The sequence below is a fragment of the Nocardiopsis alkaliphila YIM 80379 genome, from assembly GCF_000341005.1.
In the GTDB taxonomy this organism is placed as follows: Bacteria; Actinomycetota; Actinomycetes; order Streptosporangiales; family Streptosporangiaceae; genus Nocardiopsis; species Nocardiopsis alkaliphila.
This window is the reverse complement of sequence record NZ_ANBD01000051.1, coordinates 1-47,409: the sequence shown is the minus strand read 5'-3', so window position 1 is coordinate 47,409 and position 47,409 is coordinate 1. Positions and strand designations below refer to the sequence as shown.

Annotated in this window: 38 protein-coding genes, 1 tRNA gene and 2 pseudogenes; 23 read left to right on the top strand and 18 right to left on the bottom strand. The window is 67.1% G+C overall.

Annotated elements, in window-relative coordinates:
• Window positions 1-20: 20 nt before the first annotated feature.
• From D472_RS0108295 to D472_RS0108270, 7 genes and pseudogenes are all read left to right on the top strand, one after another.
• Complete coding sequence (locus D472_RS0108295; RefSeq protein WP_017604022.1) at window positions 21-443, top strand: DUF721 domain-containing protein; 423 nt, start codon at window positions 21-23, stop codon at window positions 441-443.
• Window positions 444-880: 437 nt separating this feature from the next.
• On the top strand, window positions 881-2,818 hold the full coding sequence (gene gyrB / locus D472_RS0108290; RefSeq protein ID WP_083903411.1) for a DNA topoisomerase (ATP-hydrolyzing) subunit B: 1,938 nt from the start codon (window positions 881-883) through the stop codon (window positions 2,816-2,818).
• A gap of 51 nt (window positions 2,819-2,869) precedes the next feature.
• Complete coding sequence (gene gyrA, locus D472_RS0108285; RefSeq protein WP_017604020.1) at window positions 2,870-5,479, top strand: DNA gyrase subunit A; 2,610 nt, start codon at window positions 2,870-2,872, stop codon at window positions 5,477-5,479.
• A gap of 101 nt (window positions 5,480-5,580) precedes the next feature.
• A complete protein-coding gene (locus D472_RS0108280) occupies window positions 5,581-6,159 on the top strand; it encodes a DUF3566 domain-containing protein (RefSeq protein WP_017604019.1) in 579 nt (192 codons plus the stop codon).
• 198 nt (window positions 6,160-6,357) lie between these two features.
• Window positions 6,358-6,431, top strand: a tRNA-Ile gene (locus D472_RS0108275).
• A 354-nt stretch (window positions 6,432-6,785) separates the two neighbouring features.
• Window positions 6,786-6,893, top strand: a pseudogene (gene gvpJ / locus D472_RS29485) (gas vesicle protein GvpJ); the annotation flags it as partial.
• 292 nt (window positions 6,894-7,185) lie between these two features.
• Entirely contained in the window at window positions 7,186-7,977 is a 792-nt protein-coding gene (locus D472_RS0108270) for a GvpL/GvpF family gas vesicle protein (protein WP_017604018.1), read from the top strand.
• 269 nt (window positions 7,978-8,246) lie between these two features.
• On the opposite strand, the gene D472_RS0108265 is transcribed toward D472_RS0108270, so the two are convergent.
• Complete coding sequence (locus D472_RS0108265; protein ID WP_017604017.1) at window positions 8,247-8,849, bottom strand: response regulator transcription factor; 603 nt, start codon at window positions 8,847-8,849, stop codon at window positions 8,247-8,249.
• Between the two features lie 408 nt (window positions 8,850-9,257).
• Here D472_RS0108265 and D472_RS27105 point away from each other — a divergent pair, with 408 nt between their 5' ends.
• Entirely contained in the window at window positions 9,258-10,451 is a 1,194-nt protein-coding gene (locus D472_RS27105) for a sensor histidine kinase (protein WP_017604016.1), read from the top strand.
• A gap of 76 nt (window positions 10,452-10,527) precedes the next feature.
• On the opposite strand, the gene D472_RS0108255 is transcribed toward D472_RS27105, so the two are convergent.
• The 3 genes from D472_RS0108255 to D472_RS0108245 are packed head-to-tail and all read right to left on the bottom strand — an operon-like array spanning window position 10,528 to window position 12,614.
• Window positions 10,528-10,758 carry a hypothetical protein gene (locus D472_RS0108255; RefSeq protein WP_017604015.1) on the bottom strand — a complete coding sequence of 77 codons (231 nt, stop codon included), beginning with the start codon at window positions 10,756-10,758 and terminating at the stop codon, window positions 10,528-10,530.
• 45 nt (window positions 10,759-10,803) lie between these two features.
• On the bottom strand, window positions 10,804-11,616 hold the full coding sequence (locus tag D472_RS0108250; protein WP_083903410.1) for an ABC transporter permease: 813 nt from the start codon (window positions 11,614-11,616) through the stop codon (window positions 10,804-10,806).
• Complete coding sequence (locus D472_RS0108245) at window positions 11,613-12,614, bottom strand: ABC transporter ATP-binding protein (protein WP_017604013.1); 1,002 nt, start codon at window positions 12,612-12,614, stop codon at window positions 11,613-11,615. The genes D472_RS0108250 and D472_RS0108245 overlap by 4 nt, the downstream gene beginning before the upstream one ends.
• 761 nt (window positions 12,615-13,375) lie before the next feature.
• On the opposite strand from D472_RS0108245, the gene D472_RS0108235 reads away from it, so the two are divergent.
• Window positions 13,376-14,734, top strand: a complete 1,359-nt coding sequence (locus tag D472_RS0108235; RefSeq protein ID WP_017604011.1) for an MFS transporter — start codon at window positions 13,376-13,378, stop codon at window positions 14,732-14,734.
• Window positions 14,735-14,864: 130 nt separating this feature from the next.
• Here D472_RS0108235 and D472_RS0108230 read toward each other — a convergent pair whose 3' ends face one another.
• Window positions 14,865-15,533, bottom strand: a complete 669-nt coding sequence (locus tag D472_RS0108230; protein ID WP_017604010.1) for an esterase/lipase family protein — start codon at window positions 15,531-15,533, stop codon at window positions 14,865-14,867.
• 118 nt (window positions 15,534-15,651) lie between these two features.
• Here D472_RS0108230 and D472_RS0108225 point away from each other — a divergent pair, with 118 nt between their 5' ends.
• Complete coding sequence (locus D472_RS0108225) at window positions 15,652-18,141, top strand: helix-turn-helix transcriptional regulator (protein WP_017604009.1); 2,490 nt, start codon at window positions 15,652-15,654, stop codon at window positions 18,139-18,141.
• Window positions 18,142-18,429: 288 nt separating this feature from the next.
• Window positions 18,430-18,888: a DUF4383 domain-containing protein gene (locus tag D472_RS0108220; protein WP_017604008.1), complete on the top strand. Its 459-nt coding sequence runs from the start codon at window positions 18,430-18,432 to the stop codon at window positions 18,886-18,888.
• A 70-nt stretch (window positions 18,889-18,958) separates the two neighbouring features.
• Here the strand turns inward: D472_RS0108220 and D472_RS0108215 are convergent, their stop codons facing one another.
• Both D472_RS0108215 and D472_RS0108210 read right to left on the bottom strand, forming a co-directional pair.
• The gene (locus D472_RS0108215; RefSeq protein WP_017604007.1) at window positions 18,959-20,617 is read right to left on the bottom strand and encodes a catalase; all 1,659 of its coding nucleotides are present in this window, start codon (window positions 20,615-20,617) and stop codon (window positions 18,959-18,961) included.
• A 160-nt stretch (window positions 20,618-20,777) separates the two neighbouring features.
• Window positions 20,778-21,065, bottom strand: a complete 288-nt coding sequence (locus D472_RS0108210; RefSeq protein ID WP_017604006.1) for a phosphoribosyltransferase — start codon at window positions 21,063-21,065, stop codon at window positions 20,778-20,780.
• Between the two features lie 383 nt (window positions 21,066-21,448).
• Between D472_RS0108210 and pdhA the strand changes: the two genes are divergently transcribed.
• The 3 genes from pdhA to D472_RS0108195 are packed head-to-tail and all read left to right on the top strand — an operon-like array spanning window position 21,449 to window position 24,977.
• Window positions 21,449-22,570 carry a pyruvate dehydrogenase (acetyl-transferring) E1 component subunit alpha gene (gene pdhA / locus D472_RS0108205; RefSeq protein ID WP_017604005.1) on the top strand — a complete coding sequence of 374 codons (1,122 nt, stop codon included), beginning with the start codon at window positions 21,449-21,451 and terminating at the stop codon, window positions 22,568-22,570.
• A gap of 2 nt (window positions 22,571-22,572) precedes the next feature.
• On the top strand, window positions 22,573-23,559 hold the full coding sequence (locus D472_RS0108200; protein WP_017604004.1) for an alpha-ketoacid dehydrogenase subunit beta: 987 nt from the start codon (window positions 22,573-22,575) through the stop codon (window positions 23,557-23,559).
• Complete coding sequence (locus D472_RS0108195) at window positions 23,556-24,977, top strand: dihydrolipoamide acetyltransferase family protein (protein ID WP_017604003.1); 1,422 nt, start codon at window positions 23,556-23,558, stop codon at window positions 24,975-24,977. The genes D472_RS0108200 and D472_RS0108195 overlap by 4 nt, the downstream gene beginning before the upstream one ends.
• 52 nt (window positions 24,978-25,029) lie before the next feature.
• Here D472_RS0108195 and D472_RS0108190 read toward each other — a convergent pair whose 3' ends face one another.
• The gene (locus D472_RS0108190) at window positions 25,030-25,506 is read right to left on the bottom strand and encodes an SRPBCC family protein (RefSeq protein ID WP_017604002.1); all 477 of its coding nucleotides are present in this window, start codon (window positions 25,504-25,506) and stop codon (window positions 25,030-25,032) included.
• A gap of 137 nt (window positions 25,507-25,643) precedes the next feature.
• A complete protein-coding gene (gene paaZ, locus D472_RS0108185; RefSeq protein WP_017604001.1) occupies window positions 25,644-27,677 on the bottom strand; it encodes a phenylacetic acid degradation bifunctional protein PaaZ in 2,034 nt (677 codons plus the stop codon).
• 177 nt (window positions 27,678-27,854) lie between these two features.
• Between paaZ and D472_RS26665 the strand changes: the two are divergent.
• A pseudogene (locus D472_RS26665) lies at window positions 27,855-28,438 on the top strand (class I SAM-dependent methyltransferase); the annotation flags it as partial.
• A gap of 208 nt (window positions 28,439-28,646) precedes the next feature.
• Here D472_RS26665 and D472_RS0108175 read toward each other — a convergent pair.
• Window positions 28,647-29,168 (bottom strand): YbaK/EbsC family protein, encoded by a 522-nt coding sequence (locus D472_RS0108175; RefSeq protein WP_017603999.1) that lies wholly within the window; start codon window positions 29,166-29,168, stop codon window positions 28,647-28,649.
• Window positions 29,169-29,245: 77 nt separating this feature from the next.
• Window positions 29,246-29,764: an ADP-ribosylglycohydrolase family protein gene (locus D472_RS27475; protein WP_083903409.1), complete on the bottom strand. Its 519-nt coding sequence runs from the start codon at window positions 29,762-29,764 to the stop codon at window positions 29,246-29,248.
• Between the two features lie 115 nt (window positions 29,765-29,879).
• Here D472_RS27475 and D472_RS0108170 point away from each other — a divergent pair, with 115 nt between their 5' ends.
• The 7 genes from D472_RS0108170 to D472_RS0108140 all read left to right on the top strand — a co-directional run bounded on the left by D472_RS0108170 (window position 29,880) and on the right by D472_RS0108140 (window position 37,508).
• Window positions 29,880-31,691 carry a PASTA domain-containing protein gene (locus D472_RS0108170; protein ID WP_017603998.1) on the top strand — a complete coding sequence of 604 codons (1,812 nt, stop codon included), beginning with the start codon at window positions 29,880-29,882 and terminating at the stop codon, window positions 31,689-31,691.
• Between the two features lie 164 nt (window positions 31,692-31,855).
• Entirely contained in the window at window positions 31,856-33,031 is a 1,176-nt protein-coding gene (locus tag D472_RS0108165) for a substrate-binding domain-containing protein (protein ID WP_017603997.1), read from the top strand.
• A 2-nt stretch (window positions 33,032-33,033) separates the two neighbouring features.
• The gene (locus D472_RS0108160; protein ID WP_051045980.1) at window positions 33,034-33,834 is read left to right on the top strand and encodes an ABC transporter ATP-binding protein; all 801 of its coding nucleotides are present in this window, start codon (window positions 33,034-33,036) and stop codon (window positions 33,832-33,834) included.
• A complete protein-coding gene (locus D472_RS0108155) occupies window positions 33,831-34,580 on the top strand; it encodes an ABC transporter ATP-binding protein (protein ID WP_017603995.1) in 750 nt (249 codons plus the stop codon). Before D472_RS0108160 ends, D472_RS0108155 begins: the two co-directional genes overlap by 4 nt.
• The gene (locus tag D472_RS0108150) at window positions 34,577-35,476 is read left to right on the top strand and encodes a branched-chain amino acid ABC transporter permease (RefSeq protein WP_017603994.1); all 900 of its coding nucleotides are present in this window, start codon (window positions 34,577-34,579) and stop codon (window positions 35,474-35,476) included. Before D472_RS0108155 ends, D472_RS0108150 begins: the two co-directional genes overlap by 4 nt.
• Entirely contained in the window at window positions 35,476-36,609 is a 1,134-nt protein-coding gene (locus D472_RS0108145; RefSeq protein WP_017603993.1) for a branched-chain amino acid ABC transporter permease, read from the top strand. Before D472_RS0108150 ends, D472_RS0108145 begins: the two co-directional genes overlap by 1 nt.
• Entirely contained in the window at window positions 36,606-37,508 is a 903-nt protein-coding gene (locus D472_RS0108140) for an alpha/beta fold hydrolase (protein ID WP_017603992.1), read from the top strand. Before D472_RS0108145 ends, D472_RS0108140 begins: the two co-directional genes overlap by 4 nt.
• On the opposite strand, the gene D472_RS0108135 is transcribed toward D472_RS0108140, so the two are convergent.
• Entirely contained in the window at window positions 37,434-39,431 is a 1,998-nt protein-coding gene (locus tag D472_RS0108135; protein ID WP_017603991.1) for a helix-turn-helix domain-containing protein, read from the bottom strand. The two genes, D472_RS0108140 and D472_RS0108135, sit on opposite strands and share 75 nt — an antisense overlap.
• Window positions 39,416-40,234: an SDR family oxidoreductase gene (locus D472_RS0108130; protein WP_026117500.1), complete on the bottom strand. Its 819-nt coding sequence runs from the start codon at window positions 40,232-40,234 to the stop codon at window positions 39,416-39,418. Before D472_RS0108130 ends, D472_RS0108135 begins: the two co-directional genes overlap by 16 nt.
• A gap of 229 nt (window positions 40,235-40,463) precedes the next feature.
• Here D472_RS0108130 and D472_RS0108125 point away from each other — a divergent pair, with 229 nt between their 5' ends.
• Complete coding sequence (locus tag D472_RS0108125; protein ID WP_051045978.1) at window positions 40,464-41,726, top strand: extracellular catalytic domain type 1 short-chain-length polyhydroxyalkanoate depolymerase; 1,263 nt, start codon at window positions 40,464-40,466, stop codon at window positions 41,724-41,726.
• A gap of 153 nt (window positions 41,727-41,879) precedes the next feature.
• Here D472_RS0108125 and D472_RS0108120 read toward each other — a convergent pair whose 3' ends face one another.
• The 5 genes from D472_RS0108120 to D472_RS0108100 all read right to left on the bottom strand — a co-directional run bounded on the left by D472_RS0108120 (window position 41,880) and on the right by D472_RS0108100 (window position 46,467).
• Window positions 41,880-42,365, bottom strand: a complete 486-nt coding sequence (locus D472_RS0108120) for a MarR family winged helix-turn-helix transcriptional regulator (protein WP_017603988.1) — start codon at window positions 42,363-42,365, stop codon at window positions 41,880-41,882.
• Window positions 42,366-42,524: 159 nt separating this feature from the next.
• Entirely contained in the window at window positions 42,525-44,198 is a 1,674-nt protein-coding gene (locus tag D472_RS0108115) for an AMP-binding protein (protein ID WP_026117499.1), read from the bottom strand.
• A gap of 221 nt (window positions 44,199-44,419) precedes the next feature.
• A complete protein-coding gene (locus D472_RS0108110; RefSeq protein ID WP_017603986.1) occupies window positions 44,420-45,091 on the bottom strand; it encodes a hypothetical protein in 672 nt (223 codons plus the stop codon).
• A gap of 222 nt (window positions 45,092-45,313) precedes the next feature.
• Window positions 45,314-45,817 carry a DUF6114 domain-containing protein gene (locus D472_RS25040; protein ID WP_239642934.1) on the bottom strand — a complete coding sequence of 168 codons (504 nt, stop codon included), beginning with the start codon at window positions 45,815-45,817 and terminating at the stop codon, window positions 45,314-45,316.
• A complete protein-coding gene (locus D472_RS0108100) occupies window positions 45,808-46,467 on the bottom strand; it encodes a DUF6230 family protein (protein WP_017603984.1) in 660 nt (219 codons plus the stop codon). Before D472_RS0108100 ends, D472_RS25040 begins: the two co-directional genes overlap by 10 nt.
• Window positions 46,468-47,409 lie beyond the last annotated feature (942 nt).

Here is a 47,409-nt window from a genome sequence, read left to right as displayed (position 1 = left end):
GGGCCCCCGCCGCTCGGTCGATGTCCGGAGCGGATCTGGCCCGCCAGGCCTTGGCGCGGGCCAAGGCCGAGGCGCGTGAACGAGGGGCGGTGCCCAAGGGTGCGCCTCGGGCGCGCGGGCGTGGCCGGTTTCGGTCACGGAACGAACCCCAACTGTTCGGTGACGCGGTCCGCACGTGGCTGATCGAGCACGGGTGGCAGGAACAGGTGGCGATCGGTGGGGTGTTCGGTCGCTGGGCCGACATCGTGGGTGATTTCAATGCCGCCCACCTCCGTCCGGAAAGTTATTCGGAAGGTGAGCTGGTGGTCGTCGCCGATTCACCGACGATGGCCGCGCACGCACGCGCGATGGTGCGTGATCTGATGCGCCGATTGAACGAAGAGCTGGGCGACGGCACCATCGTCACCATCAAGGTGAAGGGCCCTGGATTCCGCCGCCGCTGACCCTGTGACCATGGGGTTTGGTGTGCCTCGAGTCGAAGGAAGGGGGTTCCTCGACGCGGATGTCCTCACTTCGGCCCCGGTGTCCAGGTCCGGTGAAGGAGGAGGTCGGCGCGTGCAAGGGCACTGAACGGCGCCGGGACTTGCGCGAGGGGTCGCCCGCGTGTAGGGGCTCATGTCCCGCCCTGATCGTTCGTTCTGGTGCGGCACAGCGCCGCCAATGCCACTTTGTCGCACCGCGCGGGGTATCATGGAGCTGGTTCTTCAGACGCCTGTAGCCGGTACCACGCCCCATACGGAGGGTGGGCGGACGGCCCATGCGGCGAACGGTGATCCCCCAGGTGCCGCGGTATGCCGCCCCTTCGATCACCATGCCGTGGGTTGCCCGTCGTCCGCTCGGCCATGGCCGACAGGTGTCCCCAGCAGGAGGGTGTTCCCACTTGGCCTACGACGCAGGATCAATCACGGTTCTCGAGGGGCTTGAGGCAGTACGCAAGCGCCCGGGTATGTACATCGGCTCCACCGGAGAGCGCGGTCTGCATCACCTGGTCTCCGAGGTGGTCGACAACTCGGTCGATGAGGCGTTGGCAGGATACGCCGACGCGATCGAGGTGACCCTGCTCGCCGACGGCGGGATCAGGGTCGCCGACAATGGTCGCGGTATTCCCATCGACCTTCACCCTGTGGAGAAGCGTCCGGCCGTGGAGGTCGTCCTCACCACGCTGCACGCGGGCGGCAAGTTCGACGGCAAGTCCTACGCGGTCTCCGGAGGTCTGCACGGTGTCGGTGTCTCCGTCGTCAACGCGCTGTCCACGGCGCTGGAGGTGGAGATCCGCAAGGACGGACACGTCTGGCGCCAGCGCTACGAGATGACCGCTCCCACCGGTGCCCTCGACAAGGGTGAGGCCACCGACCAGACCGGTACCCAGATCACCTTCTGGGCCGATGGAACCATCTTCGAGACCACCACGTACTCCTTCGAGACGCTCTCCCGACGACTCCAGGAGATGGCCTTCCTCAACAAGGGGCTCGCCATCACCATCCGGGATGAGCGCCCCGAGTACACCGACGACGGCCCGGTGGTGCAGACCTACCACTATGAAGAGGGTCTCGCCGATTTCGTCGGCTACATCAACAGCAAGAAGGAGCCGGCGCACGCGTCGATCGTCTCCTTCGAGGAAGAGGGCGAAGGCATCGCGGTCGAGGTCGCCATGCAATGGAACCAGTCGTACACCTCGTCGGTGCACACCTTCGCCAACACCATCAACACGACGGAGGGCGGCACCCACGAGGAAGGCTTCCGCTCGGCGCTGACCACCCTGGTCAACCGGTACGCCCGTGACCAGAAGCTGCTCCGGGAGAAGGAGGACAACCTCACCGGTGACGACATCCGGGAGGGTCTGACCGCGATCATCTCGGTCAAGCTCGCCGACCCGCAGTTCGAGGGCCAGACCAAGACCAAGCTCGGCAACACCGAAGCCAAGTCCTTCGTACAGAAGGTCACCAACGAGCACCTGCGCGACTGGTTCGAGCGTAACCCCGGCGAGGCCAAGGACATCGTGTCCAAGGCCAGCCAGGCGGCCCGCGCCCGTGTGGCCGCTCGTCAGGCGCGCGACCTCACCCGTCGCAAGACCCTTTTGGAGACCACCTCCCTGCCGGGCAAGTTGTCGGACTGCCAGTCCACCAATCCGGAGGAGTGCGAGCTCTACATCGTCGAGGGTGACTCGGCCGGTGGTTCCGCCAAGGGTGGTCGTAACCCGCACAACCAGGCCATCCTGCCCATTCGAGGCAAGATCCTGAACGTGGAGAAGTCCCGAATCGACCGGATCCTCAAGAACAACGAGGTCCAGGCGATCATCACCGCCCTGGGCACCGGTATCCACGAGGACTTCGACGCGGAGAAGCTCCGCTACCACAAGATCGTCCTCATGGCCGACGCCGACGTCGACGGTCAGCACATTCGCACCCTGCTGCTCACCCTGCTGTTCCGCTTCATGAAACCGTTGGTCGAGGCAGGGAACGTCTACCTGGCCGCACCGCCGCTGTACAAGATCAAGTGGGACCAGAAGGGCAGCGACGCGAGCTACGCCTTCTCCGACGCCGAACGCGACCGCATCATCGAAGAGGGCATCGCCGCCGGCAAGAGGGACCCGCGCCCGCGCGACATGGTGCAGCGCTTCAAGGGTCTGGGTGAGATGAACGCCAACGAGTTGTGGGACACCACGATGGACCCCGACCGACGCGTCCTGCTTCAGGTCGCCCTGGAGGACGCGGCCCAGGCCGACGAGATGTTCAGCGTGCTCATGGGTGAGGACGTCGAGTCCCGGCGCTCCTTCATCCAGCGCAACGCCAAGGACGTCCGTTTCCTGGACATCTAGGTCCTTCGCCGTTCCACTCGCCCAAGCCAGTCTTAGAAGGGATCGACATCCGTGACGGATGCGAACAACCCCGACGCCCCTGAGGGCGGCGACTCCCCGGTGGAGTCCCTGCCGCGTGTGACGGACCGGATCGAGCCCGTCGACATCCAGGTCGAGATGCAGCGTAGCTACCTCGACTACGCGATGTCCGTCATCGTCGGCCGCGCCCTCCCCGACGTCCGGGACGGCCTCAAACCGGTCCACCAGCGCGTTCTCTACGCCATGTACGACGGCGGATACCGTCCCGACCGTGGGTACTTCAAGTGTGCCCGCGTGGTCGGTGACGTGATGGGTAACTACCACCCGCACGGTGACAGCGCCATCTACGACACCCTGGTCCGCCTGGCCCAGTGGTGGTCGATGCGGATGCCGCTGGTCGACCCGAACGGTAACTTCGGCTCACCGGGAAACGACCCGGCCGCCGCCATGCGCTACACCGAGTGCAAGCTCGCACCGTTGGCCATGGAGATGCTCCGGGACATCGACAAGGAGACCGTCGACTTCCGGCCCAACTACGATGGTCGCTCCTCGGAGCCCGTCGTCCTCCCCGCCCGTTTCCCGAACCTGTTGGTCAACGGTTCCTCGGGTATCGCGGTGGGCATGGCGACCAACATCCCGCCGCACAACCTGCGCGAGGTGGCCGAGGGCGTCAACTGGTACCTGGACCATCCCGAGGTCGACGACGAGCGGCTGCTCGACGAGTTGATGGCCCGGATCAAGGGCCCCGACTTCCCGACCCGCGGCCTCATCGTGGGCAAGCGCGGTATCGAGGAGGCGTACCGCACCGGGCGCGGCTCGATCACCATGCGTGCCGTGGTCGAGGTCGAGGAGGACAACCGCGGTCGCCAGATCCTGGTCATCACCGAGTTGCCCTACCAGGTCAACCCGGACAACCTCGCGCTGAAGATCGCCGACCTGGTCAAGGACGGCAAGATCACCGGCATCGCCGACGTGCGTGACGAGAGCAGTGGTCGCACCGGCCAGCGACTGGTCATCGTGCTCAAGCGCGACGCCGTGGCCAAGGTCGTGCTGAACAACCTCTACAAGCACACCCAGTTGCAGGAGACCTTCGGCGCCAACATGCTGGCCCTGGTCGAAGGGGTACCGCGTACCCTGCGCCTGGACCAGATGATCCGACACTGGGTCAAGCACCAGGTCGAGGTCATCGTCCGCCGGACGAAGTACCTCCTGCGCAAGGCCGAGGAACGGGCGCACATCCTGCGCGCGCTGCTTCGGGCGATGGACCGTATCGACGAGGTCATCGACCTCATCCGGGCCAGCGCTTCGGCGGACGAAGCGCGAACCGGCCTGATGGGGCTGCTGGAGATCGACGACATCCAGGCCCGCGCCATCTTGGACATGCAGCTGCGCAAGCTCGCCGCGCTGGAGCGCAACCAGCTCACCGCCGAGTACGACGAGCTCATGGCCCTCATCGCCGACTACAACGACATCCTCGCCTCGGACGCGCGCCAGCGCTCCATCATTCGGGAAGAGCTCGGCGAGATCGTCGAGAAGTACGGTGACGAGCGTCGTACGCACATCGTCCCGTTCGAGGGTGACATGCGCATGGAGGACTTCATCGCCGAGGAGGACGTGGTCGTCACGATCTCCCGCGGTGGTTACGCCAAGCGCACCCGTATCGACAACTACCGGGCGCAAAAGCGTGGCGGTAAGGGTGTGCGCGGCGCCCAGCTCAAGCAGGACGACATCGTCCAGCACTTCTTCGTCACCACCACGCACCACTGGATCCTGTGCTTCACCAACCAGGGTCGGGTGTACCGGACCAAGGCTTACGAGCTGCCTGAGGCGGCCCGTGACGCACGCGGCCAGCACGTGGCGAACCTGTTGCCCTTCCAACCGGGTGAGGAGATCGCGCAGATCATGGCGCTGCGCGACTACGAGGCGGCCCCCTATCTGGTGCTGGCCACCCGTGAGGGTCTGGTCAAGAAGTCGCGTCTGGAGGACTTCGACTCGGCGCGCGCGGCGGGCATCATCGCGATCAACCTGCGCGAGGGCGACGAACTCATCGCCGCCCGGCTGGTCTTTCCAGAGGACGACCTCTTGCTGATCTCCAGCGACGCCCAGGCGATCCGCTTCTCCGCCTCAGACGAATCGCTGCGTCCGATGGGCCGCGCCACCAGTGGTGTGATCGGTATGCGCTTCCTGGAGGGCGACTACCTGCTCTCCATGGACGTGATCCGACCCGGTGACGGTTCGACCGACGTCCTGGTCGCCACCGAGAACGGTTACGCCAAGCGGACGCCCTCGGAGCAGTACCCGACGCAGAACCGTGGTGGCAAGGGTGTGTTGACGGCCAAGGTCGTGGAGGCCCGCGGCAAGCTGGTCGGCGCCTTGATGGTGGACCCGGAGGTCGACGAGATCTTCGCGATCACCTCCGCCGGTGGGGTCATCCGCACCGGTGCCGCCGAGGTCAAGCAGTCGGGCCGTACCACCATGGGTGTCCGGTTGATGAACCTCGACAAGGGCAACAAGATCGTCGCGGTGGCCGCCAACGCCGAAGCCGCCGAGGAAGCCGAGGCCGAAGAGGTCGCCGATGCCGTCGAGGCCCGGGCCGACACGGGTGAGCAGAGGATCGCGGGTGAAGACCAGCCCGAGGTCTAGACTGCGCGTTAAGCGCAGTACGTCCCGTGGGGTTCGTTTCGGCGGCCCCACGGGATCCACGGATCGACCCGTCTCAACGAAAGTCCAGCGGTAACGTCTCTATGTCTGAGAAACAGTCGAACACCAGCAGCAATGATTCCGACGCGGAGGGTGTCGCGGGAGACTCGGCCGTGGAGACGGTGGATCCGTTCACCGCGGACTCCTCCGAGTCGGCGGGCGAACAGGAAACGGGGGGCACCGCCGTGACGAACGAACCCAAGCCCGAACCGGAGGGCCCCACCGCCGTCAAAGCGACCCTGGCCAGTCGCAAGGCGCACCTGACCGTCTCCCGCGTGGAACCGTGGTCGGTCATGAAGTTCAGCTTCGTGATCTCGCTGGTGTGCTTCATCATCCTGTTCGTCGCCGTCGTGGTGATCTACGCGACCCTGTCGATGCTGGGTGTGTTCGACGAACTCACCAACATGCTCAACGCCCTCCTGGAGGGTGACGGCGGGGACGACGAGCTGGGACTGAACCCGGCCGCGTGGTTCTCCCCCGGTCGTGTGCTGGGTTACACGGGTGTGATCGGCGCGCTCAACGTCGTGCTGCTCACCGCCCTGTCCACAGTGGGCGCGATGTTGTACAACCTGGTCGCGGACCTGGTCGGCGGGGTCGACGTCACCCTTTCCGAGGCCGAGTAGGCTTCTCGAAAAGCGTTGGGCCCGGTCCTCTTGGTGGAACCGGGCCCGACGGCCTTCCCGGACCGTTCCGAGCACTGCTTGGAAGCGGCTAAAATGGGAGGTGAGCAGGGGCGCGGTTCATCCGGCCCCCTCTCTCGCGTCGAGCGGGTTCCGGTTCGCCCCGGTCCTCCGGATGCGGTAGAGTTCCTGGCGGAACGAGGGCGTATAGCTCAGTCGGTTAGAGCGCATCCCTGATAAGGATGAGGTCCGTGGTTCAAGTCCACGTACGCCCACCCAGATTGCACGGATCAGAGCCTTGCTTATCCACTCGGAGAGCAGGGCTCTTTCTGTTGTGGACTTCCTCTGACCGTGGGACTCCACGGCATCCCCTGCCCGAGCCCGTGCTCCCCTGGCACTGAGCGGTATCGACAGGACGCCGAGTCGACAACAGATCGAATCGCCACGTCGATTCGACTCCGGTCGAGGTTTCTCCCGGATGAGGACCTCACCGGCGACGAACCTTCCTGAGCCGGTTCTGCCGCCGTGGCGGACCAAGCGCCGCGGGGAGTGTGCGTGACCCGAGGCCACCGCCGTCCCCTCGTATCGGGAAGGTCTATTGCGGATGAGCGAACCCATGCCCTGGCGAGGTGAACCAGACGGATTCGACCCTCCGGAGGGTCGAATCCGCCAACTCCGCCGACGTACTCGAACGTTTTCTGGACAAGGGCCTCGTGATCACGGGCGCCATCAAGGTCGACCTGCCCGACATCGAGCTTTCGACGGTCGAGCCGCGCTTGCGCGTCGCCTCGGTGGACAAGGCCGAGGAGATGGGTATCGACTGGTGGGGAGAACGACCCGTCCTGTCCTCCAAGGCGGCACGACGTGAGGGCGACGGGTCGGCCGAGGGGAATCGACGCCTACACCAGCGCATCGAAGTACTGGAGCGGGTCCCACCGGCCCGAGGTGAACGCCGTCGAGGGGGAGGCCCTAGGGAGGAGGGGCCGCGGTCGAGACGGAGGTCGTCGTCCAGGAACAGGAGGACAGAGCATGGATCGGTCCGAGAACGCGAGCTATGTCTACGCGGTGTGTCGCCCCTTCGACACCGCGCCGATCGATGGCCTGATCGGGGTCGGTGGTCATCCCGTGCACTTCGTGGTGGAGGGCGACCTGGCCGCCGCGGTCAGCACCGTCCCCTTGGATGAGTTCGATGAGGGGGCTCTCCACGCCAAACTGGAGGATCTGCGTTGGCTGGAGGAGGTGGCCCGGGCCCATCACGGCGTCGTGGACGAAGTGGCACTGCAGGTCGTGACCGTGCCGCTGAGGCTGGCCACCGTCTACCGGGGGGACCAACGGGTGCGCCAGGTTCTACGCGAACACGGGGAGACCTTCGACGCGACCCTGACAGAACTCCTGGGTCGGGTCGAGCTCGGGCTGAAGGTCTACGCCGAGGCGATTCCCCGAGCCGCCCCGCCTGCTCCGGACACTTCCACCGATGAGAGCCCGGGCAAGGCCTATTTGCGCAGGCGCAGGGAACAACGTGAACGCCGTGACGACACCTGGAACAAGGCCGCCCGTCTGTGCGACCGAGCCGACGAGGTGGTGAGCGGACTGGCCAGGGCACGTGTGCGGCATCGGATACAGAACGCGGCCTTGTCCACAGCGTCCGGGGAGAACGTCATGAACAACGCCTACCTGGTGGATCAGGGCCTGGTGTCGGACTTCTTCGCGGCGGCGGAAGAACTGAACGCGCAAGCTCCAAAAGGCACCAGGGTCGAGGTCTCGGGGCCTTGGGCGCCCTACTCCTTCGCCACCGTGAACACCACGGAGGCGGGCACGTGAGCCGGGTGGACGGGTCCCGCGCAGAGCCGGACGGCCTGCCCGCACTCGCTGTTCCCTCTGGCCGGGCCCTACGAGGGGTGGATCAGGGGACCTCATGGCGGGCGGGGAAGAACGCGTCGGCATGATCTGGAGGAACGGCGGAACGAGCCACGGGAACGCTACAAAGCACTCCGTGGTCGACCTCGGCCTGGAGCCGAGGTCGTTGGGGTCCGTCGTTCAAGAACCCGGAAGAGAATCCTCGAAAACCGGCGACTCGGTGCTGGGTGCCCTCAGATCCAACCCGCTTCACGTGCCAGTTCGGCCGCCTCGTAACGGGTCTTGACGTCGAGCTTGTCCAGGATTCCCGATAGATAGTTACGTACGGTGCCACTGGCCAGGTGCAACCTGGCCGCGATGTCCTTCGTGGTGTTGCTCTGGTCGACCTCGGCCAGGATGCTCAGTTCCCGCTCGCTCAGCGGACAACTCGGTTCCGCCAATGCGTCGGCGGCCAGATAGGGGTCGACGTACCGGTCCCCTGCGGCGACGCGTCTGAGCACGTTGGCCAGGCTCTGAGCGGACGTGCTCTTGGCGATGAACCCGGTCGCGCCCTTCTTGAGCGCCCGCCGCAGCGTCCCCGGATTGGCGTGGCGGGTAAGGATGACGCAGCGCACGTTCGGACGGTGTTCGCGCAACCTGCTCAGGAGCACGAGCCCACCGTCGGGCATCTCGATGTCCAACATGACGATGTCCGGGCGTAGTTCCAACGCCGCCTTGAACGCGTCGCTCCCGTTGTCCGCTTGTCCGATCACCGAGATGTCGGGTTCCAGTTCGAGTAGAGCCGCGATGGCCTCACGGGTCATGGCCTCGTCTTCGGCGAGCAGTACGCGAATCAACTCTTCCTCCCCTGGAACGTGCGTGGACGAGGCCCCGCCGTACGGCAAGAGTCATTATCCCCGGAGTTCCGACTCACGCGCCAAGGGGCCGAAGAGCCGATCAAGTGCGCTTGAAGGGAATGGTGAGATCCTGGGCGGTATCCACCATGTCCTGGCCTTAGAGGCAGGACCTGGCTACGGTGTTGTCGGAGCCAGGAGCCAGGAGCCAGGAGCCAGGAGCCAGGAGCCAGGAGCCAGGATTCGTCGTACACCGATAAGAGTTGTTCGGAAGTGCGGCGGGCCGGCGGGTACGGCCTGCTACCGTTCCCCGACGAGGGGGATCCCTTCGACCTCCTGCCTTCTTCCCTATGTCGCCATCGTTTGTACGATCGGTCCGCACGTCGACACCACCCTCCAGGGAGCGGGCCCATGAGCGATCGTCAACGGGCAGCCGAGGCCGTCACCCCGGATGGTGTGGTCCTTCGTCACGTGCGCAGGAACCAGTACCTGACCATGGTTTTCGTGGTGGTCATTCCGGTGGCCGGCCTGGCCGCGGCCTTTCCCGGCACGCTTCGGGCCCTGATCCTGATCTCGCTCGTCGTCCTGTTCTGCTTGCTACGCGCCCTGTCGGCCGGGTGGCTGCCCGGTGCCCGCCCCTCGCTGTCGTGGCGACGGATCATCACTTGGACGTTGGTGCTCGTATCGATGGCGTCCACGGTGTTCGCGGTGGCGTGGACCACCATTCCGTGGGTGTGGTTGCTCATGCCCGCAACGGCGGCGGCTGAAGTGATCACCCTGCACCGGAATCGATTCGGTCCCTACTACGCGCTCTTGGTCGGTATGGCCGCCGCGTCCTGTGTGTATTTGGTGAGGGCACAGGAGGCCGGAGCCGACAGTGGTCAACAGGCCCTTCTCGCCTTCTTCGTGGTCATGTTCATCGGCTACTGGGAGGCGACCGGACCCATGCTGTGGCATCGCACGGTCAGTGCGGAGCGTGCGACCTTGCGATTGGCGATCACCGAGGAACGGTTGCGCATGTCCGAGGACCTGCACGACCTTCTGGGCCGGGCCTTGGAGGTCGTCGCGTTCAAGGGAGAACTCGCGGCACGATTGGTGGACCGGGACCCGGGACGTGCACGCGCGGAAATGGAGGAGATCCAAGAGGTCGCCCGGGGCGCGGTGCACGACGTGCGAGCACTGGTCCGCGAGCACCGGGACACCCATTTTCCCGAGGAAGTGCGCGCGGCCGAGCGACTGTTGCGCTCGGCCTCCGCGCACTGTGTCATCGAAGGTGACTTCGAGGACGTCGACGAGGAGTTGAGCGGTGTTTTGGCGAGTGTGGTCCGTGAGTCGGTGACCAACATGTTGCGGCACGCGACTCCGAAGCACTGCTTCCTTCGGTGGACACGTGCGGACGATCACCTGGAGCTCCTGATACGCAACGATGGTGTGTCCCGATCGGACACCTCCTCCACACGTCCCGACAAGGGCAACGGCATCGTGGGGATGCGCCGCCGTCTTGCCGAACACGGAGGTGAACTGACCGCCGGAGAACATGACGGCACGTTCACTCTCGTCGCCCGGATGCCGGTACCGGCACGAGTGACGAAGCATCGGCGATGATGAGTGCCGTCATCGATGAATGCGCCGCCAGGGCCGCGCGATCCTATGATCCTGCGAGACATGGCACGACCTTCGCTCAGCGGGTGGAGGACGCCTGGTCGGATCGGTTGACGGCGACGATCGCGATCACACGACCGACGGAGTAGATCAGGATGGCGGCCATGCCGAGGAGTTGGACCATCGGACGGTCGGCGACTAACAGGTAGATGATCGCCCCGACCACGCCGAGGGTGATGATCTGGACGAGGATCTCTTGGCCGAGGCTGGGACTGAGCTTGAGGCCGGAGAGGGCGTAAAGGAAGTTCACCGGAGTCTCCTTGCGGATCGAATGGGCTCGTCGGGGCAGGGCGGGTCAGGAACGGGGCTCCCAACGCCAGGTGCGCGTCGTTACGAAGATCGCGAGTGTCGTCCAGCCCACGAGAAGGACGATGTCGGCGACCGCCGGCGATACCGGTACGGGAAGCGTCTGGAGACCCGCGCCGGCGCCTCCCCATCCCTTGGCGATCAGGTCCGCCGCGGGCACCAACGGAACGAGGATCGCGAGCCAGGCGATGATCTCGACCGGATAGTCGAGCAGTCGGGCACCGATGACGGCGAGGATGAGCAACGGCATCATGGTGAACATGACGCGCTCGTGGTTTCTGGTCACGGACACGATGAAGGTGCCGAGGATCGGTGCCAGAAGCAGCCCCAGAAAGACACCGAGCAACACCAACGGCAGGTTGTCGGGCGCCGGGGCGCCGGCCACTAGGAAGACGGCCAGCATCAACAGCATCTGGACCAGGCCGAGCGCCGCGACCGCGAGCAGACTGGCGGCGATCAGCTCCGCACCGTCCAACTCCGTGGTCCGCAGTCGCTTGTAGACCAGGGTGTCCCGGCGCGATGAGAGCTGGGTCGCGGTACTCATGTACGGAGTCATCATCAACGCGTACATGAAGTACACGCCGAGGGTGGCTCCCCACTGCTCCATGGTCTCGGGCCGTTGGCCCAGATAGGAAAGCCCGACCAACATCATCGGCAGGAACAGCGCGACCGCTAGCACGACCTTGCGGCGCCCCAGCATCCGCAGTTCGGCGAAGGTGAGCGCCGGCATGAGCGAGTAACGCCCACGTAAGTCGACTCGTGGCCGATTCGGTGTGGTCGTGCGCGTGGTGTTTCTCGTCATGGCGCGGTCACATCCTTTTTGACACGGCTCTCGACGTCGGCGTTCCGCCGCCGGTCGAGGGAGAGTCGTTCGTCTTCCACGCGGATGGCGTGGAAGAGGTTCTCCAGGGTGGCCGCCTGGGCGTGCAGGTCGGTCAAGGTGACCTGTTGGTGCTCCGCCCAGTTCAGGAGGAGGGTCAGGTCGGCCTGGAGGGCCGAGGTCTCGATCCGTAGTAAGTGTCCGGAGCTCTCGGGGAGACGTTTCAGGGTCCGGTTCCCGGATACGGCGGGCAGCCGGTGTACCACCTCGTCGGGGACACGAGCGGTGATGGAGGCCGGGTAGGAGGCCAGGACCTCACGTTTGGTCCCGGCCACGGCGACCCGGCCCTGGTGCATGATGGCCAGGTCGTCGGCCAGGGTCTCGGCTTCTTCGAGGTAGTGGGTGGTCAAGATGATGGTGGAACCGTTCGAGCGCAGCTCCTCGACCAGGGACCACAGGCCCCGCCGGGACTCCGGGTCCAAACCCGTGGTGGGTTCGTCGAGTACCACCAGTTCCGGGGACCCCCACACCGCCAGCGCGATGTCCAAGCGTCGTTTCTCCCCGCCCGAGAGCTTGTCCAAGCGGACTTCGGCGCGGTGGGAGAGGTCGACGCGTTCCAGGGCGGACTCCACGTCGTCGATCCGCCCCGAGATGGAACTCCAGAGCCGGGTCATCTCGCGGACGGTCATCTCCGTGAGGAACCCGGCCTCTTGGAGCATGAACCCGGTGCGACGGCGCAGGGCACGTCGATCACGGAAGGGATCCAGCCCTAGGACACGGATGTGCCCTTCATCCGGCCTTCGGTAGCCCTGGATCAGCTCCAGTGAGGTGGTCTTACCGGCGCCGTTGGTGCCCAGTAGTGCGAACACCTTGCCCCGGCCGGCACGCAGCGAGACGTCCTTGACCGCCTGGTAGGGGCCGTAGGAGTAGCAAAGCCCGTCGACTTCGACCGCGGGCCCGGTGAGCGGTGGTGTAGACATGTCTCCACTGTCACGGTGGAGGCCTCACACACATAAGTAACGGGGTGTCATGGAAACCGGGTGACAGCCGTGCGCAGATGTCACACCGCGTCGAGAGACTCGCGCACAGCGGTGATGATCCGTCCGTGATCGCCGTCGCTGCGGGAAGGGCGTCGGAGCAGGAGAGAGTATCTTTTCGGCCGCTGGCCCCGTCACCGGGAGCGACCTTCGCGTGCGACCCGAGCGGGCCCCACCCTTCGGTGGGCCGGGCGGGGAGAGCGCACCGGGATGCGGCTCCTCATGACGGTCCGGCTCGGCCAAGAGGTCTTCGCGTTCGTTCCGGTACTCGTCCAGGTATCCCCAGTCGTGGATGACCATGTGGCCTCGAATCTGGTCGGGGGGCGGGAGGAGGCCCGATCGTACTACCGCGAGAGCGGTAGGGACGGACGCGGGTGGTGAGATCTCCACGAGGGTGATCGTCTCGCCATGTGGACCCATCGCCTCCTCTTTTTGTCGATTCCATCGTCGTGACCGTCTGGTCGCCGACTGTTCGAACTCCCTGCACAGGCGAGGATTTCTCACCGACCGTTCGGTCAGGACATGTGCCTTCAACTGCGAAATCATGAAACCGAACTAGAAAGTGTGGTCCCTCACATGGCATGGTGTCCTAGGGCTCGGACACAAGCGCCCATATCCCCTTGCGTCGTGACGCGTACGGGCGCGGTGTGTCCGGCGGCCCATCGGCACCCCGGCTCAGGCCGGCAGAGAAATACGGAGCAGTGATGGCGACTTCCGACGCCGTGACCCCCCGACCCGAGTCCCTCGACCAGAGGGAGAGGCGTAAGGTCCTCGCGGGGACGATGGTCGGCACCACCATCGAGTGGTACGACTTCTTCATCTACGCCCAGGCGGCGGGATTGGTGCTCGCGCCGCTCTTCCTCGCCCCGCTTTCCGAGAGCAGCCCGGCGGTGGCCCAGGTCCTCTCCTTCGCCACCATCGGCATCTCGTTCCTCTTCCGCCCCTTGGGGGCGATCGTCGCCGGGCACCTCGGCGACCGCTTCGGCCGTAAGAGGATCCTGGTCGCCACCCTCGTTCTGATGGGGTTGGCGACCTGTGCCATCGGTCTGCTGCCCACCTACGCGCAGATCGGTATGGCCGCACCCATCCTGTTGATCCTGATGCGCATTCTGCAAGGGTTCTCCGCGGGTGGCGAGTGGGGCGGCGCCGCCCTGATGTCCGTGGAGCACGCGCCGGTGAACAAGCGCGGCTACTTCGGCGCCTACCCGCAGATCGGTGTGCCCTGTGGCATGATCCTGGCGACCTTCGTCGTCTGGCTGCTCAACGCGACCATCGGCCCCGAGGCCTTCCTCGAGTGGGGTTGGCGTATCCCGTTCCTGCTGTCCTTCGTGCTGATCATCATCGGTCACCTCATCCGCAAGACGGTCGAGGAGTCCCCGGTCTTCAAACACATGCAGGAGCGTCGCGCCAAGGCCTCCGCTCCGTTGGGTCGCCTGTTCCGTAACAACACCCGCGAGGTCGTCCTCTCCGCGCTGATCTTCGTGGCCAACAACGCCGCCGGTTACCTGGTCATCGCCTTCCTGGCGACCTACGCCTCGCGTCCGGTCGAGGAGTTCGGTCTGGGCATGGATCGGGGCCCGGTACTGCTGGCGACGACCCTGGCCTCCTTCGGCTGGCTGATCTCCACGCTGTACGGCGGTTGGATCAGTGACAAGATCGGTCGAGTGCGGACCTTCCAGATCGGCTACGTCCTGCTGGCCGCCTGGGCGGTGCCGATGTGGTTCATGGTCGACACCGCGAACATCTACATGTACTTCCTGGGTGTCTTCGTCTTCACGCTGACCTTCGGTCTGAGCTACGGGCCCCAGTCGGCCCTGTACGCGGAGATGTTCCCGGCGGAGATCCGTTACTCGGGTGTATCGATCGGTTATGCCCTCGGTGCGATCCTGGGCGGTGCCTTCGCCGCGATGATCGCCGAGCTGCTGCTGACCAACTTCGGGGCCTCGTGGACGATCGGCGCCTACATCGTCGGGCTGTCCGCGATCTCCTTCGCCGCCGTCTCGGTGGTGAAGGTCAAGGAGGGCACCGACCTGCGCGCCGGTGAGGTCACCTCCACCGAGTAGGCCTCCCCTGTGACCCGCGTGGCGGGGCGACGAGTCGTTCCCACGATCCGTCGCCCCGCTTCCTTGCCCACACGTCGATACTCGCGGGGCGCGTGTCGAAGGGTCGATCAGATGGCTCGGCGGTCGAAGATCAGCCGACGATATCGCGGACGTGATCGATGACCTCGCCGTTCCACATCATGGAGATGTGCTCGACGCACCCGGTCCGGATGTTGTTCGCACCGGGTAGCGACGTGCTGTCCACCGGGGAGATGACGAGGTCACAGGGGGAGCGCAGGGTCGTATAACCGACCGGACCGGGTGTGGGGTCGCCGCTGTTGAGGTCGTTGAGGAAGGCGGACCCGTGCCGCATCTCCGCGCAGGGGGTGATCAGCGAGATGCACAGGTTGGCGATGTCGGTCCCGTTGTTGGGTCCGCCGATGGAGACCCACTGATCGACGGTCTCGGTACCACCGAGGTTCTTGATGTAGTAGCGCGAGGAAAGGCCACCCATGGAGTGGGTGACCAAGTGGACCCGCTCGACGCCATGCCGTTCTCGTACGCCTTGAACGTGGTCGGCGAGTTGACCCGCGATGGTGGTGTTGGAACGGAGCCAGTCATAGGAGAAGACGTGTAGTCGGTCCTCGGGGTGCCCCGCGTCGATCAGGGCCGCGCGCATGTCGTTCCACTGACCGCCCTTGCCCATGAATCCGTGGACGAAGACGACGGGGGTGGAGGAGTCGGCGGAGGCGGGGGTGGCGTGCAGGAGCGTGGTCAGCGCGAGCGTGAACCCGCACAGGAGGGAGATCAGGCGTCTCATGAGAGCTCCACTGGTGGGGGAATGGGGGAGCTCGATTGTGTGCCGACCCTCACACGAAGCGCATCGGCTGAATCGCCGGTCTCTTTACTCTGGCTTAACTCGCGGGTAACTTAGTGGTGTGATCAGTGTGTCCCCGCTCACACGCGTCACCCCTCTGTACGGGCGTGACCCCGCACTCTCCCCCATGCGCCGGTTGCTCGCAGCCGCACGCTCGGGATCCGGCGGTGGCCTTCTCGTGACGGGTGCCCCGGGTGCGGGCAAATCCGCCGTGTTGGACCGGGTGCGTGAGGAGGCCCATGGCCTCGCCACCCTCCAGGCCCGTGCCGCTCCGGGTGAACGGGACCTGGCCATGGCCGGACTGCACCAACTGCTGAACCCGGCTCTGCCCTACCTGAACCGGTTGACCCCACCGCGACGCGAAGCACTCACCAGTGCCCTGGAAACCGGTGCCCCCGGCGGAGTCCTGCCCCTGGCCAACGCGGTCCTGGCGTTGCTCACCGCCGTCGCCGAACGGGGCCCGCTCCTGGTGTGCGTGGATGACCTGCACCTGATGGACGAACCCTCACAGAAGATCTTGGCCTTTGTCGCCCGACGCTTTCCCACCAAGGGCGCCGCCCTCTTGCTCAGCACCTGCGAAAGGGCGACGGATCGACTCACCGGGGTCCCCACGCTGCCTTTGAGTCCTTTGGGCCACACGGACGTGCTCCGAGTCCTCACCGAAGCCGCCGACGTGGCCCCTTCGGTGGCGGCGGAGATCGCCGCCGCCACCGAAGGGGTCCCCGGAGCCGCCTTGGAAGCCCTCGCGGCCACCACACCCGAACAGCGAGCCGGAGCCATCGCCCTCGAACGTCCCCTGCGTACTCGAGGAGCCCTCACGGAGAGGTTCGTCCGCGAGATCGCGTCCCTGCCCACCCGAGTTCGTCTCGCCTTGCTCCGGCTCTGCGTCGAACCCCGACACCGGCCGGTCCAGGACCTCGAACCCGCCCACCTGGCCGGTCTGGTCACCGAGGATGGTGGCCGACCACGTCCCTCCCACCCCCTCGTGCGCTCCGCCTGCTACCACGGTGCCTCGGACACGGAACGACGCACCGCCCACGCCGAAGCCGCCCGAGCCGCCTGGTTGGCCGGTGGTACCGAGCGGGCCCGGCAGGTCCTGGAGCGAGTCGACCTCGCCCCCGAGCAGGTCGAACTCCTGAACGCCGAGATGGATCTGCGCTCCGGGGTGGCCATCGATGCCTTCCAACGCTTGGGCGCCACCGCCGACCGATTGGTCGAACACGACCCCGAGGCCGCCCTGAAAGTACTGTTCCAGGCAGGGGAGGCCGGCTGTCTGTCCGGTGACCACGCACGCTTCTTCGCCACCGCCGAACGGGCCCGTGTGCTGTCCTGCGCTGCACGAATCGATCTGGAATCGCCCCGAAACCGCCTGATCTTGGACTACATGACCGGCAAGGCCGCGCTCTTCCAAGGGCGTCACCGGGAGGGGATGATCGCCCTGAAACGTGTCCAGGAAGCCGCTTGCGTGGTCGGTGATCCCCAGGCCCTCGTCCTGGGCGGAATCGCCGGGTTGCTCCGTGGCGACCAAGTGGGCACCCGCGCGTTGGCGGGTCGGGCGGCCACGATGGCCCGCCGGACCGGCACGCTCACCCTGGTGCCCCAGGCCCTGGAGTTCCTCACCTACGCCGAATTGTGGTTCGGACGCTTGTCCTTGGCCGAAGGGAGCGCCACCGAAGGGTTGCGCTTGGCGGTGGAGACCGGGCAGCACAACTGTGCCAGCCACCATCGTGCCGCGCTGGCCTTGGTGGCCGCCGTTCGGGGTGAGGAGAACGTATGCCGTGAACACGCTGGGACCGCCCTGTCCCAGGCCCGCGAGCACGATGTGGGCTTGCCCGCGGGGTTGGCCGTCTGGGCGTTGGCCCAACTCGACCTGGGTGCCGAGCGTATCGCCGAGGCCGCGATGCGTCTGCGGGTGCTGGCGCGTTCCGGTCCGGGAAGCGGGCACGTCGCGGTGCGGCTGCTCATCACCCCGCACCTGGTGGAGGCCTCGGTGCGCGGCCGGGTGCCGGTCCGTGTGCTCCCGGCGGTGGAGACCTTCGCCGGATGGGCCGAGGAGACCGGCAACGACACCGCCCAGGCCTTGGCACTTCGCTGTCGTGGTCTGTTGGCACGGGGGCGGGAGGCCGAAGGGTACTTCGAGCGTGCGTTGGAATCGCATGCGTCGGGCTACTGCGACTTGGAGGAGGCCCGTACCCGGTTGCTCTACGGTGGGCACCTGCGCCGTTCCCGCCACCCCGGGCGAGCGCGTGAACACCTGTACGCCGCTTTGGAGGCATTCCAACGTCTGGGCGCCAAACCTTGGGCCCGTCAGGCGGCGAAGGAGCTGCGGGCGGCTCGAGGAAGCGTCGCGGTCCGAGAACCGGGGGGCGAGGGGTCGCTCAGCCCTCAACAACTGCGTATCGCCCAGCACGTGGCGGACGGGGCGACCAACCGCGAGGTGGCCGCGCGCCTATGTCTGAGTACCCGTACGGTCGACCACCACCTGCGCAACATCTACAGCAAGTTGGGAATTCGCTCCCGAGTGGAGCTGTCCCGGCTCGTCGGCCGCTGATCCGCCCCACCGGCCGGCACCCGACCACGTGGCTTCGGCCGGGGCGCGGTGGGTCGTGGGCGACCTCGACACGGCCCTGGGGCCGGTTCTCCCCCGGTTCGGGGCGAGGGCCAGGTCGTCGCGCCCCCTTCCTCCATGAGCCGCGAGCGCGGCCCCGCCTGTCGTAGTCGGACAAAACGCGCGGTCTGCGAAGAGTCAAAGGGCCTCACGTGGGGTAGCCGTGTCGCCACAGGCTCCTGGTAAGGCCGAGGGGCGGAACGAGTAGCGAGAGCACACGGGAGGCGCATCATGGCTGAAGGCATCACGGATCCGCGGCAAGGCGGCCTGGCGGGTAACCCGCTCCGTCTGGCCGCGCTGATCGTCGGCGTCGTCTTCCTGCTGGTGGGCGCGATGGGCTTCATCCCGGGCCTGACCACCAACATGGACCAGATGCAGTTCGCCGGCCATCACTCTCAGACCTATCTCCTCGGGATCTTCCAGGTCTCGATCCTGCACAACCTGGTCCACTTGGTGTTCGGTGTGGCGGGGGTCGCGATGTCGCGCACCGCAGGGGCGGCCAGGGTCTTCCTCCTCGGCGGAGGCGTGGTCTACCTCGTGCTGTGGCTGTACGGGCTGTTGATCGACCTGGAGAGCGCTGCGAACTTCGTGCCGCTCAACGACGCCGTCAACTGGCTGCACTTCTTCCTGGGCGTGGGCATGGTCGTCCTCGGCCTGGTCTGCGCACGCTTCACCACGACGGAGCGCTGACACACGCGTTGCGGCCCCGGTTCCCCACGGGCGGGGACCGGGGCCGCTGCTTCGCGTGGTGAGGGCAGCCTCAGCGCTCGACCACGTGGCGCTGGTTGGGGACGCAGTGGGTCATGGTCAGGCCCGTCACGTCCCGGGGGCCGTTCTCTCCCAGCTTGTTCAGGCGCGCGTGGTCCTCGTCGGTGAGGTCCTGGCTCTGGAGCGGTTTCAGGTGGGCCACGTCACCGGGCGTGATCCCCAACCCTTCCCCGACCCGAAGGCCCAGTTCGTCCTCGACCAGGAGGAAGTGCCAGACCATCCGTTCCTGGATGGCGCGGTCGCACTGGGAGAGCAGGTTCGTGAAGTTGAGGACCAGGTCATCGCGTTCCCATTCCTCCATGAGCCGGAAACGCTGCCCCGCCTGCTTGTAGTCGTTGGTGCGGCTGATGCGCTTGCGGGTGAGACGCCCCCTGATCTCCGGACCCTGCTCGTCATGGGTGGGGAACTGACCCTCCCGTAGCCCGCCGGTGATGGAGGGCTCATAGTTGACGTGCGGGTTCTCGCCGCTCGAATCCTGGTGGTAGGCCATCAGGCCGTCGCGCTGGTTGGTGCGCACGTCGGCGTTCTTGGCCTGGTTGACCGGCAGCTGGAGGTAGTTGGGTCCTACCCGGTACCGCTGCGTGTCGCTGTAGGAGAAGGTGCGGCCGACCAGCATCTTGTCGTCGGAGAAGTCCAGACCGTCGACGAGCACACCGGTGCCGAAGGAGATCTGCTCGTTCTCGGCGAAGTTGTCCGAGACGTTGCGGTCGAGCACGATGCGACCCACCGGCTTGGGCGGGAAGTCCTGCTCGGGCCAGGTCTTGGTGTCGTCCAAGGGATCGAAGTCGAGCTCGGGGTGCTCGTCGTCGCTCATCATCTGCACGAGAAGCTCCCATTCGGGGTAGTCACCCCGGTCGATGGCCTCGTGCAGGTCCTTGGTCGCGTGCCCGGTCTCGTGCGCTTGGACGTTCGCGGCGTCGGCCTCGGTCATGCTGCGCACACCCTGCTTGGGCATCCACGTGTACTTGACCAGGACGGTTTCGCCCGCCTCGTTCACCCACTTGTAGGTGTTGACCCCGAACCCCTGCTGGTGCCGGTAGTTCGCCGGGATGCCGCGCGGGCTGAAGAGGTTGATGATCATGTGCATGGACTCGGGTGATTGGGACATGAAGTCGAAGATCCGGTTCGGCTCCTGTCGGAAGGTGACCGGATCCGGCTTCAGCGCGTGGATCACGTCCGGGAACTTGATGGCGTCGCGGATGAAGAAGATCGCGAGGTTGTTGCCGACCAGGTCCCAGTTACCGTCCTCGGTGTAGAACTTGATGGCGAAACCCCGAGGGTCTCGCGCGCACTCGGAGGAGTCGCGGCCCCCGATGACCGTGGAGAATCGTAGGGCGATGTCGGTGCGCTTGCCCGCGCCTTGGAAGAGCTTGGCGCGCGTGTAGCGTTCGATCGGCTCATCGCCCCACTTGCCGTAGGACTCGAAGTACCCGAAGGCGGTCACTCCGCGAGCGTGCACCACCCGCTCCGGGATGCGCTCACGGTCGAAGTGGCTGATCTTCTCCAGGAACTGGTAGTTCTCCAGGGTGGCGGGCCCCCGTTCGCCCACCGTGCGCTGGTTCTGGTTGTCGTAGACAGGGTGGCCCTGGCGGTTGGTGAGTACCTCGCGCTCGTCCCCGGAAGCGGGCCCCTGGCTGGATACGTCGGTCATGTGCGTCCCCCCGTGTCGGTCGCATTCCCTGACCCCCTGCCCAGGATGGGGCCGAGTGATTCTCGGGTGGCCGAACTATTGCCAAAGTGGAGGCAGGTGGGGAGGAACGTCCCTGCGTTTCACGTGAAACATCCGGGTGGGTCGAGTTCGCGGTGCGGGGTCAGGCGTCGCGGACCTGGCCCTGGCGCTCGATGACCGGGGGCAGAACCGGCCAGGGGAAGTCGATCCAGCGGTCGGTGTGCTTCCACACGTACTCGCACTCGATCAATGACCGTGGCTTCTCGTGGATGACCGCGCTGCGCACTTCGGCGACGTGTTGGGAGCAGAAGTCGTGCACGAGCTTGAGGGTCTTGCCGATGTCGGCGACGTCCTCGGCGGTCGTCTGGGCCATCTCGCGCATCACGGTGCCGAAGAGCTCATGGCTCAGGTTCTCGCGCTCGTCGCTCACGGCCTGGTCCCTCTGGTGGCTCTCACGATGTTCGATGCGCGTGGGACCTCGCGGGTCGAGCCGCCCACCGTACCGTTACACGCCAACGACGCCCCTGCGCCCGATCGATGGCGTGGTGACTTCGACGGAGATCGTTTCGTGGGCGGGGGTCACCCGGAGGGCCTACCCACGAGGCGAGGCATGAGGTGGGGGTCACTCGACCCTGGGGCTTGTGCCACATGTCCATGTGGAGCCGTGTCCTGGGTCACATGTATAGACGATTTGCCATCAGGAACGCCGAATATTGCGACATCTTCTTGATTATGTCCGGTTTGTGGCGAACAGATGGCTGGAAACAGCACCATGTCTGCATACAGATCTTGTGCGAAACAGGAGGTCGCAGCATGGCTGAACACCAGGGCCTACTCCCCTCCGAGCAGCCACTTCGGCTACTCGACGNCCCCCCCCCCGACCAGCCACTTCGGCTACTCGACGAGACCGGTAGCCCGGTCGACGGCTCCGATCTTTCGATGCCGGACAACCAGCGCCTCTTGGAGGCGTACACCTCCCTGGTGATCGGCCGAAGGGTCAACGACCAGGCCGGCGCCCTCGTTCGCCAGGGCCGCCTGGCCGTCTATCCCTCCTCGCACGGTCAGGAGGCCTGCCAGACCGGTGCCGCCCTCGCGCTCGCCGAAGGCGACTGGCTCTTCCCCACCTATCGGGACACCGCCGCCGTCATCGCGCGCGGCGTCGACGCCGTCGAGGTCCTGACCCTCCTCAAGGGCGACTGGCACGCGGGTTACGACCCCTACGCACACAACGTCGCCCCTCAGGCCACGCCCCTGGCCACCCAGCTCCTGCACGCCGTCGGTGTCGCCCACGCCGCACGCCTGCGCGGTGAGGACACCGTCGTCATGGCGCTGTGCGGCGACGGGGCCACCAGCGAAGGCGACTTCCACGAGGCGCTGAACTTCGCCGCCGTCTTCAAGGCCCCGGTCGTGTTCTTCGTGCAGAACAACGAGTACGCCATCTCCGTGCCCTTGGCCAAACAGAGCGCCGCGCCCTCCCTGGCCCACAAGGGTGTCGGTTATGGCGTCAATGGTGAGCGGGTGGACGGCAACGACGTCGCCGCGGTCCTGGCCGTCCTGGAACGAGCCGTGGAGGCCGCCCGTTCCGGTGAGGGGCCTCGGCTGGTCGAGGCGCACACCTACCGGATGCAGGCCCACACCAACGCCGACGACGACACCCGTTACCGCGACAGCGGCGAGGTGGACCCGTGGGTGGAGCGCGACCCCCTGCTGCGGATGGAGAAGTACCTCAAGCGCAAGCGCGTGCTCACCAAGGCCCGTCAGGCCGAGATCGTCGAGGCCGCCGAGGCCGTCGCCACGCACATGCGCGAGGGCATCGCACGGAACACCGACCCAGAACCCGCCGAACTGTTCGCGCACGTGTTCGCCGAACCCACCCCGCAACTGAACGAGCAGGCCGCCTTCCTGGCCGACGAACTGAGCAGAGAGGGCAACTGACGATGGCGACCGAGAAGCTCTCCATGGCGCAGGCGCTCAACCGGGCGTTGCGCGATTCCCTCGCACAGGACCCCTCCGTCTACGTCTTCGGTGAGGACGTCGGCCCGCTCGGCGGTGTCTTTCGCATCACCGACGGCCTGACCGCCGAGTTCGGCGAGGACCGCTGCTTCGACACCCCGCTGGCCGAGTCCGGCATCGTCGGTATGGCCGTGGGCATGGCGATGAACGGGATGCGCCCGGTCGTCGAGATGCAGTTCGATGCCTTCGCCTACCCGGCCTTCGAACAGATCGCCAGCCACGTGGCCAAGACTCGCAATCGCACCCGTGGCCGGGTAGGCCTGCCCATGGTCATCCGGGTGCCCTTCGCCGGCGGTATCGGCGGCGTCGAGCACCATTGCGATTCATCCGAGGCCTACTACGCCCACACCCCCGGGCTGAAGGTCGTCACCCCGGCCACCCCCGAGGACGCCTACTTCCTCCTGCGTGAGTCCATCGCCTCCCCCGATCCGGTCGTGTTCATGGAGCCCAAGAAGCTCTACTGGGCCAAGGACGAGGTCGACTTCGACCGGCCCGCGCCCGCCATGGGAAAGGCGGTCATTCGACGTCAGGGCACCGACGCCACCCTCATCGCCTACGGGCCCTCCGTGTCGACCGCGCTGGAGGCCGCCGAGGTCGCCGCACAGGAAGGTCGCAGCCTCCAGGTCGTGGACGTGCGCTCCCCCGTCCCCTTCGACGACGAGACCGTGTGCGCCGCGGTCCGTTCCACCGGCCGTGCCGTCGTGGTCGCCGAGGCCAGTGGTTACGCCAGTGTCGCCTCGGAGATCGTCGCCCGGGTCACCGAACGTTGCTTCCATTCCCTGGCCGCCCCGGTACGCCGGGTCACCGGCTTCGACATCCCCTTCCCCCCGCCCAAGCTGGAACGCTTCCAACTGCCCAGCGTGGACCGCATCCTCGACGCCGTCGACGACCTGCAGTGGGAGGACCAGTGACCGTCCAGATCTTCGACCTCCCCGACCTGGGGGAGGGATTGACCGAGGCCGAGGTGGTCCGCTGGCTGGTCGGCGTCGGTGACGTCGTCGCCCTCGACCAGCCGATCGCCGAGGTGGAGACCGCCAAGTCGATCGTCGAGGTCCCCTCCCCCTACGCCGGTACGGTCGCCGTCCTACACGGGAAGGAGGGCGAGGTGATGGAGGTCGGTAAGCCGCTCATCACCGTGGAGTCCGGGGCGCCATCACCGACCACCGAACCCACGACCGGCTCCGTCACGGTCGCCCGAGCCGAGGAGGGCTCCGAGGCGGGAAGCGCCGTGGATCCCGCCGGTGAGCGCTACCGAGAGGAGGAGCGGGCCGGTTCGGGTTCGGGCAACGTCCTCATCGGCTACGGCACCCCCGAGGCCCAGGCCTCGGGTCGACGCCGCCGTCCACGCAACCGTCCGCCGGCTCGCGGTGCCCAGCCCGCACTCCCCGCACGCCGGGTTCCGCTGGTCACCTCTCCCCTGGTCCGCCAGATGGCTCGTCAGGCCGGATTGCGCGTGGCCGACATCCAGGGAAGTGGCCCGGGTGGGCTCATCACCCGGCGCGACGTACGCTCCGCGATCGAGGCGGCCGGTGCCATCACCACCGCTCCGGCCCCGTCCGCCCCGATCGCGGCCTCCACTCCGATCGACGCGGTCCCGACCACCCCTGTTCCGGTGGAGCCGGGCGCCATCGACGGTCGCACCGGATTGGCCGAGTCCCAGAGGGTGCCGATGGGTGCCTTCCGCAAGACCGTGGCCGCCTCGCTCTCTCGGAGTCGGAGCGAAATCCCCGAAGCCACGGTGTGGGTGGACGTGGACGCCACCGAACTGGTTCGTCTGCGACGGTCCGACCCGGAGGGCCCCGGCCTGCTCGCCTACGTGGCCCGCTTCGTCCTGGCGGGCCTACGCGCCTACCCCGAACTCAACGGCCTGGTGGACATCGAACGCGAGGAACTCGTCCAATACGACGGGGTCAACCTCGGCCTGGCCGTCCAGACCGACCGTGGCCTGGTCGCCCCTGCCGTGATGGGCGCTCACAAGCTCACCACCGCTGAACTGGACACCGAGATCAAGGAGCTCACCCGTCTGGCCCGGGAAGGCAAGGCCACCCCGGCCCAGCTGACCGGCGGAACGTTCACGCTGAACAACTACGGTTCGCTCCGTGTGGACGGCAGCGCCGCGATCATCAACCACCCTCAGGTGGCCATCCTCGGTATCGGCCGCATCATCGACCGCCCGTGGGTCGTCGGTGGAGAGTTGACGGTTCGCAAGATCACACAGTTGTCCTTCGCCTTCGACCACCGTGTCTGTGACGGTGGCGCGGCAGCGGGCTTCATGCGTGTGGTCGCCGACTCCATGGAGGACCCGGCCAAGGCCATCGCCCGCATGTAGGCGGACGATGAACGAGCGCCCCGGAGGGAGTGTCGGCACCCCGGGGCGCTTCTCATGGCCGATGGTCTTCGAGGGTGGTGCGCATTCGGCGCAGGCGCGGGCCGAACGCGCCACGGAGCGCGACGGCGAGGGCGAGGTCGCCCGCCGGCCCCAGGCCGGTGGCGAACTCCACGACGTCGATGTGCCGGGTGCCCGCTCCGTGCGGTTCGACCCGGTGGGTGTGCCGCCAGTACCGGAGCGGGCCGTTTACCTGGAGGTCGCTGAAGGAACGGCCCTCCTCGTAGGCGTCGACGACGGCCCTCCACCGCACCGGGAAGAAGCCCGCCACGCCCCAGCGCAGGTTCATCACTCCGCCCTCCCCGAACGGTGTGGGCCAGTCCAGCACCCGCACGCCCGCGGGCATGGCGTCCAAGAACCCCGCCTCACTGACGATCAGTGCGAACACACGCTCCACCGGGGCGTCGAAGTCCTCGATCACCCGTAGTGTCGTGGTGCGCCGTGGTCGGGACCTACGGTCACGTTCGCGCACGCTGCTCCCCCTCCGTCGAGGATCTCAGCATGTCAGGGGATCGGTGAGAGCACGCGAAGGCGCCCCCGGCCCGTGAACCGGAGGCGCCTCATGGCCTCGCGACGTCCCCTCGATCCGCCGTCACGCGGACGACCTGCCTACTCCTGGCCCTTGGCGACCAGGGTGAGGACGTCGTAGGTGGCGACGGCCTCGCCGTCCTGATCGGTGACGACCGCGTCCCAGCGCACTTCGCCGTAGTCGGCGTTGGTTCGCGGGGTGATCTGCTTGGCGGTCAGCGTCACCTTGATCACCGCGTCCTCCTTCACCGGGGTGAGGAAGCGCAGGTTGTCGACACCGAAGTTGGCGAGCACCGGGCCCGGGTCCGGATCGACGAACAGGCCGGCGGCCAACGACACCACCAGGTAGCCGTGCGCCACGATTCCGCCGAACAGCGGGTTGGCGGCCGCGGCCTCCTCGTCGGTGTGGGCGTAGAACGTGTCACCGGTGAACTCGGCGAAGTGGTCGATGTCGGCACGGGTGACCGTACGCTCGGCCGAGGCGATGGTGTCACCGATTCGCAGCTGGGACAGGTCCTTGCGGAACGGGTGCACGTCACCGACACTGCGACGCGACCCCGTGGTCCAGTGACCGGTGATCGCGGTGAGCATGTCCGGGGAGCCCTGAATCGCGGTGCGCTGCATGTGGTGCTTGACGCCGCGCACGCCGCCCAGCTCCTCGCCACCACCGGCGCGTCCCGGACCACCGTGCACCAGCACCGGCAGCGGGGAACCGTGGCCGGTCGACTCCTTGGCGTCGTCCCGGTTGAGCACCAGGACGCGTCCGTGCCAGGGGGCTACCCCGAGGACGACCTCGCGGGCCACGTCCTCGTCGTTGGTGACCAATGAACCGACCAGGCTGCCCTGGCCACGCGCGGCCAATTCCACGGCCTCGTCCACCGTGTCGTAGGTGATGATCGTGCTGACCGGACCGAAGGCCTCGACCTCGTGCGGTTCCTGGGCGCCCGGCTCGGCACGCAGCAGGATCGGTGACATGAACGCGCCCGACTCGGCGTCCGCGCCGGTCACCTCGACCTCTTCCGGGTCACCGAAGACCAATGCGCTGGAGGTGCGCAGGGCCTTGACCGCCTTGCGGACCTCCTCGCGCTGGTCGAGGGAGACCAGGGCGCCCATACGGACGTCAGGATTGTCGGCCGCGCCCACCGTGACCTTGGCCAGACGTTCGGTGAGGGCTTCGGTGACGGCCTCGGCCATCGACGTGGGAACGAGGATCCGGCGGATGGCGGTGCACTTCTGCCCCGCCTTGACGGTCATCTCCGTGACGATCTGTTTGACGTACAGGTCGAACTCGGGGTCTTGTACCGCCACGTCCGGGCCGAGGATCGAGCAGTTGAGGGAGTCGGCCTCGACGTTCAGTTGGACGCCGCCGCTGACCACGTTCGGGTGGTTGCGCAGGATGGCGCCGGTCGCGGCCGACCCCGTGAACCCGACGATGTCCTGGGGGCCGAGGTCGTCGAGTAGACCCCGGTGACTGCCCACCAGCAATTGGAGGGATCCCTCGGGCAGTAGACCGGATTCGACCATGCGCTTGACCACGGCGACCGTCAGGTAGGCGGTCTGGCCGGCGGGCTTGACGATGCTGGGCATACCGGCGAGGAAGGCCGGGGCGAGTTTCTCCAACATGCCCCAGACGGGGAAGTTGAAGGCGTTGATCTGCACGGCCACACCCGGGCGGGAGGTGTAGACGTGCTGAGCGACGAAGGTGCCGCCCTTGCTCAGCGGCTCCAGGGGACCGTCGAGGATGACGGTGGAGTTGGGGAGTTCGCGGCGGCCCTTGCTGGAGAAGCTGAAGAGGGTGCCGAATCCGCCGTCGACGTCGACCATCGTGTCACGCTTGGTCGCGCCGGTCCGGTACGAAAGGGCGTAGAACTCGTCCTTGTACTCCATGAGGTGCTTGGCGACCTCCTTGAGGAGGTTCGCCCGCTGGTGGAAGGTGAGTGCTCGAAGGGCGGGGCCGCCCACGGAACGCGCGTACTCGATCATCTCGGCGACGTCGGGGCCGTTCTTCGAGATCCGGGCGACGGTCTCCCCGGTGTTCGCGTCGGCCAGGGGCGCGCCCTTGTCCGCGGGGGTGAACCACGACCCCTGGGCGTAGCTCTCCAGTACTTCGGACACCTGACGGTCCTCTCCTCGGCTGGTGGTCTGTGGAAACAGTATTACAGACCGATCGTTCAGTAAATAGGTGCCGGTCTGCGGATGTGCGCCTCACCAGCGCTTTCGCTGGTGATAGCGGGTCACCTTCCCTGGCTTATGAGGCCGACTTACCGTGGAGCCATGACCGACTACGCGCGGATGTACCGTCTGGGGTTCACCCCATGGGAGCGCTACGGGCCCGCAGCCGGAGCTCAGCTTCTCGTTCCTGGCTCCGACATGAGCTGAGAGAACGCGATGAGGGTCCTGGTCGGGCATTGGACATCGGGTGTGGGCGTGGGCGGTTCACGCCTGAGTTGGCCCGCCATGGCCGGGAGGCCGTGGGCGTGGACCTGGTGCCTACAGCAATCGAAGCCGCTCGCCGCAAGGAGCCCGAAGGGGTCGCCTACGTCGTGGGTGAGGCCACCGACCTGGAGTCGGCCGACCTCGGTGGCGCGTTCGACCTCTTCCTCGACATTGGATGTCTCCAGGGACTCGATTCAGGACAGCGGGCCGCTGAGGGCCGGGTAGTGACGGCGCTCGCCACTTCGGGAGCCACCTTGTTGGTACTCGCCTTCGGCCCGTCGGTCTATCGACGAATGGTCGAAGGGGTTTCGCGGGCGGAGGTCGAGGCGGCGTTCCCCGAATGGGAGTCGGCCGAGGTCGAGGACGCGGACACCAAGGGCCTGGGCCGACCGATGAATCGGACAGCACCGAAGTGGTACCGCTTCCGTCGAGCCTTGGGGCGTCGATTCGCTGCGCGACCTGACTTCGAACCGGAGAAGGGCCCTCGCGGAGCACGTGCGGGGCTCCCCCTTCGACGGGACATGGCCCGAACCCGTGCCCGATCGTCGGTGCGACGTGTTCCCCGATGACGAAGCCGGCCCGGGTCGAAAACGACCCGGGCCACGCCGAAACCACAGGTCGATTTGTCGACAAATCGACCTGTGGCCGCTACTTGGTCAACGCGAGCACCTCGGCGCCGGACAGCTCGGCCAACAACGGGCCGGGAACCCGCAGTTTGGATCGACGCAGGCCACTGCCCACGACCACCCATGGGGTGTCGTGGACGGCCTTGTCCACCAGGATCGGCCATTCCTTCGGTAGGCCGAACGGGGTGATCCCCCCGTACTCCATCCCGGTGAGTCCGGTGGCCTCGTCCATCGGGGCGAAGGAGGCCTTGCGCGCCCCCAGGTGGCGCCGCAGGGCGCCGTTGACGTCGGCCCGTTGCGTGGCCAAGACCATGCACGCGGCGTACTCCACCTCACCGCCCCGCTTGGCGGCCAACACCACACAGTTGGCGCTGGTGTCCAGGGACAATCCGTAGCGCTCACAGAACGCCGCGGTGTCCGCGACCTCCGGGTCGATCTTCGCGGCCCGGACCGACCCGTCGAACCTCGCCACCACGGCCCGTACCGGGTCCGCCATCAACTCAGGGTGGTCCAGTGCGGGCACCCACTCGATCCGCTCGGTCATGACCGCTCCCCATTCGCGTTCCGCACCATGCGGCACCATGATGCCGCACGGCGGACACCGGAAATGGCCACGCCCGGTCAGGAAACCCCCGGCACCGGGTGTGGCCGTCGCCGGCTCGACCCACGTGCCGCCGCACGATCGCCAAGGCGAGTCCACCGAGGCCTTCGGCGCGGTAACCGGGCCGACCGTGCACCGCCTCCGGGTACGGAGCGGGAATGGTGGAGCATCGTCTCGGCCGCGCCGGCGTCGCTCCTGGTGAGGCCCCGGTCGCTGCCTCGAAGAATCCGTCCGGTCTGGGCACCGATCTCAAAGGCACCCTCGCGCATCCAGGCCGAAAAGGCTCGGGTGGTCTGCCCCAGTGTCTCGGGAGAGCACGGGTCCTCGTGATCACGAAGTGCCTCGGCGACGCACACCGCCATCCGTGTGTCGTCGGAGTGCTCCCCGAGTGCGTGGGGACCGAGCCCGCCACCGATCATCTCGGGCGTCCGGATCCCTGACAAAGGTGCGCCGAACTCATAGGGGACGCCGAGGACGTCACCACACGCGCCACCCGAGAGGGCCCCTGCGGCCCGGTCGGTCGCCTCGGGGGAGACCATGGTGCCTCACCTGGGGGTGAAAGGGGCGTCGTGGTCTCATCCTAGCGTCCGGTGACGGTCCGTATCCGGCCTGATAAAGGACCTTATTCAGGACATCTCACCGTACAATCCGACCATGACCCCCGATCCCCTCACCGGTCTCGTGTTGCACGAGAGAGTGCTTCTTGGAGAGCGAGTCCGTGGCGACGGCACGGTGTCCGTGTACTCCGGCCGGGACACGAGCACCGACCGCCCCGTCACCGTGACCCTCCTCGGCCCCGAGGCCGCGGCCGACCCCACGACCGTGCAAGCCTTCCTCGGTCGTGCCCAAGCCCTTTCCGGGCTGGAGGTTCCCGGTCTGCCCCGAGTCCTGAGCGATGGTCACGATGGCGACCACGTGTACATGGTCACCGAGCACACGCCGGGGGAGAGCCTCGCCGAGACACTCGATGGGGGAGAGCACGGATTCCGCTACGGCCCGCACGCCGCCTTGTCGATCGTGGCCGACGTGCTCACCACCCTCCACGAGGCACACGACCAAGGTCTCGTACATGGCGGGCTCGGCCCACGAGAAGTGATCTTGGACGACGAGGGGCGGGTGACCGTCACCGGCTTCCGAATGGTGGACGTCGGAGGGGTCACCCCGCGCACCGACGTCCACGCCGTCGGCTGCCTGCTGTACGCGTTGATGACGGGTTCGCCGCACTTCGATCACGACGCCGTGCCGCGTCCCTCCTCGGTGATCCCGGGTCTCCCCCCGGATCTGGACATGCTCGTCGCCAACGCCACGGAGACCAACCCGCGTTATCGTCCGCGCGACGCCGGTCAGTACCTGACCCTGGTCGAACAGGTCCTCAGATCCTTGCCGGCCGAGGACGCGGGTGAGGGACGGACCACTCAGTCGATCCCCGTGGTCGAGGCCGACGAACCCACGGATGGGACCCCCCTTCCCGTGTGGCGCCGTGTCCCCGTCCTGGTGGGCGCGGGGGTCCTCGTCCTGGCACTCTTGGCCACGGGATGGGCGTTGATGCCCGACGACGCCGTCGAACTCCCCGACCTCACCGGCTTCTCCGTGGAGATGGCCGAGGTGGAGTTGGCCGCCTTGGACCTGGACCTGGACTACGCCTACGAGGACACCTACAGCGACGACACCGAATCGGGTGAGGTGGCGGCGACCGACCCCGCCGCCGGTACGGAGTTGGTGGCGGGCGACAACATCCTGCTGGCGGTCTCCATCGGTCCACGGTTCGTCGAGGTTCCCGACGTGGCGGGTGACACCGAACCGGAGGCCCGCACCCTTCTACGGCAGGCGGGGTTCACCGAAGTGAAGGTGGTGCAGGAACACTCCCCCGACCACGATCCCGGCACCGTCCTGTCCACCACCCCCGAGGCCGGTGACGATGGTGACCGCGAGGAAGAGATCACCCTCCAGGTCAGTGAGGGGGTCATCGTCCCCACCTTGATCGATCTGGAACAGGAGGAGGCCGCCGGCGTCCTCGACGACCTGGGGTTGGACACCACCGTGGTGGAGGTGCCCAGCGACACCGCTCCCCAGGGGCGGGTCAGCGGACAAGATCCCGAACCCGGAACGATCCTGCCCGAGGACGGGAACGTCACCCTCACCATCTCCACCGGCCCGGAGGAGATCGAGGAGGACGAAGAGGAGACGGCGACCGAGGAGGAGTCCCAGGACGACCGGCGGGAGCAGGAAGACGACGGTGGCCGGCCCGAAGATCCCGGTGATGGTGAGGCCTCCGAGCCCCCCGGCGGTGGTGGCGACGACGCGCCGAGTTGCTCCGGCCAGGCCTGGGATCCGCGCAAGGTCTACAGGGAGGGCGACCGCGTCCACTACGAGGGCCGTGAGTACCAGGCCCGGTGGTGGACCCACGGGCTGCCCCCCGGTGTCGCCGGAGAATGGGGCGCCTGGTTCGACCAAGGACCCTGTTAGCCCTGGAAGGTCTCACTGTGGGCGACAGGGACACCGGTTCGCGGCCGAATGTATGCCTTGGCTACATGTGAAACCGATCACCACGGTTCTACCTTCGGGATGGCACCCCCATCCCCCGGCGGGTCACGCCGCGACCAACGGCGGGTGCCGACTGGAGGAAGAACATGCGCAAGACCCCCTTGGCCGCCGGTGTCCTCGCGGCCACGATCCCCCGGGCCGCCTGTGGCAGCCCCGGCGACGCCGCCGGAACCGACGCGGACGGGCCCATCAAGGTCGGCATCGTCTATTCGGCGACCGGACCGCTGGCGACCTACGGCGAGCAGTACCGACAGGGTTTCGAAACCGGACTGGACCACGCCACCAACGGCACCGGGAAGATCGAGGGTCGCTCGATCGAGGTCACCTACATGGACGACGCGGGTGAACCCGACAAGGCGGTATCCGCCGCCCGTGAGCTCATCGGTGACGGCCATGGGATCCTCGCCGGCTCCACCGCCTCCGGGATCGCGGTGCAGGTCGCCCCCTTGGCCGAACAGAACGACATCCTGTTCATCTCCGGGGCCGCCGCCACCGACGCCATCACCGGGATCAACGACCACACGTTTCGTTCGGGCCGGCAGACCTACCAGGACATCCTCGCCGCCGCCGGCTTCATGGACGATCCCGAGGGTTCCGACGTCGTCGTCTTCGCCCAGCAGAACGCGTTCGGTCAGGACAACGTCGACGCCGTGACCGAGGTCCTCGAAGCCGAGGGCGCCAATGTCGACAGTGTCCTCGCTCCCGCGGACACCACCGATCTCACCCCCTTCGCCGAGCAGGTCAACCAGGCCGACCCCGACCTGGTCTTCGTCGCCTGGGCGGGCGAGACCGCCTCCGCCATGTGGCAGGCCCTCGATCAGCAGGGCGTCCTCGACTCCACCGAGGTCGTCACCGGGCTCGACATCAAGCCCTCCTATCCGATCTTCGGCGAGGCCGGCGACCGTATCTCCTTCCTCTCCCACTACTTCGACGGAGCCTCCGGAACCGAGATCGCCCAGATCATGAAGGAGACCGTCGAGGCCGAGGGTGGTGAGGTCGACCTGTTCACCCCCGACGGCTTCACCGCCGCCCAGATGGTCGTGCACGCCGCCTCCGCCGGTGACGAGACCGCCGAGCGCATCGACGCCCTGTCCGGTTGGACCTTCGAGGGCGTCAAGGGTGAACTGCACATCCGAGCCGAGGATCACGCCCTCATCCAGCCCATGTACCAGGTCGAACTGGTCGGCACGGGAGACGAGGCCCACCCCGAACTCGTCGCGGAGATTCCCGCCGCCGACGTCGAACCCGCGATCGCGGAGTGAGTATGAGCACCCACACCACGCCGCCGGGTGTGACCCCCGGGCCCGGTGGGAGGTCCGCCACACCCGTTCTGGCCTTGGACGGACTCAGTTGGTCCGTAGGCGGAGCCGTCATCGTCGACGGCGTCACCATGGCCGTCACCGAAGGCGAGTTCGTCGCCCTCATCGGCCCCAACGGCGCCGGTAAGACCTCACTGTTCAACCTGATCAGCGGTCTCACCAAACCCACCGCCGGCACCGTGAGCCTGGCCGGAAACGACATCACCCGGCACGCGCCCCATCGCCGAGCGGCCCTCGGCATGGGTCGCACCTTCCAGACCTCCAGTGTCTTCGCCGACCTCACCGTCGGGGCCAACGTCGGACTCGCGGTCCAAGCGCGTACCGGGGAGTCTCGTCGATTCTGGCGACCGGCCGCCCCCGACGGCGGCGCCGACGCCACCCGGGCCCTGGAACTGGTCCGTCTCTCCCACCGCGTGGACTTCCTCGCCGGTGACCTCTCCCACGGCGACAAACGCAAGCTCGAACTCGCCCTTCTCCTGGCCCGAGGCCCTCGGCTCATCCTCCTGGACGAACCCATGGCCGGAGTCAGCGCCGGAGAGGTGGGCGAGCTCACCACCGTCATCCAGGACGTGCACCGTGAACAGGGTTGCACCGTCCTCATGGTCGAACACCACATGGAGGTGCTCCTCGACATGGCCGACCGCCTGGCCGTCATGCACCACGGCGCCCTTCTCACCTACACCGACCCCGACACCGCCATGGCCGATCCCGACGTTCAGGCCGCCTACCTCGGGGACGGAGCGTGAGCGCGCCCGCGCCGCTCCTGGAAGCGGACGACCTGCACGTGTGGATCGAGGGCTCCCACATCCTCCAAGGGGTGTCCTTCACGATGCCCGGCCGCGGGGTCACCGCGGTGCTGGGCCGCAACGGCGTCGGCAAGACCACCACGGTCAAGGCGCTCCTCGGACTGGTGCCCCGTACCGGTCGGATCACCCTCGATGGCTCCGACGTCACCGGACTCCCCACCCACACCATCGTGGCTCGCGGGATCGGCTACGTCCCCGAGGAACGCGGGATCTTCGCGGCCCTCACCGTCGCCGAGAACCTGCGCATCGCCGAACGACGCCCCGGCGATCCGCGTTACGAACTGGTCCACGAACTCTTCCCCGAGCTGCGCAAGAGGGCGAGCCAGCCGGCCGGCACCCTCTCCGGCGGGCAGCAACAGATGCTCGCCATCGGCCGCGCCCTGCTCAACGACAATCGGCTGCTCATCGTGGACGAACCCACCAAGGGACTGGCACCCAGGATCGTCCGTGAGGTCGCCGACGCCGTCGCCACCGCAGCCGAAAGCGTTCCCGTGCTGCTCGTGGAGCAGAATCTCTCCCTGGTGCGCCGGGTGGCCGACCAAGCCGTGGTCATCGACGCCGGAAAGGTCATCCACACCGGCCCCGCCGGAGAACTCCTCGACGACGCCGACCGTGTCCGCTCCCTCCTCGGTGTGGCCCGAGCGGCCACCGACGAACCCACGGACGGACGGATGGACACCACATGAGCACCATCGTTCTCCTCATCATCACCGGGCTCGGTCTCGGTGCCCTGTACTTCCTCATCGCCTCGGGCCTGTCCCTGATCTTCGGCCTGATGGACGTCCTCAACTTCGCCCATGGCGCCTTCCTGGCGATCGGTGCCTATGGCACCTGGTGGGCCGCCGGCCACCTGCCCGGGGCGGGACCGGCCGGGGCGGGCTTCCTCCTGGCCGTGGTCTTCGGCGTGGCCGCCGGAACCCTTGCCGCCGTCCTGGTCGAACTCTGCGTGATCCGCCCGCTGTACGGCAGACACCGCGAACAGATCCTCGCCACCGTGGGTCTGAGCCTGGCGGTACCCGCGCTCATCCAGGCCATCTGGGGCGCCGACCCGCTCACCTTCCCCCGACCGGAACTGGTCTCCGGCACGCTCCCGTTCCTAGGCGTCAACGTCCCCAAGGACCGCTACCTGCTCATCCTGGCCGCGATCGCCGTGTTCGTCGCCCTGTGGCTGTTCAACTCCCGCACTCGATACGGACTCATCGTCCGCGCCGGGGTACAGGACCGGGCCATGGTCACCGCCCTGGGGATCGACGTTCGCAAGTCCTTCACCCTGGTGTTCGCGATCGGCGGGGCCGCCGCCGCGCTCGCCGGCTCCTTGGGCGGCCTCTACTTCGGTGTGGTCACCCCCACCCAGGGGATGTCACTGCTGATCTTCGCGTTCATCGTGGTCGTGATCGGCGGAACCACCTCGCTCACCGGTTGCGCGATCGCATCGATGACCGTGGGCCTCATCCAGCAGTTCGCCAACTACTACACCGTCGCCGGACTCGGTGACATCGCCGTGGTCGCCGTGCTGGCCGTGGTGCTGCTCACCAGGCAGGGCGGTCTGACCGCGAAGAAGTCCGCGGAGAGGGTGGCATGATGACCGATACCGACGTGGCCGTCCATGACGCCTCCGGATCCCCGAAACCGCCCACCGTCCCTGACGCTCGGCGACGCCGTTCCCTGCCCTGGTGGGCGGTGCCCGCCGTACTCTTGGTGGTGGCGTTGTCCTTGCCCTTCTCCACCCTGTACGTTCCCGGGCTGTTCCACGGCGCCCTCAACAGCCCCTCCACCTTGCACCTGCTCGCCCTGTGCCTGATCTTCGGCGGGCTGGCCACCAGCTACGACCTGCTCTATGGACGGGTCGGGCTGTTGTCCTTCGGACACGCCCTCTACTTCGCCTGCGGGGCCTACGCCGCCGCACTCTTGATGTCCGTGCTGAACCTGTCGCTGCTGTGGTCGGCACTGATCGCGGTGGTCGGCGGCACCCTCCTGGCCTTGGTGCTGGGCGCGGTCTCACTGCGGGTCAACGGAATCGCGTTGGCCATGGTCACCCTGGCCTTCGCGGAGGCGGGTTCCATCCTCGTCTCCCGTGACCCCGGTCGCTGGACCGGAGGTGAGGAGGGCCTGGCGCTCAACACCGAGACCATCCCCGCCGCCTTCGTGGGTGTGGTCAACACCGTCAACCTGTACTGGGTGGCCGTGGGCTACGTCGTGGTCGTCCTGGCCGTGGTGTGGTGGCTGGCCGGCACACCCGTGGGTCGGGTCTGGCAGGGCATCCGCGCCAACGAACAACGTGTGGCGGTCCTGGGCATCAACCCCTACCCCTACAAACTGGTGGCGTTCACCGCCGGTGGTGGACTGGCCTCGCTGGGAGGTGTGGCCTACCTACTGGTCAACGGCGGAGTCACCCCTGGCATCACCACCGCCGAGTTCACCCTCACCCTCCTCGTGATGGTCGCCCTGGGCGGCGCGGGCACCCGCTGGGGCCCGCTTCTCGGCGCCGCCCTGTACACCTACGCCGAGAACCGGTTGCTTCAGTCCGGTGGAACCTTCGACGCCCTGCCCGCCTGGATCGAGGCGCCCCTCTCCCAGCCCTTGTTCGTCCTCGGCACGCTCTTCGTCCTGATGGTCTTCTTCTTCCCCGGCGGCATGGTGGCCCTACCGGGGCGAATCAGAAGCGCCCTTGGGGACCGACGCGCCGAATCCGCACGGAAGGTCGACGACTCGTGACCGAACCCTCCCGGATCGACGGGGACGAGTGCACCGTCCCCGTCGCCGGGGGCGACCTGACCGTGACGACCTGGGGTTCCGGCTCCGGCGTTCCGGTCCTGGCCGTCCACGGAATCACCGCCAACGGATATTCCTTCGCCCGTACCGCGGCCGAACTCTCCGCTCGGGGCGGGCCGGGGCTCATCGCCCCCGACCTGCGGGGTCGAGGTGCCAGTGGGCACCTCCCCGGCCCCCATGGACTGGCCGCTCACACCGACGACCTCATCGCCGTGCTCGATGGCCTCGGCGTACGGCGCACGGTGGTCGTCGGTCATTCCATGGGAGCGTTCGTCGCCGCGCTCCTGGCCGTGCGCCGCCCCGACGTGGTGGCCGGTCTGCTCCTTGTGGACGGCGGGTTCGGCCTGCCCGTACCCCCAGGCACCGACATCGACACCGTCATCGGCCCGGCCATGGCCCGCCTGCGTATGACCTTCACCGGACCCGACGACTACCGGGACTTCTGGCGGGAGCACCCGGCCTTCCAGGGGCGCTGGAACACCTGGCTGGACGACTACGTCCTACGCGACCTCGTCGGCAGCCCACCACGGCAACGTTCCGCCTGTGACGAGACGGCCGTGCGCGTGGACGGTTCCCAGGTCTTGACCGATGCCGAGGTCCTCGGAGCCGTCCACCGCCTGCCCTGCCCCGCCCACCTGCTGTGGACCGCGCGCGGCCTCATGGACCAGAGCCCTGGCCTGTACACGACCGAACGCCTCGCCGGCCTCCCCGCGTCGATTCGCACGACCGAGTTGGCCGACGACAACCACTACAGTCCGCTCTTCTCCTCAAGCGCCGCTCTGGTCGCCGAGCAGATCCACACCCTTGTCGAGCAGATCGTGCAGGTGGAGGGCGAGCTGTAGTTCCAACGCGCGGTCGGGGTGCTGCCAGTCCGTCCCGATGAGCTGCCCGATCCGCTCCAGACGCTGCGCCACCGTGTTCACGTGGATGTGCAGATGGTCCTTGGCCCGGGACAGGTTGCCCCCGGCCGCGAAGTAGGCCCTCAAGGTGTCCACCAGCAGCGTTCCCCGCCGCTCGTCGTACTCCAACAACGGACCCAAGGAGGAGGAGACGAATCCGGACACGTCCCGGTCCCGACCCAACAACAGCCCGGAGAACCCCAGGTCGTCGATGGTGGCCGTGTCACCCTCACGCCCCAACGCGCGCAACGTTTGCAGGCACCGGACCGACTCGGTGAACGCCTCCCGGAAGGTTTCCGGTCCCCTGGTGGGGCCGGAGAGCCCGGCCGTCACCGGACCGTTGGCGGCGGCGGACAACTCCACGCACACCCGTCGTCCCACCTGGGCCGGTTCCGACCCCGGTAACGCCAACACCAGCCGCCCGCCGCGATTGGTGACCAGACCACCTGTGGTCTCGGCCGCGAAGGTGGCCGCCGATCGCAGCCGCTGAGGATCCGCGCCCGCCGCCTCGGCCACCACCAGCACGTGCGGAGCGTCCAGGTCGGTGTGGAGCAGCGCCGCTCGTTGCCGCAACGACACCGGATCGCGCGCGGGCACTTCCAACAGTTCGTTGAGCAGGTCACCGCGGACCCGGTGCTCGGTCTCGCTCACCGAACGCCGAATGAGCAACAACAGGGCCGTCACCATGGCGGCCCGCTCCAACACCCGCTGGTCGGTGCCCTCCAGTTCGGCCCCGCGCAACACCAGGGTGCCCAAGGGCTCCCCTCCCGCCGCGGCGGCAGCGACCCAGACCTCGCCCACCGCCACCGCACGTCCGCTGGCCAAGGACGAGCGCACGGCTTCACCGAGTTCTTCGTCCCCTTCAAAGAGGGGATCTCCTCCGGGGGCCGGCTCGCCTACCTCGCCGCTGGGAGAGGCCGTCACCGACACGTCCGAGGTCCGATCGTGCAGACGCACCGAACCACTCAGCACCTCCGCGACGGCGGCCGCGACCTCGCGCACCCCACCTCCATCCAGCACCAGGTCGGTGAACCGGTCGTGAGCCGCCGCCGAGCGCTCCACCGAAGCCGTGTGCCGCTGCAAACGCTCGTTGACGGTGTGCAGTTCGTCCAAGGCGCGGCGAGTGTCGTCGATCAGGTTCGCGTTGTCGATCGCGATCGCCGCGTGGGTGGCCAGCGACGACAGCAACGCCACCTCCGAGTGCGCGAAGGGGCGTTCACGTCGGTTGGCGGCGAAGAGTACCCCCACCCCACGCCCGTTCATCTTCAACGGCACTCCCAGGATCGCCACCAGACCCTCGTCTCGCACCGCGTGATCGATGTTGTCCGCGTGGTCGAACCGAGGGTCCGCGAAGTAGTTCGCCGTCACGTACGGCAGCCCGGTGGTGGCCACCAGACCGCCCAGACCCCGCCCCGGGGCCAACCGCAACTGTTGGAAGGCCGCCGACACCGATCCCGAGGTCACGCGCATGTACGTGTCCCCGGCCTCCGGGTCGCTCAACGTCAGATAGGAAACGTCTGTGCCCAGCAGGTGCCGGGCCCGTTCCACGATGGCCTGCAACACCTGGTCCAGGCTGCGCATCCCGGCGAGGTCGTTGGCGGTCTCGAACAGCGCGCTCAGTTCCGACTCGCGACGTTGTCGGTCTCGCAGCACCGATCGCACCCGTAGCGCCGCCAGCTTCGTGCCCTCCAGCGCCGCGATCGTCTCCGCGTCGGCACCGTCCGAACGAGCACGTAGCACCGGCCGCTCGTACTCCACGGCCGGCGCGTCACGCAGCAGCAGTTCCAGGAAGAGGGCCTGTCGTTGGGCGCCTTGCGCGCCGCCCTCGCCTGAGGGCTTCGGGGTGGTGTTCAGGTCGCGCTCCAAGCTCCATCGATGGGAAGGGACGCCCCGTTGATGAACGAGGCGTGGTCACCGCACAGGTAGGTGACCAGTTCGGCCACCTCCGTGGGTTCGATGAGGCGTTTGACGGGGGTACGGGCCAAGAGCACCTCAGAGATCACCCGCTCCCCGGCGATGCCGTGCGCCTCGGACTGGTCGGCGATCTGTCGTTCCACCAGCGCGGTACGCACGTAACCGGGGTTCACGCAGTTGGAGGTCACCCCGTGTTCGGCGCCCTCCACGGCGATCACCTTGGACAGTCCCTCCAAGCCGTGCTTGGCCGCCACGTACGCCGACTTGTAGGCGGAGGCGCGCAGACCGTGGACGGAGGAGATGTTGACGACCCGCCCCCAACCGTGCTCGTACATGTGCGGCAGTGCGCCGCGCACCAAACGAAAGGGCGCCTCGACCATCAGTCGCAGGATCAGCGAGAAGCGATCCGGAGGGAATTCCTGTACGGGGGCGACGGTCTGCACTCCGGCGTTGTTGACCACGATGTCCGCGCCGTGGGCGGCCTCCTCCGCGGCGTCCAGGTCGGTCAGGTCCAATTCGACCACCTCGCCCACACCCTCTTCCGCGAGTACGTCCAGAGCGGCCCTGTCGACGTCGATCAGACGAACCATGGCCCCGGCGGCCGACAGGCGTCGGGCACAGGCCAGGCCGATGCCGCCGGCGGCTCCCGTCACCAGGGCGCTTCGTCCATGGAGGTCGACATGGCGGGTATGGGGGGAAGCCTGGGCGGTGGGGGTGGCCGATAGCGGCTGCGACAGGAACTCGTGCGTCGTCATGTCAGCAAACTAGGCCGAGGGCGGGTCGCGGGGGATGGTTGTGACGGACACAGCCTCGGGGTGGGACATGTGGTGTTCGACCATGCCTCAAGGACCTCCTGTGGGGTTCTCACCGGTACGGGGCGAGCGGTCAGGGTCTCGTGCACATGTCGTGCAGATCACATCAATCCTAGGCTCCGGGAAAAGGCCCGGCCGGACCACCCGCTGATCGAACCCCCGGAGCAGCGTCATGCGACCCCATCTCTCCCACGCCCGAAGATTTCCGCCCTTGGCCGCACTCACCGTGGCGCTCGTGCTGACCGCCGCGCTGATCGTCCTCATGGCCCCGAGGGCCTCGGCGGCCACCTTGGATCCGGTGCCCTCCTTCGGCGCGGACCCCGGAAACCTCGCCATGCACGAATACGTGCCCGACGGTCTCCCCACGGGCGCGCCCCTGGTCGTACTCCTGCACGGCTGTGCGCAGAGCGCCTCCGACTACCACCACCACTCCGGTTGGGCGGAACAGGCCGAAGCCTCCGGGATCGCGCTCGTCTACGCCGAACAGAACACGAGCAACAACCCCACCCGCTGCTTCAACTGGTTCGAGCCCGCCGACGTGGCTCGGGACTCGGGCGAGGCCAGGTCGATCCGCTCCATGGTGGAGTACGCGATCGCCGAACACGGAGTGGACGCAGAGCGCGTCTACGTCTCCGGTCTGTCCGCCGGTGGCGCCATGGCCGCCGAACTCCTGGCCTCCTACCCTGACGTCTTCGCCGGCGGGAGCATCGTCGCGGGCGTCCCGGTGGGGTGCGCCACCGGGATGCTCGACGCCTTCACCTGTATGAACCCGGGTAAGAACCGCACCGCCGAACAGTGGGGCGACCGGGTCCGCGCCAAGATTCCCGAGGGAGCCGAGCTGCCCAGAGTCGCCGTCTGGCACGGCACCGCCGACACCGTGGTGGCCCCCGCCAACGGAGAAGCCTCGGTGGCCCAGTGGGCGAACGCCGGCGGACTGTCCACCACCCCGGACGCGATCGAGGAACTGCCTGGATCCACCACCGCCTCGTACTACGGGGGCGGGTCCGATGACGCGTCCCTCGCCCACTTCTCCGTGGTGGGACTGGGGCATGGGACCCCGGTCGATCCGGCCACGGGTTGCGGTTCCGAGGGGGCCTACTTCCTCGACTCGGTGTGCTCCACCGGGTACACAGCGCAGTTCTGGGGAATCGCCGGAGGGGTGGAACCGACCGATCCCCCGACCGAGGAACCCACGCCCGAGCCCACCGAGGGACCGGGCGAGCCTCCGACCGAGGAACCCACCGATCCGCCCGCGGGTGAGTGCGTCACCGCGAACAACTACGTCCACGTCGACGAGGGACGCGCCGTGCACCGCGCCGGGTTCGCCTACGCGGTAGGCTCCGACGATTCGCTCGGCCTATGGACCATGGCGATCACGACCTCCCTCACCGAGACTTCGCCGGGCCATTGGGAGCACACGGTCGACGGCTGCTGAGACGACACAGCCGCGACACACGCGCGGGCGGGCACATGGCCCGCCCGCACGGTTTCCCCCCGGCGTGGCCGACGGACACGACCCCCGTGGTGTCCGTCGCCGGTCCCGCCACCGACTCCGCGAACGCGGTGCTGAGGGGGCACGTCCTCGAACTCAGGCTTGCTTCGCCACGCGAGCCTCTCCCGCGAGCACGTTGGCGGTCAGTCGACGCAGCGCGAGCCTGGTGGTCTCGAACTCCTCCTCGGGAAGGTCGATCACCCGCCCGATCGCTTCCGGGATGCCTTGGGCTCGAGCCCGCAGGTCATGGCCCTGATCGGTGGGAGTGACCAGTACCGAACGTTCGTCGTCGGGGTCACGGTCACGTCGTAGTAGGCCGCCGTTCTCCAGCCGCTTGAGCAAGGGGGTGAGCGTTCCGTAGTCGAGTTGGAGCACCGTGCCGATCACCTTGACCGAGCACTCGCCCCGTTCCCACAGCAGCATCATGACCAGGTATTGGGGATAGGTCAGGTTGAGTGGGTCGAGCAGTGGGCGGTAGAGGTTGGTGACGGCGCGAGAGGCCGCGTACAGCGCGAAGCACATCTGCTCGTCGACCGGGGGGAGTTCGAATTCGCCCCCAGGGGGTGGGGAAGGCTCGGGCATCACTCGTCATCGTAGTAACCGCGCACCCGATGTCAACGCCCACAACCGCCTTGCGTACAAGTAAAAACCACCCTTGAGAACGAAGGGGCACATACGTGCATACAACGCACACGCCAAAGGTGCCGGCGCGAAGTCGCACCGGCACCCGAGACTTCAGCGCTACTTCGTTTCGATCCTGCGGGTGTCGTCCACGAGCCTGTGCTTGACCACCTTTCCGGTGGCGTTGCGCGGTAGTTCCTCCACCAAGATCACCTCACGCGGAACCGAGAACCGCCCCAATGCCTCACGGACGTGCGATCTGACCGCGTTCGGGTCCACCTCGTGCCCCTCATGGGGCACCACGTACGCCACGAACCGCTGTCCGAACTCTTCATCAGACACACCCGTCACCACGACCTCACACACCTCGGGCAGCGTCACGATCGCTTCCTCCACGGGACGCGGGAAGACGTTCTCACCACCCGAAACGATCATGTCGTCATCACGCCCGGCCACGTGCAACAGGCCGTGTTCGTCCACATGACCGCGGTCCCCGGTCTCCATCAGACCGTCGGTCACCCGCTTGTGCGCGCCGTTGGTGTAACCGTCGAAGAGCATTTCGTTGCGAACGAAGATGGCGCCCTCGGTGCCTGGAGGAACCTCCCGACCGCTTTCGTCCAAGACCGCGATCCGTGTACCGAGCGGGGGCCGCCCCGCCGTGGTCGGCGACGACCGCAGGTCCTCAGGGGTCGCGATGGTCGCCCACGACACCTCGGTGGATCCGTACAGGTTGTAGACCACGTCGCCGAACGCATCCATGAAATCGTTGATCAGTTGAGGGCTCATCGCCGAACCACTGCACGCGACGATCCGTAGCGAGGAGGTGTCGTACTTATTTCGGGTGGCCTGGGGCAGGTCCATGATCCGTCGCAACATCACCGGCACCGCGAACAGCGCCGTGCACCCTTGCTCCTGGATGGTCCGCAGCACCTCCTCCGGATCGAACAGCCGGCGCATCACCAAAGTGGCCCGCATCGACATGCCCAGTTGGACACCCGCGAGTCCCCACGTGTGGAAGATCGGCGCCGACACCAGGATCCGATCCTTGGAGTTCAACGGGATCCGGGACAGCACCGAAGCCGCGTCCTGCGGTCCCTTGGGCGTGGGACGACGCGCCCCCTTGGGGGCGCCCGTCGTCCCGGAGGTCAGCACGATCAACCTGCCCGGCTTCTTCGGTGGCTCCGGCTCGGCCTTCGAAACCTCCCCCTCCACGAGCTCCAACGGGACCCGAGGGCCCGGCTCGCTCGGCTCACCCCACGCGGTAACCCTCGGGATCCACCTCGGCAGTCCCTTGTAGAGCTCCTCGAAATCGGCGTCCGCGATGAGCAGCGCCACCTCGTTGTTCTCGACCACCTCGGCCAAGGGACCCGCGGCCAGCCCGGTGTTCAACAACACGGAGTCGGCGCCCAGGCGGCTGCAGGCCACCATCGCCCGCACCATCGCACCGTGGTTACGACACAGGATCCCCACCCGAGAACCCGGGCGTACCCCCATGTGGTGCAACTCCCCTGCGAGTCGCTGAGCCAGCAGATTCGTCTGCCCGAAGGTCGTGGCTCCGGCTTCGTCGATCACCGAGACCCGGTCGGGGGCGCGTTCGGCGGCGGCGGCGTAACCGCCCGCCATGGTCGGGCCCCAGGCCCTGAGTCGACGTAGCTGGCGCACGATCTTGGCCGGAGGGCCAAGGGAGAGCACCCCGGCCTTGACGAGTACCCCGACCACCTTGAGGGTGTGCCCCAGCTTGGACGAGGTTCGGGGCCGGAAGTGGGTGGACGGACTGCCGGTTTGGGACGCCATGAGGTCTCCGAGGGATGTACGGGGACGGGCGAAGCGGTCCGCGCCCTCCGGGAAGCCTTCGCCTCGTGACTCCACGGAGTACTGCGACCGTAGGTGACGGAACGGGACCGTTTCTTCGTCTTCGGGTGAGTGACTACCGGCGCGTAGTTGTCAGTGTGGAGAGTGCCGAGGTTCCGGGAGGGGAGGGCCCCGGTCGAATGACCGAGACCCTCCGGTCGGGATCAGCCGGTCACGGTGATCGGTGCGGTGGGATCGTCGACGTTGGTCACCTCGTAGGTGGCGGAGAAATAGGCCTCATCGGTGTCGGGGCAACCGAAGCCGCCCTCCACCAAGACCGGTGCCGTGGTGTCGAACGCCAGCGTCGACGCCGGGTCGCCATTGGTCCAGGTGCCGCTGATGGTGACCTCGGAATCGGGGCTCACCGTGGCGGTGCAGGAGGCCAGACCACTCGTGGAGACCACGATCCCGGCGGCCGGGACCACCATGCTGCCCGTGGAGGGCTCTCCGGCGAACATCTCCATCTCCCACACAGGGTCGGCCACGGTGACCTGCGCGTTGACCAATGGCACGTTCGTGCCGCAGTCATCGAAGGTCGGAGCATTGATGGGCCCGGAGACAGGGCCGGCCGGGTTGTGGTTGTCCGGGCTCTCCGGAACGAGGTTGTTCCCGTCACCGGGGGCGGTCACGGAGACGTCACAGGTGATGAGGGTGCCGCCCGCGTCGAAGGTCGCGGAGCCGACCATGGTCGCCTGGAATGCGGCGCCGGCGGGCTCGACGGTGGTCGGACCCTGCTGGGCGGCCAAAGCGGAACCGCCCCAGGCCAGGGCGAGGGCTCCAGTGGCACAGGCGGCGAGGACTACGGAGCTGCGGGATCTCGGTCGCAAAACCGACATGAGTACTCCTTGTGTGTGATGGCCGGACGGCACACGCGAGGGACGCCCGGCGCAACTGAGGGTTGTTGTACGCGCCGACGTAGGTAGACGGAACTTGCCGATGGACCAACCGGGGACACACGGGCCTAGGTGTGCGCCCATGTGCGCCCCGGTCGTTCGAGCGCCCCGGCCGTGAACGCGGCACTGGTCGGGACGAAGACGGTGAAGTTCGACCCGTGAGGGTCAGGCTTGGAGGGGACGGTCTTCTTCAAGGGGGAGGGGATTGGTCTCCCGGACCTCCCCCTCCCCCAAGGGTTCGGCCTCCGTGGATTCTCGCCCCGCGTGCTTGCCGCGCCGTCGCCTTCGTTGTTTCCGGGGAGGTCGGGCGACGGGGCGCCAGGCGAAGGCGAGTCCGCCTCCTACCAGCGCCAGCAGGGTTCCGATGACGAGCCCACCGAGGTTGGAGAGCACGAGAGCGCCCAAAGCGATGAATCCGGCGAAGCTACCGGAGACCACGTGCTGGTTCGGGGTGAACCAGGTGACCAACCCGAGGACTATCAGCATGCCGCTGAAGATCAGGGTGGACACGGATCCGACGCCGAGGTAGAGCATCAGTTCCAACGGCAGTTGAGCGATCGCGACCATCTCGACCCCTGCCAGGATCATCAGTAGCCCGCCCGCGAAGGGGCGACGTTTACGCCATCGGGTCCAGGAGGCCCACAAACGTCGAAGAGGACTCAGAAGCACTCCTCATCCCCCAGGGAGACACCGAGACTCAGGTTGTGGAGCCGGAAGGTGCCGGCTGACGCGGCTTGGGCGGTCTGCTCCAGGTTCTCGACGTAGATGGTGTCGGACTGCATGCCGAACAGGTCGTTGTGGCCCTGTCCACGGCCGAGCCCGTCAGGGCCCTTGTCGAGGGTGGAGGCGTCCCGACCGATCTCCATGTTGTCGAACCGGGCGTTACCGTCCATCTGATTCATGTCGATGACCAGTTCGGAGGCTCGGACGGGGGTGCCGGCATCACCTGCGGTGAGCATCAGCGAGATGTTGCCGACCATCGGGAACTCGGTGGTCAGAACGGACTGGCAGAGTCCGACGATCTCGGCCTCCCGAATTCCGGCGACCGCGGCGGGTTCCGGTTGTTCGCGGGCGGTGGCGTTGATCCAACCGAACTGGGCGAACCCCGTGCCGGTCATCTCGTCCGCGGAGATCTTGAATTCCTGACTCGAGATGCTGAACGTGGCCGCGAGCGCACCGCCGGCCATCGCCACCAGGATTCCACCGATCGCCGCACCGGCGGGGATGGAGAAGAGGGCGAACCTCTTCCAGCTGGTGTGGCTCTCGGGGGACGAGACGCCGTCGGTCCCGACCACATCATCGGGGGATGTGCTGTCCATGCAGGTCCTTCCATGGGTGCATGGCCGCGTTGCGCCTCGCCGTTCCCCCGAACATCCGGCACGCGACCTGGTCTGATTCCTCCCCGTGCAGCGGGGTGCCACCAGAGCAGAATCTGTTCTAGCAATGCTCACATCATGAGACGAATGACCGCGGATTTCAAGAGTTCTCTTGGTGCTTTTCTCTGGTCGATTTTTGTGGTCGGAAATGATCAAGCTCAAAGTGGTGGCACGAGAAGGTGAGTCCAGGCCCTTGATCTGCGAAGATCCGGGATCTCAAGAAGCTCTTCCTGGAGGAGGCAATGGTTCTGCGGGGTCAGGGGATCCTTCGAATGGATCCTTGGAGGTCGTCCGATCGTCTCTTCGATTTTTGTTATGAGAGTGAGTGTTCAGGGAAAGGAGATTCATCATTTCGGTGAGTAATGCGTGAGGGGACGAGGGGCGCGACCGGGTCTGTCCACCCCCCGTTCGCTCCGCGCGCACGCGCGCGAAGGGAGACGGACGAAGGGAGAGAGCGCCCCAGGAGGCGCGGGGGAGGCGGGCGTCTATGGAGATGTGGGTCTGGGGAGCCGCGGGTGCCCGGTCGGGTCGTTCGGTTGGGGAAGCAAGGGGTGAGTGAGTGACCGGAGACACATGCGACTCGGTTTGCTCGGGTCCAGGAGTGGGGGTAGTGTTCTCCAAGTCGCCGCGGTGCGGTGAGCGGAACCCCTCGGGTTCGAGCTCGGCACCGGGCCGCGATCTGGGCGACCTCTTCAAGGCGGAATGGTTCGAGCAGTGCTCGGAGCATGTAAACTCGAAGAGTTGCTTCCAAGCCCAGCGGAAACCCGGAGTGGAAACTCCGAGGAAAAGCAGGGCGGCAGAAGCACCACGGGCTCCTTACCCCGATCGGTCACACCGAAAACCGCCGAGTTGCGGGACACGGAACAGCTGATAAAGTCAGGAACA

What these genes read in the sequence shown, in the direction of transcription:
- D472_RS0108295 (WP_017604022.1), top strand. Translation starts at nt 21, where the DNA reads ATGTCCGGAGCGGATCTGGCCCGCCAGGCCTTGGCGCGGGCCAAGGCC.
- D472_RS0108280 (WP_017604019.1), top strand. Translation starts at nt 5,581, where the DNA reads ATGTCTGAGAAACAGTCGAACACCAGCAGCAATGATTCCGACGCGGAG.
- D472_RS0108270 (WP_017604018.1), top strand. Translation starts at nt 7,186, where the DNA reads ATGGATCGGTCCGAGAACGCGAGCTATGTCTACGCGGTGTGTCGCCCC.
- D472_RS27105 (WP_017604016.1), top strand. Translation starts at nt 9,258, where the DNA reads ATGAGCGATCGTCAACGGGCAGCCGAGGCCGTCACCCCGGATGGTGTG.
- D472_RS0108250 (WP_083903410.1), bottom strand. Translation starts at nt 11,616, where the DNA reads ATGACGAGAAACACCACGCGCACGACCACACCGAATCGGCCACGAGTC.
- D472_RS0108245 (WP_017604013.1), bottom strand. Translation starts at nt 12,614, where the DNA reads ATGTCTACACCACCGCTCACCGGGCCCGCGGTCGAAGTCGACGGGCTT.
- D472_RS0108235 (WP_017604011.1), top strand. Translation starts at nt 13,376, where the DNA reads ATGGCGACTTCCGACGCCGTGACCCCCCGACCCGAGTCCCTCGACCAG.
- D472_RS0108230 (WP_017604010.1), bottom strand. Translation starts at nt 15,533, where the DNA reads ATGAGACGCCTGATCTCCCTCCTGTGCGGGTTCACGCTCGCGCTGACC.
- D472_RS0108220 (WP_017604008.1), top strand. Translation starts at nt 18,430, where the DNA reads ATGGCTGAAGGCATCACGGATCCGCGGCAAGGCGGCCTGGCGGGTAAC.
- D472_RS0108215 (WP_017604007.1), bottom strand. Translation starts at nt 20,617, where the DNA reads ATGACCGACGTATCCAGCCAGGGGCCCGCTTCCGGGGACGAGCGCGAG.
- D472_RS0108200 (WP_017604004.1), top strand. Translation starts at nt 22,573, where the DNA reads ATGGCGACCGAGAAGCTCTCCATGGCGCAGGCGCTCAACCGGGCGTTG.
- D472_RS0108175 (WP_017603999.1), bottom strand. Translation starts at nt 29,168, where the DNA reads ATGACCGAGCGGATCGAGTGGGTGCCCGCACTGGACCACCCTGAGTTG.
- D472_RS27475 (WP_083903409.1), bottom strand. Translation starts at nt 29,764, where the DNA reads ATGGTCTCCCCCGAGGCGACCGACCGGGCCGCAGGGGCCCTCTCGGGT.
- D472_RS0108170 (WP_017603998.1), top strand. Translation starts at nt 29,880, where the DNA reads ATGACCCCCGATCCCCTCACCGGTCTCGTGTTGCACGAGAGAGTGCTT.
- D472_RS0108165 (WP_017603997.1), top strand. Translation starts at nt 31,856, where the DNA reads ATGCGCAAGACCCCCTTGGCCGCCGGTGTCCTCGCGGCCACGATCCCC.
- D472_RS0108160 (WP_051045980.1), top strand. Translation starts at nt 33,034, where the DNA reads ATGAGCACCCACACCACGCCGCCGGGTGTGACCCCCGGGCCCGGTGGG.
- D472_RS0108150 (WP_017603994.1), top strand. Translation starts at nt 34,577, where the DNA reads ATGAGCACCATCGTTCTCCTCATCATCACCGGGCTCGGTCTCGGTGCC.
- D472_RS0108145 (WP_017603993.1), top strand. Translation starts at nt 35,476, where the DNA reads ATGACCGATACCGACGTGGCCGTCCATGACGCCTCCGGATCCCCGAAA.
- D472_RS0108130 (WP_026117500.1), bottom strand. Translation starts at nt 40,234, where the DNA reads ATGACGACGCACGAGTTCCTGTCGCAGCCGCTATCGGCCACCCCCACC.
- D472_RS0108125 (WP_051045978.1), top strand. Translation starts at nt 40,464, where the DNA reads ATGCGACCCCATCTCTCCCACGCCCGAAGATTTCCGCCCTTGGCCGCA.
- D472_RS0108120 (WP_017603988.1), bottom strand. Translation starts at nt 42,365, where the DNA reads ATGCCCGAGCCTTCCCCACCCCCTGGGGGCGAATTCGAACTCCCCCCG.
- D472_RS0108115 (WP_026117499.1), bottom strand. Translation starts at nt 44,198, where the DNA reads ATGGCGTCCCAAACCGGCAGTCCGTCCACCCACTTCCGGCCCCGAACC.
- D472_RS0108110 (WP_017603986.1), bottom strand. Translation starts at nt 45,091, where the DNA reads ATGTCGGTTTTGCGACCGAGATCCCGCAGCTCCGTAGTCCTCGCCGCC.
- D472_RS0108100 (WP_017603984.1), bottom strand. Translation starts at nt 46,467, where the DNA reads ATGGACAGCACATCCCCCGATGATGTGGTCGGGACCGACGGCGTCTCG.